This is a genomic window from Mesorhizobium sp. M0437 (assembly GCF_040321335.1).
GTDB lineage: Bacteria > Pseudomonadota > Alphaproteobacteria > Rhizobiales > Rhizobiaceae > Mesorhizobium.
In genome coordinates this window covers 1-55,864 of record NZ_JAMYRK010000033.1, presented here as the reverse complement: position 1 = coordinate 55,864, position 55,864 = coordinate 1, and the positions used below count along the sequence as shown (strand labels likewise).

Here is a 55,864-nt window from a genome sequence, read left to right as displayed (position 1 = left end):
TGCCTCAACATTCTCGGCTGGGTGCTGCTGCACTTGCGAGACTTCGACGTCGCCGCGCAACTCTACGCACGGGCCCTCTACCTCAATCCGAACGATCCCGAGCAGGTTTCTTATCTCGGCACCCTCTACACATTTGGCGGCGAGCCGGATCGCGCCATGCAATGGTTCGAGCGGGCGCAGGTGCTCGATCCACTCTACGAACCATCCTGGTATTGGCCGTTTCGCGGCATCGTCCACTTCATTGCGGGCCGGCCAGAGCAGGCATTGGTCGCTTTGAGCCGTTCGTCGACAATGCCGGCATGGGTTACCGCCTACATGGCCGCTTCGAGCTCGGCGCTTGGCCGAGACAGCGACGCAAAGTTGTATGCGGCTCGCGTGTTGGCGGGTACGCCCAGCTTTTCTTGCCGTCGATTTGTGGCCAAGGAGCCCTATCGGCTGGAGGAGGATCGGGCCACGCTGTTCAAGGGGCTGCTCGCCGCAGGGCTACCGGACTGAAATTGAAGTTTGCTATCGGCAGCGGTGACAACCTGCACTGCACCACCTACCCTGTGGACAGAGCCATAATGTCACCAAGCCCAAAATTAGGGTCACACGATGGAGCGGTTCGGATAATCGCGGGGCTCACCGAAACCGCAATAGGATCAGCAACTTGGGCTCGCTCGGTGCATAGTAGATGTAGCGGAACGATGTCCCAAGGTCCTGCAATTTGTACAGAGCATAGCTACTCGCCGCAAGACGGCCGCAACGATCCCTCAATCGCAGGATATCCGGCGAGATCTGCCGATCATGGAAGGAATAGTTCAACCGTGCCCGATTAACGGCAATCAACCTGCATCCCGAAACAAACCAATTGACGCCGGCAGTTCAGCAGCGCTCGGAAATACCTTAGCAACAGTCCGGTCGGGAAGGCGAAGATGCTCAATTAACACGGCCTTGATTATTGCTCGCAGATCGGTCGTAGCGGCAAGATCGGTTCCGCCGCGAAGTTGGCTGGGTGCCAGCCCAGGCCACTGATTGCCGACTCGGCCGCCGGCAACGGCACCGCCCATCAGGAACGTGACGCTGGCCGTCCCGTGATCGGTTCCGCCGTCTGCGTTGAATGGCACTGCACGGCCGAACTCAGTCACGACCAAGACAACTGTTCTGTTCCAGGCCGTTCCAGACGCTTCGGCGAACGAAACGAGCCCGTCTGCCAGGGCCTTCAATGCTCGCGCCAGACGCACGCCCTGGCTGATGTGCGTGTCGAACCCAGGCAATTCGAGCGTTGCGATCCGAGGACCGCCCTCCGTTGCCAGCGCCTGTGCCGCACGGGTCGCCGCGCAAGTGAACCTGGCCGCTTGGCATAAGCTTCGCTGCGCGAGCGGATCTTCCACACATTTCGATCCGCCCACCTGTGCTTGCTCAGGGGAAAGCAGGGCCAAGTCCAGCAGCGGATTGCCCCACGCCAAATCCGATATGAGATCGATGGATCGGTCGGCCGGACCGATCCGCCATGGTTCAGTCCCTAAGGCGAGCGAGGCCAGTCTGGGCCATCCGGTGAGGCCGTCAAAGTCGCTCCCGAACAAAGCAAATTCCGAGACTGCATGAGATCTTTCCACTCCCGCAATGGCCGTCCCTGGGACGATCAGCAACTCCCCGGCATTAAAGTAGGACAGAAGCGGCGCCAGTGCTGGATGAAGCGCAAAAAATCCGTCCAGCTTGAGTGTTTCGGTCGCCCCCTCCTCATTCACAAGCGCCTGAGCTTCGCGCAGGGTTAGCAATTCAGGATCCCCAAACGGAGGGATCGCCGCAACGCAATCGAGTCCCCCCCGGAGAAATACCAACAGGAGTTTCGGCTCGCATGCCGCCGGTTCAGCCCTTGCCGCGATTGGACGCAGCATGGAGGATAGTAGAATCCCTTGCAGGGCTGCCCTTCGGGTCAGTTGCATTTTGGGTGCTTTGGTGTGGTAGCGTCCGACTTGCCCGCAGTCACGTACGCAACTGTGTCCGCGTCAGGATAGGTACTATCCGTAAGGTCGCCTGGCGACACTGACCCGCGAACCAGCAAACCAGCCAGAATTGGTGCAGCGAATGAAGTTCCCCAACACACATTCTGTTGCGGATTATTTGAATCATCCGACAGCCACAAGGACCGCGCCTCGACGCCAGGTTCTGCAAACGAAGCGCCGAATGCACTGCCTTGCCACAGCTTGTCGGACCACTTCATAGTCATTGGATCATATTTACTGTCAGCCGCAGAAACACTATATATCGCCCCAGGACTGACCGGCGAAGTATACGGTGCAGAATTTGCCGGCGTGAACCCTTCGGCCCACGACCATCCGCCATTGCCATTTGCTCGCTCCGCATTTCCTGCCGCCACAACAATTTGTAGTTTCCGATCCGCCATCAAATGAAATAGCATATCTAACAAAGTTATATCATTGCTGTATCCGCCAGCTCTTGCACTCTCAAGAGAGTTAGCTCCCCAGCTTATGTTTACAACGTCACCAGCTTTGGCGTGATCCAAGACGTATCTTATTGCTTTAACAGGTTGGTCCCAGACGTTTACACTTACATCATCACCAAATATTTTAATGATATTCAGAGATACCTTAGGGCTAACCCCTGCCAGCCCTGTGTAGTGCGACGATCCATCTTTAAAAGTCCTTCCTCCAATGATACCTGCGACCATGGTTCCGTGTCCCAGCTCATCATCCACGGCCCCCATCACGCAACTGCCTTGCGTACAGTCGACCTTTGTCGCCACATTCAGAAGATTTGAACTGACCGCAACCGGGTCAACTCCGCTGTCTAGCACCCACACCTCGGGGCCGTATGTGCTTTCCACCGGTGACCCGACCACACGGCAGACGTTTGCGGGAACGTCCTGGATAGTGGTGGTGGTATCCTTTTTGATTATCCTCGGATTATTTTTGCATCTAGCTGCGTCAAAGAGGGTAACAGAAAATGGATCTGCAAGTTCAAATCCTTTAGATTCAAGCTCTTTAACTCTTGTTTCCGTAATTTTTAACGTTAAAAAGCTTTTGCCTATTTCGGGAAAATCTACCGAAATCACTTCCTTTTTGTCAGTTTTCTGAATTTCTGCTTTAAAATCCGCCGAGTTGTTCGAGTTCATAGGCATGTCGCCGTAAGGCGCAACAAATGTCGCGGCGATCTCATTTGCAGGCATCTCGTCTGCCAATGACGATCTCTGAGTGGCAGCCAATGACAAGACGCTCACGATAAGAACAGCGCGGAACTGTAGAACGACCACAGCAAGCCTCCTACGTCTACGGAAACAGCATGCCCCCAAAGGCAGTGCGCTGTCTATAAGAACATGAATTGGGCGTCGTTCCACATCGAGAGCTATCTTGCGGTAGCTGCGAAACGCGCATACGCTCACAGATGGTCCTGTGTTGAGAAGCATGCGATGCCCAGAGCGAATCTCAGGAAGGGTCGACAAGCGCGGGAAATCGGCGCGGCCATTGTCGAGACGTGGCTCAAACTCCTGCCTACGCCGGCCACCATCTTGTCGGTCGATAGTACGGTTGGAAACCCTCTGAAGATTACAATAAATCGCCAAATGTTCACAGCTGCCGGCCAAAGTATCAACCTTCGCGACAGCGGTGGTAGTACTAAGACTAACCTCAAGGTCGGAACCCCAAGCGCGGTGGCGGACTATAAGCAGCAACTGCCGATATTCCTTGCCGACGGAGCCACTCCTTTTCCAACGGCGGGCGATTTCACGAACGGGTTGGCCTTTTCTAATGTCGGCAGCCCCAGTTCTCATTTGAAAGCCGAACTTACGGCCGTTTTGAACCAAATCGTCGATGGGGTGACGGTGGAACCTGAATTCGACGAGGCGGGAAAAATCTACGTCGTGGTACCGCAGATACCGGAAGACATCCTTATCAGGGCCGACCTGCTCGACTACTTGGAAAAATACCATAGATTTGGACAGGGGCGACATTATCATGACGAGCTTGGCGCGGCGGTGCTGTTTGGCTGCAGGTAGCCGGACTTAGCCCGGCAAGGCGCATCCCTTGGAGCGCCTTATTGCGGTCCGGCTCCAGCTGGTAGGGCTCCTTGGTCGCGAAGCGTAGTACAGAAAATCTAGGGGCGCTTTGCAACGTGTTGAGGGGCTGCGCCATCCTAGCCGCGGGCGGTAGCGCTTTTTGGCTTGGCCATCGGAATTCGAACAATTATGCACTGCCCGTATGCTTCGCCATCTCAGAAGAATTTATCGCCGCTTCATCAACAGCCCCGGGGCTGTTGGCTCTGCAACGTTCATAGTGCTGATGATCTGCTTGCTTCCATTTCGGGGAAACAACCTGCAGCGACGGCGCGCATTCCAGCTCAATCGGCAGGCGCGGTGCTTGCTCGCACCACGGCGGCGTAGGCATGCGCGGCGAAACAATACCGCTTGTGCTTAGCTTGGCCGGCGGACTGTTCGTCGGCATCCGGCGGGCGGCCCATGAACGAACTTTTGAGGCGCTCGACAACTTGGACCAAGTTATCGACGCAGTCGACAGTGCCTTGAAACATGGCTTCTCCCAGCGATCGGCCACCGGGGGTCTTTGGCCAATGACAAGATCACGACCGCCAACAGTCGCCGATCGGCCGAGTATGTCCGCGATCAGTTGGAGCGGGCAGACAAGCGGCGCCGAGAACAACAGCGGTCGTAGCTTGGCACCGGACGGTAGACGCATTGGCAGACATTGTTGACATTTTCGGTCTTCCGCTTCCGGCCAACATCAGACGTACCATAGCCTTGGTGCTCAGCGTCGGCTCATGGCGCGACCACGACCTCCAGCGCGGTCAACCGCAATGTCTGCTTCCTGGCCGAGATAAAGTTCGCCTCTATGGCCGACATGAGGCGCGAAGCACACCTAGACTAGCGTCGGTCGGTGCCCAACACGATCCGCGACGCAGCGCGTTCCCCATACCCGCCGATTGCGTACCTCGGCCCTGCACCTATTCTGCACCTAGACGACTATGGCAGCCATTCGCTCTCGCAAAGGCCTTACGCCAAATGGTTGATTTTACTGTGCAAACGGTTCGCCGCGACACTCCGTCGCATGGTAGACAAACCCCTTTTTTGAGAGTCGCGCGTACCACAGGCAAGGCCGCGCTACCGCGTTACGCTCGAGACGCTGCAGAGCATGTTCCTTCGAGCATGAAGGTCAGACCGCTGAACATGCGCTTGATAGTGACCGGCCGGTCGAGACCGGCGCGGCATCGATCTGGCGCCCGTGCAATTCGAGTTGATCCTGTGGGCTGCCCAGCATGAAGAGACCGCCGCCCCGCCGGAGGCGGTCATCGCGATGGAGCGTGACCGAGTCGGCTATATCGCGACCATCCGCCAAGCTTGGGCGGAATCGGCCGCGTGAGGGGATGGGTCCCGAACACGTCGACGAGCGTGAAGTGGTGGCTTATGCCCCGCCATCCCGGCCATGTGCGCGAAATCCTGCCCTTTCGCAGAGGCGGTCGTAATAGAGCGCGATATGGTCGAGCTGTGGTTTCTCGCCTGGCAGCGACCGCCAGCGATGAACGGAGAGCCCGATCGGGATATCGGCGAGCGTGAAATCGGGACCGCAGATAAAGCCGCCCGATTTGGCGAGTTCGCCATCGACGATTGCGACCATGCGCGAGAATGCAGCAATCGACCGTTCGATCTCGGCGGGATCCTGATGCTCTGGATTCTTTTGCACCAGCCCTGGAAGGCGACTCGCCAACTATTGTTGAAATCCGACACCTGCCAATCCATCCACATCTCAACACGAGCGCGCGCGGCCGGGTCGCCGGGCAGCAAGTCGTACCGATCTCGGCTCGCTGCGAGATAGCGGATAATCGCGTTGGACTCCCAGACGATTGTCCCCGCGTCGTCGATCACCGGCACCATCGCGACAGGATTGAGCGCCCGAAACAACGGTTCGCTTATCGGCCGGTGAGATCCACCCCAATCCTCAGGTTCGAATGCGAGGTCGAGCTCGACGCATGCCCAGAGCACCTTGCGGACATTGATCGAGCCCGCATAGCCATAGATTCTCAGCATCGGATGTCCGCCCGACCTTCGAGATAGAAGGCACAGGAACCCTCGAGCTCCACGCGGTCGCCGACGACGCGGCATAGCAGCTCGCCACCGCGAGCCGAGGCCTGGAAGGCGCGCAAGCTCGTCTTGCCGAGCCGGGCCGCCCAGTAGGGCGCAAGTGCGCAGTGCGCGCCGCCAGTGACCGGGTCCTCGGGAATACCCTTGGCGGGTGCGAAATAGCGCCTGACACAGTCATAGCCGTCGTCGCCCGGCGCGGTAAGGATCAGGCCGCCCCGGTCGAGCCGTGCAATCGCGGCGAGATCGGGCGCCAGTTGCCGAACGTGATCCGCAGTCTCCAGCAGCGCCAGATAGTTGAACTGATCTACGAGCACCTCGACCGGAAACCGCCCAAGTGCGGCGGCCATCGTGTCAGGGATCGTCGTCTGTGTCATCGGCCGGGCTGGAAAGTTCATCACATAACCCGTTTCCGCGCGGGAGACGGTGAGCGGGCCGCTTGCCGAATGGAAAGTCACCGAGCGGCGCTCGGGCGCGAGTCGCTCCATGACAACCGCAGCGCTCGCGAGCGTGGCATGCCCGCACAGCGGCACCTCCACCGTCGGCGTGAACCAGCGCAAGTGAAAGTCCGGGCCGTCCGGTACGAGAAAGGCCGTCTCGGCGAGGTTATTCTCACCGGCGATCGCCTGCAGATGCTCATCAGCGGCGAAGGCGTCGAGGACCATGACGGCGGCCGGATTACCGGCGAAGCGGCGGCTGGCAAAGGCATCGACTTGGTATAGCGGGACGAACATATCTGCTCCACACATTGAGATCATAACAATCGTCCGATTGACTAGATTGACTAGAGAGTCAATTCTATTAATGTCTCTATGACAATAAGAGGCATAATCATGATGACCCGCTGGAGCCCGGTACTCGATCGCTCGGACGCAGCGCCGCTCTATCGTCAGCTCGTCGATGCGATGGCGGCGGATATCGCGAACGGTCGCCTCCCTGCCGACACGAGGCTTCCGCCGCATCGCGAGCTCGCCCATGCGCTCTCGATCAGTGTCGGCGCCGTCAGCCGCGCCTATGGCGAAGCGACCGAGCGCGGGCTTATTGCTGGTCATGTTGGACGCGGCACCTTCGTCATCGACCGGTCGCCGGCAACCACCGACACGGGACCTATCGACCTCACCATCAATCTTGCGCCGATCAATGCGGACGACGCCGTGCTCGAGGCTCTGAGCGCGCTGCGCCGGCGGCCAGCGTTGGTCGACCGGTTGGGCTATCAGTCGACTTGCGGGCTTAATCGCGACAGGCAGGCGGCCGCCGCCTGGCTCTCCCGGACAGCCAATCTTCAGCGCATAGGATGGCAAACGGTGATCTGCTGCTCGGGCGCGCAGAATGCGATGGCCATCGCGCTAACGGCGCTCTGCGCACCAGGCGATCCGGTCTTGTGCGAAGCCGCGACCTTCCCCGGGGCGAAGGCGCTGGCTAGCCAATTGGGCCATCCGCTCCGCGGCGTGGAGATGGATGCCGAAGGCGCAACCCCGCAGGCGCTGGACAGGGCCGCCGCAGAAACCGGCGCGCGCCTGTTCTACACGTTGCCGACGCTGCAGAACCCGACTGCACGGATGATGGGACTGGAACGGCGCGCCGAAATCGTCCGGGTGGCGCGCGCACGCGGGCTCTGGCTCATCGAGGATGATGTCTATGCGCCCTATGCGCGCCATCTCGACGTGCCGCCGCTCGCGGCGCTCGCGCCCGAGCGCACGATCTATGTCAGTTCCTTGTCGAAGATCGTCGCACCGGGGCTTCGTGCCGGATTCCTTGTCGCGCCAACAGGCGAGGTGTTCGACCGCTGCGCGCGGGCTATGCGGGCGTTGATGCATTCGCCGGCGGGGATCAACAGTGCGGTAACGACGCAGTTGATCGAGAGCGGCCGCGCTGACGAGATTGCAAGCGCAGCCATGGCCGAAACGCGTCTGCGGACGTCGCGCGCGCTCGCGGTGCTTGGCGATGTGATCGACAAACCGCGATCGGACGCCAGCCTGCATGTGTGGCTGCCGATGCCGGAGATCAATGCTGAGCGTGCAGCCGCTCGCGCGTCTTACGCTGGCATCCGGCTCACTTCACCAGCGGCATTCGCCGTTGCGAACGGCGCCGTGGAGAGCGGCCTGCGTCTATGTGTCGGCAGTGTGGCTAGTGGCCTGGTGCTCGAGCGCGCGCTGATCGTGCTCAGGGGCATTTTGATGGATGAGCACGCGGATCACGAGCACGGCGTAATCTGAGCTCGCCGCGTCGCCAATGAGCGGCGCCGAGCAACCTATGGAGGACCTTAAGGGAGAACTTGCGGAGCTGGATATGTTGCTCGGCCTCTTCGAGCCCCAGCAGCAATTGATCCTCGGGAAGCGTCTCAGCTCTTCGACCGAAGCGGTGACGTTGCAATTCCTTGATGATCCGGAACAGGTGGGCATTCTCGGGGGTCAGCCTGCCTGGGCTGGAACGCGGGTCCGGCGCGCCTCGTGGACCCGCCAGTCCAGCCCTTCCAATAGCGTCGACAGTTGCGCGGCCGTCAGCCGCATCGTGCCGTCATGCACTTTTGGCCAGCGGAACTCCCCATCCTCCAGACGCTTGGCATAGAGGCAGACCCCGGTGACATCCCAGAAGATCAGCTTGATCCGGTCAGTCCGCTTTGCCCAGAAGACGTAGACGGCCCCGCTGAACGGATGGGCCCCCATCGTCTCTCCACCAGCGCAGCCAGCCCCTCCGCGCCCTTGCGGAAGTCGACCGGCTTCGTCGCTGCCATGCCAAGATTTACTCCCAAGAAGATCAGGATTGCACTCGATCAGTTGGTTTGTGCACAAACATTCCACTCGCCTCTTTTCGATCACACACGATCAAAGGATTACTCGATCGGCGGCGAGTCTCAACACCGGCTTGGGGCCAAGTTTAAGACAGGGCGACGGCATTTGGCCCGTTTCGAATGTCGAGCGGACCCGCAAAGTCGCCGGATCCAGTCGACCCTCCGACCCTCGACGTCCAGGCCGAACAGTCTTGCAAATCTATCGGCCGCAGTGCATTCCGGCCATCTGTCGACCGGAGTGGAACTGCTGACACAACTGCCTCGCATGGCCGTCGGAGTGCTAACCGCCTTCGCCCTCGACCAGATCTCGAAAATCGCCGTCGTGTACTGGCTTAATCTGGCGACGGTTCACGTCCTTCCCGTCGTTCCGCCCTATCTTGTGTTTGTGATGGCGTGGAATGAGGGCATCAATTTTGGGATATTGAGCCATTACGGCAACCGGTGGGCATTGATCGCCTTCAGCCTTGCCTTCTCACTGGCATCGGCAGCGTGGGCACGAAGGACACGCGGCTGGATCATGCCCCTGGCGATCGGTTTCGCAGCCGGCGGAGCGCTTGGAAACGCCTTTGATCGAGCCGCCTACGGGGCAGTGGCGGACTTCCTCAACATGAGCTGTTGCGGGATCGGGAACCCGTACTCGTTCAACGTCGCCGACATTTTCGTCTTTGTCGGCGCTGGCCTGCTACTCGTCTTCAGTCAGCGGACCGGCTGATTGCTTCACGGATCCACATCGGGCTCGGGTCCACATCTTCAGCTTTGCTCAACCCGCCGCGGGTGCGGCACAACACGAACCGCCGAGCTCTAGGACGTACGGACTCTTGGGTTCCCAAGGCTGAGCAAATCAAATTCAAGACTGGGTTTTGGAGGCAGCCATGGGTGTTCTCGAAGTCTGATTCTTCGTGACGATCAGTGGGAGCGCATGTCGTGATCAAACTGCTGGCAGCATTTTCAAAAGCGAATCGCGACGATTAAGAAGCTAGCTTGGCTAAATACCGAATCGATCAACGATAAAGTCGATGAAGCTTCGCAGCTTCGGCGACATGTGGTGGTCCCGAAGATAGACGATCTGCATTGGCCGGCTCGGGAGTTCATAGTTCGGCAACAACCGGATCAGGCGGCCGGCGGTGACATCCTCGGCTAGCAGAACTTCCGGCTGCATGACGACGCCGAGGCCGTTCAGGGCTGCGACCCGTATCGCCTGACCATTGTTCACCTGGATCATGCCGGAAACGCGAACACGTGAGGTTCCCTCCTCGCCGATCATGCGCCAGGCCGATTCGGCGGAATAACGGAACGCGACACAACGATGGTCCGCAAGGTCCGCGGGGCGGTGCGGCTCACCGTGTTTCGCGATGTAATCCGGCGAGGCGCAGATCATCATCCGATATGGCATCAGAGGCCGGGCAATCAAATCGGAGTCCGGGAGGGAGCCGATGCGAATCGCTGCCTCGATACCTTCCTCGATCAGATCGACAGTGCGATCGCACAAGGCGATGTCGAGTTCAACTTCAGGATAGCGCGCGGCGTAGTCCCCTAGCACGGGCATCAGGCCCTCCGTGCCAAACGAGACCGGAGCAGTCACACGCAACCGTCCGCGCGGGACGATATGGTTGGCGAGTGCGTGGGCGTCCACTTCGGCGACCAGCCGGAGGATTTCCAGACAGCGTTCATAATAGACCCGACCAAAATCGGTGAGGCTCTGGCGGCGGGTCGTCCGGTTGACGAGTCTCGTGCCCAATCGTTTTTCGAGTGCGTGCAGATGGTTGCCAACCATGGTCGGCGACATGCCGGATGCGGAGGCCGCCGCAGTCAGGTTCCCCTTTTCGACGATCTGCACGAAGACGGACATGCTGCCGTATAGATCCATTAAACAGTCCTGCTTCGTAGTGTTCTCATAATTGGCGATATTATAATGGCTTCATGAGTAATCTATTTGTCCATTCAACGGAATGCCTGCAGCAAGGCCTTCCTGGAGCTGATGACGCGCAGCGCTCTTGAACGGAGACATCGACACATGAGAACGACAGGAGGAACCGAGACGGCAGGCATGAAGCGGCTCGTATCGAAGATCGCGATCGTAACGGGCGACGGAACTGGCATGGGCAAAGCGGTGGCGCTGCGGTTTGGCCGGGAGGGCGCCAATGTCGTCGTTTCGGGGCGCCGGATAGCAGAACTCAATGCCGTCGTTGACGAGGTCGTCTCGCAGGGCGGAAAGGCGCCGGCGACACCGGCCGATGACTCCTTTCCCGAGCAGGCCGAGGCGCTTGTCGATCAGGCGCTCGAACCCTTCGGCAGCCTAGATGTCATCTGGAACAATGCCGGCGTGCTGGGCGCCTTCATGCCGGCGCACAAATTGCCGTTCGATGAATTCGACAGGCTGATGTCGATCAACCTTCGCGGCGTGTTCGCCTGCCTAAAATACGAGATCGCGGCGAGGCTGGATCGCGGCGTTCATGGGGCCATAGTCAAGACGTCGTCGTGGAGCGCCCACGGCGCGATGCCCCGGCATTGCAGCCTGTGCCACGAGCAAAGGCGCGCTCGACGCGATGGCACGAACGGTGGCCGTAGAGGTCGGAGACCGGAAGTATCCGCATCAACGATGTCAGCCCGGCATCATCGCGACGCAATGGGCCGGGCGGCGCTCGGCGACGACAACGCGATGCGGCCGTTCGCGCTGCACACACCTGTACGACGTGTCGGTGAATCCGAGGATGTCGCCGATGTCGTCCTCTGGCTGTTGTCCAACGATGCGCGCTTCGTGACAGGACAAAGCATTCTGGTGGAGGGCGGCTACACGCTTGGAGGCCAGCGTCCTTGGCCGAACAAGGCGATCACTCAGCACGCCTAATTGTTTGTCCCTCTCATCAGGCGCCACATTGGCGGGTTGCCTGTCAATCAAGAAACAAGACGAAGCCTGTTCTGCGAACACACCTGACGTCGGCATGGAGCCGCACGGCACGCACCCAAGAGAGAGACTCATGAAAGCCATTCAACTCACTGAACCTTCGCTTGATGCATTTCGCCCGGTTGTTCTGCCTGATCCCGTGCCAGGTCCGGGTGAGGTACTGGTTCGGCTGCGCGCCGCCACGCTGAACTACCTGGATATCGCCATCGCCATCGGCAACTTTCCGGTTCCCCGTTTTCCACTGATCCCGGTGGCCGATGGCGCTGGCGAGGTGGCGGTGGTCGGCACAAATGTCTCCGCCTTCAAGCCCGGGGATCGCGTCATTCCGCATTTCATGCCGCGCTGGCAGGGTGGTCCGATCTCGCCCGCCAATGTCGCCGGCATGCGCGGCATTTCTCTCCCCGGCTCGCTGGCCGAATATGTGGTAATGCCCGAGACCGGCATTGTGGCCTTACCGTCTCATCTGGATTTCGCTCAAGGCGCGGCCCTGCCGATTGCCGGCACGACGGCCTGGAACGCGGTCCGCTCGGCGGAGCTTCGACCAGGTTCGACTGTGGTCATCCTTGGCACGGGCGGCGTCAGCATCTTTGCGCTGCAATTCGCCAAGGCGTCGGGCGCGACAGCGATAGTTACCTCATCGTCCGACGAAAAGCTGGAGCGGGCGAAGCAGCTTGGCGCTGACCTTCTCGTCAACTACCGTTCGACACCGGAATGGGATGACCAAGTGCTGCGACTCACCGATGGACGCGGCGCGGATCTCGTTGTGGATACGGTAGGCGAAGCGACATTCGCCCGGTCCCTGAAAGCGGCAGCCTTCGGCGGCACAGTATTCACCGTCGGTTTTCTTACGGGTACTGCGGCATCCATTGATCTGTTCTCGATCATCGGCAAGGCGCTCAAGGTCGTGGGCAACAATACCGGCTCCGTTGCCGATCTTACCGAGGCCGCACGCGCCATCACCGCGCAGCGCATCGTGCCGGTTCTCGGCCAGACGTTCGACGTCGCCGAAACCAGCGTTGCCTTTTCCAGACTTGCGGCGGGAGGCCAGCATTTCGGCAAGATCGCAATAGTGCAATAGCCGGATTGTCAGGTCATCGGTGTCCGCATGCCGGTGTCCGGCCTCAACATGGGACAACAGACATAGGAGATCTGGGTATGCCACGAAATCCGCGATCATTCACAAGGTCGAAAGCGATCGAGGACACCTACGGATTTGCATGTGAAGGGGCGCGCGTTGCCCTGGTTCGGGAGCTGAGTATGCTCCTCAGCGACAGGTATCCGCCCCATGCGCTTACTAGCCCGAGGAACACTGAAAGCAGCGCTACAATAGCTTTTGGCGGCCGGGACGCGATTGCTGCCAGCCCTCGAAACATATCCAAGTCCCGTATGTCGCGATCAAAATGCACCCGACAAGGTTTACTGCAATTCCTATGCGGGCGAGCCGGAATACGACAGGTTGGTCTCTCGGCCACGGGCATTTACAACTGTACGTGGCGAAATGCCGAGGGTGCTTGTCGCCAAACTCGGCCAGGATGAGCACGACTGCGGCGCCAAGGTAATCGCATTGGGACATCTGCTTCGACGACGTCATCGGGCCGTTCTTCCAGACGTCGGACGAGGCGGCAACTCTTTCATCTCGCCGACAGAATGCGCTCGAGTGCTCCAGCGAACTTCAGAATATTGTTTTCGCCTTGGTGGCGTCCGACAATCTGAAGGCTCGGAGACAGAGACGCGGCATCGACGTTGATAGGCATCGCAAGCGCAGGATGTCCGGTGTGATCGAAAAGGCATGTCTGTCTGACCAGTGCCATCGTAAAGTCGTAAGACTTGCCCGAGACTATCAGTTCTTTCGCATCGCGTCGGGGACGTGACACCGAGAGCGTCGGCGTCAGTATGACATCGACCTCCTCCAACAGGCGATTGACCTGGCTGGTAAATCGAACCCTCTTCTCAGATGCATTGACATAATCACCCACCGGCGCGCCTGAAGAGCCGCAGCAAACCAGCTTTGGGCAATCGTCGGGTAGCTCCCAATATGATCCTTGAAATTGGCGTAGTGGTACGCGGCTCCCTCCACAAAGAAGATGCGTCCGTGCATCTCGGAAATCTCGTCGAGATTGGGAAGTTGAACCTCCTGGCATTCTACCCCCATTTGTTTTCAGGAGTTCAAGGATTTGAGCAAAAGCATCCTCTTGCGTCAGCTTCGTGCAGCCAAACGGGATCGAACCCGATCTTTCGTACTGGCGCGTCGTCTCTGCCCTCGTCATCGCGAAGCGCGCCCCATGCTGCGGCCCAAGACACGCGGCAAAGCATTTCGCAATTCGGCAGCGGCTAACTACTCGTCCTCCGAACCTTCGAGTAGGCTTGATTCCAAAGACAATCGGCGCCCTGCCCGGCATAGCTGTTGGCGACGAAGATCGCACGGGTGTCCTGCTTCAGCACCTTCAGCCAGTTGTCGATGGATGGCTGACCTGAATCCTGCCTCGATGCCAAGCCAGGTGCGCAGGATGGCGCTGCCCAACTCCGCTATAATATTTTTCAAACGCGTATTGCTCGTGTCCGAAGCGTTTGCCGACCGTCCGGCCGCACAGCTTCTCATGAGCGGTGGCGCGAATAAGCTCGCGCATGAGGTCTGCAAGTAGGGCTCGTCGGCGACAAGCGTCAATGAACTCAGCGTGAAAGTCCCATTTCACACTGTCGGGCTTTTCCATGGATTCTGACGTCAACTTTTGGGGCGATTGCGGACCGGCCGTCTTGGGCGGGGATACAGGAGAGCGGACATTCAGGTCGTCGCGAACATCGTCGTGGCCTGACCCAGTGCTGTAAGATGACCTGCGATACGAAAGTCTCGACAGGTGGAATGTTGCCACTCAGTCGTCGGTCCCGCGATTTTTCATTTGGCCAAGGATGGCTGCTGTCCTGTTGGACGCGTAATGCTAAACGCGACTGTAGGTAAGAAGGCCCTCGGGTGGGGGCGACCGTATGAGGAACTCCGTCATGCACAGACTGCGGAACAAAGCTACGCTGATCACCGGCGGCACCAGTGGCATCGGGCTCGCAACAGCACGCCGCTTTCTCGAGGAGGGTGCTCGCGTTGCGATCACCGGCACCAACGAGGGCCGTCTGGAAGAAGCCCGCAAGACTCTCGGCGACAATGTGCTCATCATCGCTGCCGATGCGGGCAGCGTTGCCGCCCAGGATGATATCGCCCGACAGCTGGGAGCGGCATTCGGCAAGCTCGATGCTGTCTTCGTCAACGCTGGCATCGTTGACTTGCGTCCGCTTGCCGACTGGAGCGAGGCGGCCTTTGACCGGAGCGTTGCCATCGATCTGAAAGGACCTTACTTCCTGGTCAAGGCCTTGGTCCCGCTCCTTTCGAATCCGGCTTCCATCATTCTCAGCGGCTCCGTCAACGCACATATGGGAATGGCTGGAACGCACGTCTATTCGTTGGCAAAAGCCGGAATGATTTCATTGGCGCGAACGCTCTCTGGTGAGCTGATAGGGCGCGGCATCCGCGCCAATGTGATCAGCCCGGGCCCGATAGACACGCCGCTCAACGACAAGCTTGGTCTGGGTCCGGCGGAAACGAAGGCTCGGGCGAACGCTGTCGTCGGGATGGTCCCGGCAGGCCGCTTTGGGACGGCCGAGGAAATTGCCAATGCGGTGGTGTTTCTGGCGTCCGACGAATGCCGTTTCATGGTCGGTTCTGAAATGCTAATCGATGGCGGCATGAACATCATGTGAGAACTCGGCCCAGCGATGGGTCTCGAACTGCGGCTCACGCCAACTCGGTAGTGGCGAGAGGGCGCCAAGGCAGATCACTTTGTGGGGCAAGGCTTCTCGAACGCCCAGTCTTTCCGGCCTGCCGATCCATCCTGCTGGGCAAGTTCGAGATTGCGCGCGAAGCTGCCATTCGCGCCAACACTGGCACAGTCCGCAAGTGGCGCCACCACGACCTCCAGCGCCGTCGCCTGCGATGTCAGCTTTCAGGAACGGCAAAGCGGATCTGTACGGCGCAAAGCAGCCATACCGCCGTCGCGTGTGAGACTCTGCTTCGGGTCACAAGCAGAACAGCAGCCCCCTACGGCTCGTCCCTCACATCGCGCAAATTAGACACAACGCGGCGGTTCTGCGACCTGCAGGCGGTGTCGGGGCACTCGCGGACGAGCCTGTCCTTGCCGTAGCCCTTGGCCCACATGCGGTTGCGGTCTATGCCGCCGGCGGCGAGGTAGTCCATCACCGCATCGGCGCGCTGCTGCGACAGCGCCGTTTCCTTTGCGCCGGGATCGTCGGCGAAACCCTGCAGCTTGAGCAGCCAGCGCGGATGCTTTGCCAACCAAGCGATCTGGGTGTCGAGGGTGGACTTGGCGACGGAATCGAGCGCGGCCGAACCTTGCGTGAAATAGGTGCGGCGGCCGACATTGAGGATAAAATCCTCCTCGCTGCCCGGCTGCACGTTCTGGAAGCCGGCAACCTCGGTGTTGGTGACGTCGGGTGTGGGAGGGGCCAGCGTGTTGCTGGTCGAGCAGGATGCGGCCAGCAGCAGCAGGCCGGCGGCGAGCAGCCGGCGCGTGTTTTCAATGATGCGGTTCATGAGGCGCCAATCATTCGACAGTGGTGGAAGCGGGCGCCTGGTCGGCGATGTGCGGCAGGACCTGCACCGCGGTGCCGATCGGGCAGCGCTGGTAGAGGTCGATGATGTCTTCCGGGAACATGCGGATGCAGCCGCTGGAAGCGTCGGTGCCGATGCTCCATGGCTCCAGCGTGCCATGCAGGCGGTAGCCGGTGTCGGCGCCGTCGCGGTGCAGATAGAGCGCGCGCGGCCCGAGCGGATTGTTGGACGCGCCGCCTGCGATCATGTCCGGTAGCTCCGGCCTGCGCTTGCGCATTTCGGGAGGGGGGACCCAGTCCGGCCACAGCGCGCGGCGGTCGATCGTCGCGCGGCCGTACCATTTGAACCCGTCCTTGCCGACGCCGACGCCGTAGCGGATGGCGGTCTTGTTTTCCATGATGACGTAGAGGAAATGGTGGCGGGTATCGACCACGACGGTGCCGACCGGCTCGCTACTGAAATACTTGACGATCTGGCGATGCCATCTCTTGTCGATCTTGGCGAAGTTGGTCTTGCGATAGACAAAATTGTTGTCGCTGGCGGTACCGGCGAAAAAGGATTTTGCCGCCGCTGCTTGAGCAATATTGCCGGTTGCACCCATCGCGACCAGCGCCAGGCCGCCGAGCAGGACACCCCTGCGTGATAAAACCATCGGCAATATTCCCCCTCATGCCAAAAGCCTGGCGGACCATAGTTGAGAATTACTTCGCCTCAAAGTGGAAAATGCTGCGTTGCTTCAGTCCGCCGTGTCCGGACATTCGTCATTGCCGGGTTCGGGCGGGTAGACCGGTGATCGGCAGATTGCTCGACGAGCGTGGATACAGGTGGGTTGCGGTCGACCTCGACGCCAAAAACGTAGAGCGGTCCCGGAAAGAACGTCTACCGGTCTTTTCGGCAACGCTTCGCAGGAGGAGATGGTGGCCGCCGCGAAAATTGACAGCGCAAAGGCCCTGGTGATCACTCTGGACGACCCCCGAGGCAGCCAGATCGGGCCTTGCGGCGCTGAGACGCAAACTGCCCGACCTCCCGTCAGATGCGATGGCGGAGCGCCTCAACGATCACCGCCATCGCAGGCGAGAGCTGTCGCCTGCTCGGGTAGTAGAGGTGATAGCCCGCAAACGGCGGACTCCAGTCGTCAAGCACGAGCCTAAGGCATCCCTTGGCGATGTGCTGGCTGACGAGGTTTTCCGGGACATAGGCGATCCCGAAACCGCTTATCGCAGCCTCGATCATGGGAATGGACGAATTGAAGGTGAGTTGGCCTTCCACCCGCACACGAAGGTCGCGGCCATCCCTGGCGAATTCCCAGGCATATAGTCCGCCGAACGTCGCCTGCCGCATATTAATGCAGTCATGATCGACCAGATCCTGGGGTGCGGTCGGAACCGGATGGCGGGAAAAGTACTCCGGCGAAGCCACGGCCACGAGCCGCCAATCCGGCCCGATGCGCACTGCGATCATATCCCTGTCGATGCTCTCACCAAGCCGCACGCCTGCGTCGAAGCGCTCCTCCACAATGTTCTTCAAGCCGTTGTCGCTGTAGAGCTCGACGCACACGTCAGGATAGTCGCCGAGCAAGGGCTGCAGCTTCGGCCAGACGGTCGTCTGGAGCGCATGGTCGGACAGCGTGATACGGACCGTTCCGGAGGGTTTGTCGCGAAAGGCCACCAGGCTTGCGAGGTCGGCTTCGATTTCCTCGAAGCGGGGAACAAGAGATTGGAAAAGTCGCTCGCCGGCCTCGGTCGGAGCGACGCTCCGCGTCGTACGTGTCAGCAGGCGGACGCCAAGACGAGCTTCAAGCTCCTTGATTGTCGAACTCAGGGTCGACTGCGAGGTTCCGAGCCTGGCCGCCGCCTTGGTGAAGCTGCGCTCCCGCGCGACCGCTACGAACCATAGCAGATCCTTCATGCCATCGCGCTGCATAGGGCACCTCCGGTCGGACATTTATATCATGAGCAGATAAGTCCATGCGAATTACTTAGTCTAATAGAATGGGTTCCTCTGCAATATCTTCCGGCATGGCGACGGGGATGGGCGGCTGATCCGCCCCAGTCGCCTTGCAAGGATGCCAATCATGGAGACGACCTACGACACAAGGCTTGTCGAAGACCGCGCCGCATGGGGCGCGGTGTTGTCGATGGCGCTGTGTGTTTTCGTGCTCATCGCGTCGGAATTCATGCCGGTCAGCCTGCTGTCGCCGCTAGCGGCCGATCTCGGCATCACCGAGGGCCGCACGGGACAGGCGATCTCGATTTCGGGCGCTTTCGCCGTCGTGACCAGCCTGCTGGTCGCCGGCCTCACGCGCCGGATCGACCGCCGACTGGTCGTGACCGGCTTTACCCTTCTCCTGATCGTGTCCGGGCTCGCTGTCACCTTCGCGCCGAACTACGCGTTCCTCATGGTCGGCCGGGCGCTGCTCGGCATCGCGATCGGCGGGTTCTGGTCGATGTCGACCGCGATCGTCATGCGCCTCGTGCCGCAAGACATGGTTCCGAAGGGTCTCGCCATGCTAAACGCTGGCAATGCCATTGCAGCAACCATCGCCGCGCCGCTGGGCAGTTTTCTTGGCGCCTATGTCGGCTGGCGCGGCGCTTTCTTCCTCGTCGTGCCGCTTGGGGTCCTGGCGCTGGTCTGGCAGTGGACAAGCCTGCCGGCGCTGCCCCCGCGCCGGAGGAAGCGTCCAGGCAATCCGCTGGCGCTCCTCGGCCGTCTTCCTGTCGCCACCGGCATGGCGTCAATCATGATGCTGTTCATGGGTCAGTTCGCCCTCTTCACCTATCTGCGGCCCTTCCTCGAGAGCGTCACTCGGCTCGACATCGCCGAGCTTTCGGCGATCCTGCTGGCGATGGGGCTGGCAGGGGTGCTCGGCACATGGTGCGTCGGCCGGCTTTTGCGCACGCGCCTGTTCGGCATCCTCGTCATCATCCCGCTGGTCATGGCTGCGCTGGCCGCTGCGCTCATCGCCCTCGGTGCCTTGCCGGTTCCCACAGCGCTGCTGCTCGTTGCCTGGGGCTTCTTCGGCACGGCCGCGCCCGTTGGCTGGGGCACGTGGCTCAGCAGGACGTTGCCGGACGACGCAGAGGCCGGCGGCGGGCTGCAGGTGGCGGTTATCCAGCTCGCCATTACAGGCGGCGCCGCGATCGGCGGCACGCTCTTCGATACGATCGGCTGGTGGGGTGCATTCACTTTCGGCGCGGTGCTGCTCTGCGGATCGGCGCTCGCCGCCTTTGCCGCATCGCATATGGCCCGGAGGTCTTTGCCATGACCATCGAGCGTGCGCCGCTCAGCCGCAGGACATTGCTCGGCGCCGCGCTCGCGGTGGCGGCCCTGCCTCGCGCAGCCGCCGGCCAAGAAGGCGAAGCCTCAGTCAGCCAGGAGCCCACTGACATGAAGATCAGGATGATTTTCAACGGCCGCACCATGACCGCCACGCTCTACGACAATCCGTCGGCGCGCGACTTCTTCTCCATGCTGCCGCTCGACCTCAAGATCGAGGACTACGCGCATAACGAGAAGATCGCCTATCTGCCGCGCAAGCTGACTGAGGAGGGAAGCGGTCCGTTCGCCAACGAGCAGCCCTATGACCTTTGCTATTTCATGCCCTGGGGCAACCTGGCCATGTTCTACGCGGAGTATCGCCATACCGGGCTGATCAGGCTCGGCCGCTTCGACGAGGGCGAGCAGGCCCTGCACATTCGCGGCGCGTTCCCGCTTCGCGTCGAACGTAGTTGAGGACCCAACGGAGATCACCATGGACATTCTTCGCGCTGGCACGAGGCCTTCCGGCAAGGGGCCACCTGACTAGTTCACCGGCAGGGTTCGGATCGATCCGCTCTTCAATCCCTTCGATGCCGGGCGGGTCCAAGGCGCACAGGTGACCTTCGAGCCCGGCGCCCGCACCGCCTGGCACACGCATCCGCTCGGCCAGACGCTGATCGTCGTCTCTGGCCTTGGCCGCGTGCAGCGCGAGGGTGGCCCGGTCGAAGAAATCCGTCCGGGGGACGTCGTCTGGTTCGCGCCCGGCGAAAAGCACTGGCACGGCGCGTCGCCTCAGACCGCCATGACCCACATTGCCCTCCAGGAGGTCAAAGACGGCGAGGTCGTGGACTGGCTGGAACATGTCAGCGACGCCGACTACGGCGCCTGATCTTCTCCACTCGAAAGGAACCAAAATGCTCGCAACTGTTCTTCACAAACCGGGCGACATCCGCTGCGAGGAAATCGCCGATCCGAAAATCATGCGGCCAACGGACGCCATCATCAAGCTTTCGGCAAGCTGCATCTGCGGCTCGGACCTGTGGCCCTATCGCGGGCTGCAGCCGGTCGACGGCCCAATGCATATGGGCCACGAATATTGTGGCATCGTCATCGAGGTCGGCGCAGAGGTGCGCACGGTCCGTCCCGGCCAGTTCGTCGTCGGCTCGTTCTGTCTCTCCGACAATACCTGCCCGCACTGCCGCTTCGGCTTCCAGTCGTCCTGCGTGCAACGCGAATTCATGTCGGGCGCGCAGGCACCTTATGCCCGCGTGCCGTTGGCGGATGGCACACTGGTCGCCACCGCCGAGGTGCCGCCGGACGAACTCATCCCCGACCTGCTGGCTGTGTCCGATGTGCTCGGCACCGGCTGGTATGCGGCCGACGCAGCCGAGGTCCGAGAAGGATCGACGGTGGTGGTGGTCGGCGACGGTGCGGTCGGCCTGATGGGCGTGCTTGCGGCCAAGGAGATGGGCGCCGAGCGCATCGTCGCCATGAGCCGGCACGTCAGCCGCCAAAAACTCGCCCGCGAGTTTGGCGCCACCGACATTGTGGCCGAGCGTGGCGAGGAAGGCGTCGCGCGCGTCCAGGAGCTCACTAAGGACGTCGGCGCGGACTCCGTGCTGGAATGCGTCGGCACGGCGGAATCCTTCGACCAGGCGCTGGCCTGCTCTCGCCCCGGCGGCACTATCGGCTATGTCGGCGTGCCGCATGGCGTGAGCTTCGATGGCCCGAATCTCTTCTTCGGCCAGAAGCGCATGCTGGGCGGCCCCGCGCCGGTGCGCCGCTTCCTGCCCGACCTTATGGACCGTGTGCTCAAGGGCAGGATCAAGCCCGGCAAGGTCTTCGACCTCAAGCTGCCGTTGGTCGAGGTCGCTGAAGGCTACCGCGCCATGGACGAGCGGCGCGCCATCAAGGTCATGCTTTCGGTGTGAGCGAAGATTGGGCGGACGGCCTGTCCGCACCCGCAAATCAGAAAAGGAACAACGACATATGACGATGAGATTGAAGATCGCCGCCCTTGCGCTTTCAGTTATCACGCCGGCTTTCTCGCAAGAGTCCCCGATCATCGGCGCATGGCGCATGAGGTCGCTCGAGGCCGGTGCCGATGGAAACCTCAAGCCCGTGCCATATTCCGGCCAGGTCATCTTCACCGAGGCCGGCACCCTCTCGGTGCAGGCCCAGAACCCTGACGCCAAGGCGCCGGATACGCCTTACACAGCGAATGGCTACGAAGCCTATTACGGCCCGGTCGCCATCGACGACCAGGACAAGACCTTCGTCATCACGATCGAGTCCTCCCTGGTCCGCAACCTTGTCGGTAAGAGCATGAAACGCAAATTCGAAGTCTTGGGCAACAAACTGGTCCTCACCCCGGACAATCCGGCCGAAGGCTGGCGCGTAACCTACGAACGTTACTGATCGGAACAGCCCGACTGTCAACCTGTCATCGATGGCCACAATGGCGCGGACTTCAGACCGAAATGGCGCGACAGCGGAACTGGCGCCAATCATGGCGGCTGTCTTCGCCGGCTTCCTCCTGATCGGCTTGGCGCTACCCGTCCTGCCGCTGCATCTTCACCAGCAGCTCGGCTTCGGCCCCTTCGCAGTCGGGCTGGTGACGGGCAGCCAGTTCGTCGCCTCGATGCTGTCGCGCATTGGGGCTGGAAACTATGCCGATGGGCGCGGCGGCAAGCGGGCCGTCGTCGTCGGCCTCATTGCCGCTGCCCTGGCGGGGTTCATTTACGTCGGCTCGCTGGCATTGCTCGACCGGCCCGTAGCGTCCGCATCGGCGCTCTTCGCCGGCCGGGCGGTACTGGGCGCGTCTGAGAGCTTCATCATCACCGGCGGCGTCGCCTGGGGCCTTTCCCTTGCGGGCGGACAGAACTCCGGAAAGGTCATAGCCTGGGTGGGCACGGCGATGTTCGCGGCGCTCGCGCTAGGCGCGCCGATCGGATCTGCGCTTTATGCGGCGAGCGGCTTCGCCGCGATCGCACTCGCGACGGTCGGCCTGCCGCTTGCGACGCTGCTTGCCATCCTGCCTATGCGTGGCACCAGCCTCGCCGCGAGCGCCGCGCGACAGTCATGGACGAGCGTGGCGCAAGCGGTCTGGCTTCCCGGCGTCGGAGCTGCTTTCAGCAGCCTTGGCTATGGCGCGATCCTGTCCTTTGGCGCGCTGCTCTTTGCCGAACGCGGCTGGCAGCCGGTCTGGCTTCCCTTCACCGCTTATGCCGCGTCGCTGATCGCGGCAAGGCTGTGCTTCGGCCACCTGCCTGACAGGTTGGGGGGCGCGCGCGTCGCTGTGATCTTCGTGGCGGTCGAGGCGGCAGGGCTGATGCTGACCTGGCTTGCGCCCGGGCCTGTTCTCGCCGCCATCGGAGCGGGCCTGACTGGCCTTGGCTACTCGCTGGTGTATCCCGGTTTCGGTGCCGAGGCCGTAGGCCGTCTTCCGCAACGCAGCCGCGGCCTGGCCATGGGACTCTACACCGTCTTCCTCGACGTGGCGCTCGGCTTCGGCAGCCCGGCGCTCGGCTTGGTCGCCGCGTCGGCCGGCCTGCAATTCGTCTTCCTCGTCGTCGCGACGGCGACGCTTCCGGCGTTGGGCATCGCTCTGCTGCTGGGTCGCCGTAACGCTCCACTATAGCTAGTCTGTGCTCGAGATGTCGCGCAACCACGATCGCTTCCGCTTTGGGCGACGTCTGCTTCCGGGCAATGACAAGACCGACGTCTACGGCCGACATTGGCGCAGAGCAAACGGTCGGGTTTCCAACGCGGAGCGACAAGAGCTGACCGTTGGTCGGCGCAAGTGTCGTCCTGACGTGACCCAATGCGGTCTTCCGTTGCGAGCGTCGGTTGCTGGAGCTGCGTTAAGTCGGTCGGAGGCCAATGGTATTTTCAATGGAACGCTAATATACATGGAAGCCCCAACGAGCAGCGCCTGCCAGATACTTGAGGAATGCCATGCGAAGGCTCATCTTCACGGCGATGTGTATCGCCGCCGCAACAGCCGCTAACGCCCATGATTGGTACGAAGACAAGATTGACCCCCAGACCAAATTCAAGTGCTGCGGCGGTTCAGATTGCCGCGCCATACCCCGGTCTTCGGTGCGGTCCAGGGTGGACGGCGGGTACACTTATTTGCCGCATAATTTCACCATCCCACGGGACCGGGTACAGGAATCCCCGGACGGGCAATACCATATCTGCGAAAATAAATATGTTGTAACCAACCAGCTGTATTGGCGTTGCTTCTTCGCACCTCGTGTCGATGTGTCTATACTTCTAAAGCATTAACCGCGCGTCACTTCCGCAACTTACATAAGCAAGGTGCTAGTCCATTAATTCTGTTGGACTTTCTTCAAAATTGCCGAAGCTTAAGCGGTGCGCGACTGCCCCGGGGATTTCATTGGATACATCGCGGCTATCGAGAGCCTACGCCCCTGGGCGTAACTCCATGGGGCGCTGCCGCGGGTGACTTCTGGGCGCGCTCCGCAATTCGGTGACAGATCGTGTCGGCGCGGCCGTGGTTGTGTAGATTGGCTGCGTGGCCCGCCTTGCCCGCATTGTCGTTCCATGTCCACTCGCCACGTGACGCAAACGCGGTAACGACTGGCGATTTCGACCACGATGGACAGCCAAGCGGTAGGGGATAAAAACTGGCGGATCATCAGCACGGTTCATGCGGGAGCGGCATTCGCCGGATGAGGCAGCTGCGGCTGCAGTCTCGAATCTGACGCATCAGCACTTGCAAATCGTCAGCCGAGGTCTTTTGCTCGCGCGATAGTTGCCCTTGACCGTTGAATGGTTGGCGAACAGATGAACAAAATCGATCGACGGCGGCCAGAATCAGAAACGGACGCCACAGTAAATGCCGCAAGACTCGGAACTCGGCTGCGCCTCGCCCGCCAGACACGCGGCATGACGCTGAAGACGCTGGCCGCGGCTGCGAATTGCTCGGAAAGCCTGCTGTCCAAGATCGAGAACGGCAAGGCTTCGCCGTCCCTGCCCATGCTTCACCGTCTGGTCGAGGTTCTCGACACCAACATCGGCTGGATGTTCGAGCAAGTCGACGACGACGAGGCGATCGTATTCCGGGCGGGCGCAAGGCCTTTGATCGCGCTCGACGCGCTACGGCGTGGCGAAGGAATTTCGCTCGAACGCATCATCCCGTATTCGCCTGGCCACCTCTTGCAATGCAACATCCATCACATCGAGGCAGAGGGCTCGAGCGAAGGTCCGATCCAGCATGCCGGCGAGGAAGTCGGCTACGTGCTCGCCGGGCGGGTCGAACTGATCGTCGACGGCAAGCGCCATGCTCTCGCCACGGGTGATGCCTTCGTGTTCAGGTCGGAGCTGCCGCATCATTACCGCAACATCGGCGAGGAACGCGCTAGCATTTTCTGGGTCAACACGCCGCCGACTTTCTGAGCAACGCTGTGCGTTCATTTGGATTGACAAATATTCAAGTCTCTTGAATGCTTGCCTCGTGCCTGTAGCACCAACGGGACTAGCCGAGGTCTGGTCCGCAAGCAAGGGGAACCGAAATGCGTCTGTTCAAACTTCTCGCCGGCTGTGCCGCCGCCATTGCCATGGGCTCGGCAGCCATGGGATCGGCGCTTGCCGATACGTTCGCTCTCGTCAACATCAACCAGCAGGCCCTGTTCTTCAACCAGATCAACGAGGGCGCGCAAAAGGCTGCCGACGCCGCTGGCGCCAAGCTGGTCATTTTCAACGCCAACAATGTGCCGAGCGCGCAGAACGACGCGATCGAGAACTACATCACGCAGAAAGTCGACGGCATCATTCTGGTCGCCATCGACGTCAACGGCGTCAAGCCTGCGATTACTGCAGCCAAGGCGGCCGGCATTCCCGTCATAGCCATCGACGCGCAGATCCCCGACGGCGACAATATTTCGTTCATCGGCGTCGACAACACCAAAGCCGGCGAGGACATCGGCAAATTCTACGCCGACTATGTGAAGACCGATATGGCCGGCAAGGCCAAGATCGGCATCGTCGGCGCACTCAATTCATTCATCCAGAACCAGCGGCTCGACGGCTTCAAGAAGGCGGTGACCGAAAGCGGCCAGGGCGTCACCTTCCTCGACACAGTCGACGGCCAGAACGTTCAGGAGACCGCGTTGAGCGCTTCGGAAAACCTGATGACGGCCAATCCGGACATGAACTCGCTCTATGCGACCGGAGAGCCGGCCTTGCTCGGCGCCGTTTCGGCGGTGACCAGCCAGGGCCGCACCGGCGACGTCAAGGTGTTCGGCTGGGACCTGACCAAGCAGGCCGTTCAGGGCATCGATGACGGCTGGGTGGTGGCGGTCGTGCAGCAGGATCCGGCCGGCGAAGGCAAGGCCGCGGTCGAAGCGCTGGGCAAGATCAAGAAGGGCGAGAAAATCGACCCGATCATCAATATCCCGGTGACGATCGTGACCAAGAAGAATGTCGACCAATATCGCGCGATGTTCAAGTAAACTGCGTCGGCGACCGAGCCGCGGCGCCGCCCGAGGCTGCGCCGCGGATCCCTTGCAATCGCGTGGAATTCCAGATGAGCAGTGGCCAGACCTATCGGGTGCGGATGAGCGGCATCTCAAAGCGCTACAACGCCATCCAGACGCTCGATGACGTGTCGCTGACGCTGAAGCCGGGCGAGGTGCTGGGGCTGGTCGGCGACAATGGCGCCGGCAAGTCGACATTGAGCAAGGTGCTGTCGGGGGCAGTGGTTCCCGACGCCGGCACCATCGAGATCGACGGCAAGCCGGTGATCTTCAGCTCGCCGGCGGACGCACGTGCGGCGCGCGTCGAGATGGTCTACCAGGACCTGTCGCTGTGCGACACGGTCGATGTTGCCGGCAATCTGTTTCTCGGCCGCGAGCCGCGCCGCCGCATCGCAGGCATTTCCTTTCTCGACAAGAAGCGCATGCATGACGAGACGCGCCAGATGCTCGATCGGCTCGGCATCGTCATTGCCGACACGCGGCTCAAGGTCGAAAACCTCTCCGGCGGGCAGCGCCAGTCGATCGCGATCGGCCGCGCCGCCTCGTTCGAGCCGGCCGTGCTGATCATGGACGAGCCGACGGCAGCGCTTGCCGTGGCCGAAGTCGAGGCGGTGCTCGAACTGATCCGCGCGGTCAGTGCGCGCGGTGTCAGCGTCATCCTGATCACGCACCGGCTGCAGGATCTGTTCCTCGTCTGCGATCGCATCCAGGTCATGTATGAAGGGCGCAATGTCGCCGAGCGGCTGATCGGCGAGACCAATATCGAAGACGTGGTCAATCTGATCGTCGGCCGCAAGTTCAGTGCGCGTTCCGCCACCAACGGCTATCGCGGTGGAGCGCCGGCATGAGCGACGCGATCCACACCGCCCAGCCCTCACGAGTACGCAGGGGCACCTGGCGCGATGCGCTGCTCGCCAATGGCAGCGTCGTCTCGATCGCGCTGTTCTTTCTGGTCGTCTGCATCATCTTCTCGGTTGCGACCGACGCGTTTCTGACATCGCCCAATCTGTTGAACATCCTGCGGCAGTCGGCGCCGCTGCTGATCGTCGCCGCGGCAATGACTTTCGTCATCACCACTGGCGGCATCGATCTTTCGGTCGGCTCCGTGCTGGCGCTGGTGGCGACGCTGTCGGCGACGGTTTTGCAGTTTGGCCTGCCGTGGCCAGTCGTTATCCTCGCCATGTTGGCGCTCGGCGCCCTGCTTGGGGCGGTACAGGGCTATTTCATTGCCTATGAGGGCATCCCGTCCTTCATCGTCACGCTTGCCGGGCTTTCGGTGATCCGTGGCGTGGCGCTGCTGATCACCGGCGGCTATTCCATCCCCATCGAGCCAGGAAGCGCTTTCACCGTGCTGGGCCGCGCCTGGTTTCTTGGCGTGCCGGTGCCGGCGCTGATCGCGCTGACGATCCTGGTCATCGCCTATCTCGCCTTCAACGAGACGCCATTCGGCCGCTATGTCACCGGTATCGGTGCCAATGCCGAGGCGGTGCGGCGCGCCGGCGTCAACACGCGGCAGACGACGCTCTTCGTCTATGTGATTTCCGCCACCGCGGCAGCCCTTGCCGGGATCATTATTGCTGCCCGGCTTGGATCGGGATCTTCGAATGCCGGCCAGGGTTTCGAGCTGGAAGTCATTGCCGCCGTCGTGCTCGGCGGCACCAGCCTGTTCGGCGGCCGCGGAACGATCATCGGCACGGTGCTCGGCGCGCTGACCGTGGCCGTCATCGGCAACGGCCTGATCCTGGCGCATCTGTCGCCTTTCCTGACGCCGATAGTCACTGGAACGATCATCCTGATCGCTATCTGGCTGAACTTCCGCCTGTTTCGCGGCGCCGTGCGGAGCCGTTGAGCCGATGAGCGATCTGTTCGATGACGCGGTGCCCAGGCGACGGCTGCCAATCGGCGTCGAAACCGGCCATGTGATGACCGTGCTCGGCCCGGTTCCGGTCGAGGAGATGGGCATTACGCTGATGCACGAGCACATCTTGCTCGATGGTGCGCGCAGCTGGAAATGCCCCTGCCATCCCGATGACATGGCGATCGCCGAGCAGCCGGTGAACATCGAGATCATCGGCGAGTTGCGCATGAACCCATACGTCAACCGCGACAACGTTTCGCTCGACGACGCCGACCTGGCGCTGTCTGAGCTGCAGCGCTATCGCGCGCTGGGCGGGCACACCGTCGTCGATGCCACCAATATCGGCATCGGCCGCGCCCCCGAAAAGCTCGCTCGCATCAGCCGCATGTCCGGCCTGAAGATCGTCATGGGCACCGGCTTCTATCTCGAGCACACCCATCCCGAATGGCTGAAGGCGATGGATGCGGACGCCGTGACCGAGTTCATCGTCAACGATGTCGGCGGCGGCGAGACGCAGCCGCCGATCATGGCCGGGCTGATCGGCGAAGTCGGCGTCAGCAAGGATTTCACCGCCGAGGAACGCAAGTCGCTGCGAGCTTCGGCGCGCGCCTCGCGCATAACCGGCGTGCCGCTGTCGATCCATCTGCCTGGCTGGGAGCGGCTGGCACACGAGGTGCTCGATATCGTCGAGGCCGAGGGCGCCGATCTTCGCCACACCGTGCTCTGCCACATGAACCCGAGCCACGACGATCCCGATTACCAGAAAAGCCTCGCCCGGCGCGGCGCGTTCCTCGAATACGACATGATCGGCATGGACTATTATTATGCCGACCAGGACGCGCAATCGCCCTCGGACGAAGAGAACGCACGCGCCATCGCCGCCCTTGTCGAGGCGGGCTTCGGCGACCGCCTGCTGTTGTCGCAGGATGTGTTCCTCAAGATCATGCTGACGCGCTTCGGTGGCTTCGGCTATGGCTATATCCTGAAGCATTTCATACCGCGCCTGAAACGCCATGGCGTCGAGCAGCCGGCCATCGACCGCATGCTGATCGCCAATCCGAAAAGCGTATTCGCGCGGCTCTAAGCGGCCTGGAATTACACTGGAGTTCAAATGTCCAAGAAAAAGATCCTGCTTGCCGGCGAATCCTGGGTGTCGACCGCGACCCATATCAAGGGTTTCGACCAGTTTCCGACCGTTACCTACCACACCGGCGCAGACGAGTTGCTGGGCGCGCTGAAGGCGACCGACTTCGACGTCACGTTCATGCCGGCGCATGAGGCGCAGCGCGGCTTTCCACAGACCATGGAGGCGCTGTCGGCCTATGACGCGGTCGTGCTCTCCGACATCGGCGCCAACACGCTGCTGCTGCATCCCGACACCTGGGTCCACTCCAAGCCGACGCCGAACCGCCTGCGCCTGCTCCGCGATTACGTCAGCGGCGGCGGCGGTCTATTGATGTTCGGCGGTTACTACAGCTTCCAGGGCATCAACGGCGGCGCGCGCTACCGCAAGACCCCGGTCGAGGACGTGCTGCCGGTGAATTGCCTGGCCTACGACGACCGCGTCGAGGTTCCCGAAGGTTTTGCGCCCGTGCCGAAACCAGGGTCGAGCCATCCCATCCTCAGGGGCCTCGGCTCGGACTGGCCGATCCTGCTCGGTTTTAACGAGGTGACGCTGAAGGACGGGGCCGAGGTCCTGGCCAGTGTGTCGTCGGATTATGGCTCGCTGCCGCTGCTTGTCACCGGCCGTTACGGCAAGGGCCGCACCGTGGCCTGGACATCCGATGTCGGGCCGCATTGGCTGCCGCCGCAATTCATCGCCTGGCCAGGCTACAAGACCCTGTTCGAACAGATGCTGGGCTGGGCGACCGGTGAGAGCTGAGCCATGCATGTCCACGTCGTCGGCAATGCCTGCGTCGACACCATGTTTCGTGTCGGCCGCTTCCCTGCCCCGGGCGAGACCTTGAATGCCGTGAGCTACGCCGACGGTCTCGGCGGCAAGGGCGCCAACCAGGCGGTCGCAGCAGCACGGACTGGTGCAGAGGTGACGTTCTGGACGGCGCTCGGCAAGGACCCCGCAGGCGCATGGATCAGGAGCCGCCTCGACAGCGAGCTGTCAGACCTTGAGGTGAGCGAATTCGAGCTGCCGAGCGACCGCTCGACCATCGTCGTCGATAAAGGCGGAGAGAATTTCATCGTCAGCGGCGTCGCCTGCAGCGAGGCCTTCGATCCGGTGACGCAGACGGCACTTGTGCGCTGGATCGCCCCCGGCGACATCCTCGTCTGCCAGGGAAATTTGCGGACTGCCGTGACCAATTCCTGCCTCAGAGCAGCAAAGGGAAACGGTGCGCGCACCGTTCTCAACGCCAGCCCGATCGACACGGCCTCGCTGCCCGATCTCGGCCTGGCGGAGGTTCTGGTGGTCAACCAATCCGAAGCGCAAATCTTGACCGGCCGGGATGACATCGCGGCGGCGGCCGATGCGCTGGTGGCCAAAAGCGCAGGCACCGTCGTCATCACTCTCGGCGCCGCAGGCTGTCTCCTGCTTGGCCCGGGCCATGAAGAGCCGCTTCGTTTGCCGGCGCCGCAGGTCGAAGCGCTCGACACCAGCGGCGCGGGCGATGTGTTCTGCGGCTGTCTGGCCGGTGGGCTTGCCCGGGGCATGCCGGTCATCTCGGCGCTGAAGCTGGCGCTCGCCGCCGCTGCAATCGCCGTGACACGGCCGGGCACGCTGGCATCCTGTCCTTCCGCCTCCGAGATGGCGGCGCTCATCGATCAAATGGAGCTCTCATGACCCAGCTCGGCCAATCTGGCGGCGACGCGCTCGTAGACCTTTTCGGCCGCACAAAGGTGGTGATCGGCGTCGTTCATCTGGCGCCGCTGCCCGGCGCGCCGCGCTATGACGGCGAGGCTATCGAGGCGATCTACCAGCGCGGGCTCGACGACGCCAAGGCCTATCTCGACGGCGGCTGCGACGGCGTCATCGTCGAGAACCATGGCGACATCCCGTTCGCCAAGCCTGATGATATCGGCCCGGAGACGGCGGCCTATATGGCGGTCGTTTCCGACCGCATCCGCCGTGAACTCGGCAGGCCGATCGGCATCAATGTGCTGGCCAATGCCGCGATCCCGGCCCTGGCGATCGCCAGCGCAGCCGGCGCCGGCTTCGTGCGAGTCAATCAATGGGCGAATGCCTACGTCGCCAATGAGGGCTTTGTCGAAGGCGAATCGGGCCGCGCGGCACGCTACCGCGCCAGGCTGCGTGCCAACGGCATCCGCATTTTCGCCGATGCGCATGTCAAGCACGGCGCACACGCCATCGTCGCCGACCGCCCGGTGGAGGAACTGGTCAAGGACCTGGTCTTCTTCGACGCCGACGCCATCATCGCCACTGGCCAGCGCACCGGCCACGCCGCGGATTTGGGCTACATAAGCATGATCAAGCAGGCCGCCGGCCTGCCGACGCTGGTCGGCAGTGGTGTCACGCCGGACAATGCCAAGGATATCCTCGCCATCGTCGACGGGGTCATCATCGCCAGCGCGCTGAAGCACGACGGCGTCTGGTGGAACCAGGTCGACTCTGCTCGAGTAAAGGCTTTCATGGGTGGTCTGAAGCGATAACTGGACTACCCTACCGAGGGGCTTGGGGTCCGCTTGATCAGAGACGACGGACGGGCCCAGGATACTGCGCGACCAGATCGTCGACGGTCAGCAAAGTAATGCCTTCCACAATCGATTGAGCGTAAGCGATGTTCCGACGGCACCTTTCGGGGATCGGCGTGAAGGACGATGTTCGGAGCCCGTTGAGGGCTTCGACATATGACGATTTCAGAGCTTACGCTTAAGTCGAACGACTTGGAGCCGGTGCGCCGGTTCGAGGTGTTCACGGGCTCCGGCCGGCGACGCGAATGGCCTCCAGAGGAGAAGGCGCGGATCGTTGCGGAGAGCTACGAGGCTGGCGAGACGGTTTGTGCTGTAGCTCGCCGATATGCGCTTTCCCCGCAGCAATTGTTTGCTTGGCGCCGGGCTGCGCGTCAGCCCTCGGCGGAGGCGCCGGCATCAGAATCCCTGTTCGTTCCTGCGGCGGTTGCGGCGTCCTTGCCGGAACCGGTGGCGCAGCGCCCAGCACGACCACGGAAGCAGAAGGCGGTCCGCGACGCTGGCGTGATCGAGCTTGAGATCGACGGAGTCGCCATGCGCGTTGGCCGCGGCGCCGACACCAAAACGGTGGCTGCTATAATCCGCGCGCTTAAGGCAACGACGTGATCGGGCCGACGGGTGCGGTCAAGGTAATGGTGGCGACAAAGCCAGTCGACTTCCGCAAGGGTGCGGAGGGGCTGGCGGCGCTGGTGCGCGAGACGATGGGCGCCGATCCGTTCAGCGGCGCCGTCTACGTCTTCCGGGCGAAGCGCATCGACCGGATCAAGCTGATCTTCTGGGATGGCACCGGCGTCTGCCTCTATGCCAAGCGCCTGGAGGAGGGCGAGTTCCGCTGGCCGAAAGTGCAGGACGGCGTGATGCGGCTGACGGCCGCGCAACTATCGGCGCTATTGGAAGGACTGGACCGGCGGCGGGTCCACGAGGCGCGCCGGACCCGCGTTCCGGTTCAGGCGGGCTGACCGCGACGAAGTGAATCAGGCTGGATTCCGCTGTCGCGGGCTGTCGGCGAATATGGTCTGATCCGGTCATGACGATGACGGCTGACCAGCTTCCCGACGATCCGGACGCGCTGAAGGCGATGGTCCTGGCGCGCGACGTCGAGAACGCCCGTCTGATCCAGATCATCAAGGAATTGCAGCGTCATCGCTTCGGCCGAAAAGCTGAGACGCTCCCCGAGGATCAGTTGCTGCTGGGGCTCGAAGAGGCCGAGCAGATCGAGGCTGCCGGTGACGAAGAGCAGGCACAGACTGCTCTTGGCGAACGTCAGGCGCGTGTCGCCAAGCGCCGGGCGAACCGCGGTGCGTTGCCACCCCACCTGCCGCGCACGGAGATGGTCGTCGACATCGAGGACCATACCTGCCCGTGCTGCCGCAACGGCCTGCATCGGATCGGTGAGGATGTGAGCGAGCGGCTCGATATCGTTCCGGCGCAGCTGCGTGTGATCGTCGTGCGCCGGCCCAAATATGCCTGCCGCGCCTGTGAGGATGTGGTCGTTCAGGCTCCCGCGCCGGCCCGGCTGATCGAGGGTGGTCTTCCGACCGAGGCAACGGTCGCCCAGGTGCTGGTCTCCAAATACGCCGATCACGTGCCGCTCTATCGTCAGGCGCAGATCTATGCCCGGCAAGGCATCAATCTCGATCGTTCCACGCTCGCCGACTGGGTCGGCCGCGCCGCCTGGCATCTGCGTCCGGTGCATGAGCGGCTGCTTGGCAAGCTGAAGTCCTCTCCAAAACTCTTCGCCGACGAGACAACCGCGCCGGTGCTCGATCCGGGCCGCGGCAAGACGAAGACGGGCCAACTCTGGGCCTATGCCCGCGATGACCGACCATGGGAGGGAAGCGATCCGCCGGGCGTCGCCTATGTCTATGCGCCGGACCGAAAGGCCGAGCGTCCGATCGCTCATCTCGCAGGCTTCACCGGAATCCTTCAGGTCGACGGCTATGGCGGCTATCGGGTGCTGGCCGACAAGAGCGGCGTGACGCTCGCCTTCTGCTGGGCGCACGTTCGCCGACGGTTCTATGAATTGGCCGCCGCTGGCCCCGCGCCGATTGCCAGCGAGGCGCTGAGAAGGATCGTGCAACTCTACAGAATAGAGGACGATATCCGCGGCCGATCGGCCGACGAACGCCTTGCCGCACGTCAGGAGAAGAGTACTCCAATCGTAGCTGCATTCGACCCATGGCTGCGTGAGAAGCTCGGCCTGATCAGTCAGAAGACCAAGCTCGCAGAGGCGATCCGCTACACGCTCTCACGCTGGGAAGGCCTCTCGCGCTTCCTCGAAGACGGCCGCATCGAGATCGACAGCAACGTGGTCGAGCGCTCCATCCGTCCCATCGCGCTCAACCGCAAGAATGCGCTCTTCGCAGGCTCCGACGGCGGCGCCGAACACTGGGCCGTTGTCGCCTCGCTGATTGAAACCTGCAAGCTCAACGGCGTTGAGCCGCTGGGCTATCTCGACGATGTCCTCACCAGGATCGTCAACGGCCACCCTAACAGCCAGATCGACGATCTCCTGCCCTGGGCCTACATCAACAAGCTCGAGCTCAAAGCCGTGGCCTGAGAACAGCGCTCTGATGTCCGCTGTCAAGGTTTGGAACGCAGGAGGTCGCCCGATCCGAGGAACGGCTGCTCATTCTGATGATCGCGCATGGGTGGAGGCGGAACTGAAGGACGTCGGTGATCAAGCTCTGATGCGCGGGTTGGCTACCGCATTCCCGATTGTGCGTCCGGGGCTGTTCCTATCTTACTGCGGGCGTCGGCGGTTCGCCGGCCACAAAGCGTCTGACGGGCATTCCCCTGCCGTGGTCCCGCCTCCGCCCATGCGCGAGATGTGCGCCGTCGCGGCGAGCGATCAGGTGATGCGCGCCTCCCTTGCGACTGCCCACATGAAGCCGACCAGTTCACGGGCGATCGCGGTGCAGACGACCGTTGTCCGTTTGCCCCGAGCGCTCAGCATGCGGTAGCGGGCTGTCAGGCGGGACTGCGCCTTCCAGGCGATCTCACGCACCTTCGGTGGCGCCTGCTCCAATCGGTATAGCTTCGCCTTCCCGACCTTGGGCGGATGTCGATAGGTCCAGGCGCTCTCGACCAACATGTGGCGAACCCGACCGTTGCCTGCCTTTGTGATGCCGCCGCGCCGGACTGTCTCCCCGGTTGAGCGCTCGCCGGGAACCAGACCGAGATATCCCATGAGCTGGCGTGGGCTTTCGAACCGGCTGACGTCGCCGACTTCGGTGACGAACGTCACGGCGACAATCAGGTCTACCCCACGCAATGTCTGAAGCGCCCACACGATCGGTGCCAGCGACCAGGCCGGGACGAACTCTTCGATCACACGCTCCAGCCGCTCGACCCGCTCCTTCGAGACGCGCACCGCCTCGACCATCTCCTGGAGTGCGATCTGATGCGCGGGATGATCGAACCGCTGTTCCTGAAGCCAGCGTAGATAGCGCATCGTCCATCTCTTCTTTCGCGGATAGCTACGGCGTAAGCGAGGTCTGCCGGCCGCCTTGCACGCCGGGTCTTCGCCGGGATGATTGCCGCTCTTTGAACGGGGTGGCCGGTGTCGAGCAAGATCGAGGATTCAGCGAGCAGCGCATCGAGCTCTCATATAAGTAATCGTATGAGTAGTCGGATGGAGGTCGTTGCCCGGGTGTCCGGTCGGCGGCGCTGGACGGTGGAACAAAAGCTGGTCGTGCTGCGGGATGCATTCGGCCCCGACGGTTGCGTGCGGACGGCCTGTGAGCGCCACGACGTCGGCAGCGGCTCGATCTATACCTGGCGGCGGCAAGCGATGTCCGGTGAGCTTGCCGGGGTTCGCAAGCTGGCCGAGCCAGCCTTCGCCGAGGTCCACATCAGCGAGCCGCCCGCGTTGCCTGCTCCCATTGCACCGTTGGTCCCCGGCTTGATCGGGATCGAGCTGCCTTCGGGGATCAGGGTGACCGTGGACGCCACGGTCGATGCCGATGCCCTGTCGCGGGTGATCGGCGCGCTGGCACGATGATCCCGCTGCCGCCATCGACGCGGATATTCCTGGCTTGCGGCGCGACGGACATGCGCAAGGGTTTCGACGGCATTACTGTGATGACGCAGCAGGTTCTGGAGCAGAGCCCGCATTCCGGTGCGCTGTTCGCTTTCATCCGGCAGCCGTCGATCGGCCATCGCCGGTTCGGGCGCTTCCCGCCCATCTGCCGCGCGAGGAACAGCGGATCGAGCCTGAGCAGGGCAACTGCACTTGTCCCGACTGTGGCGGCGCGCTGCGGCCAGGCGCAAGCGCCCGTGAAGGCGATTGCCCGGGGCAAGGCGACCTTCGGCACGCTGGCCCATGTCGTCGTCTCCAAGTTCGACCATCATCTGCCGCTGTACCGTCAGGCCGAGATCATGGCTGCGCAGGGCATCGAGATCGACCGATCGACGCTGGCAGGCTGGGTCGGCCAGGCATCTGTCTTGCTCGATCCGATCATCAGCCGCATCCGCGAGGTCGGGCTGACAGCCTCGAAGATCCATACCGACGATACGCCGGTCCCCATGCTCGATCCGGGACGTGGCAAGACGGCAACCGGCAGGCTTTGGGCCTATGCGGTCGATGATCGGGGCTCTGGTGCCACGACGCCGCCACTGGTCTGGTACGAGTTCACCACCGACCGGACCGGCGCACATCCCCAAACGGCAGCTGGCCAGCTTCACCGGCTATCTCCAGGCCGATGGCTATGCCGGATATGACAAGCTCTACGACACCAACCGTGTCACCGAGGTCGCGTGCTGGGCACATTTTCGCCGGAAGCTATTCGATATCCACGCCACCAAGCCGACACCGCTGACCACAGACCTGCTGGAGCGCATTGGCCAACTTTATGAGATCGAGGCCGAGGTTCGCGGCCAGCAACCCGATGTCCGGCGACGAAGTCGGCAGGACCGCACTTTGCCATTGATCCAGGAATTCAGCAGGCATCTCGACGATGCCCTGCGGCGCCTCTCGCCCAAATCCGAGATGGCCAAGGCGATTGCATATGGCCACAAACGCTGGATCTCGCTGACACGTTTCCTTGCTGATGGCCGCCTGCAGATCGACAACAACATTGCCGAACGCGCCATGCGCTGTGTGGCTCTGGGCCGCAAGAATTGGCTGTTTGCCGGATCGAAGGCTGGTGGCGATCGTGCAGCCGCCATCTACACAGTTATCGAGACGGCAAAGCTCAACGGACTCGAGCCGCAGGCCTACATCGCCGATGTCATCGCCAAGATCGCTGGCGACTGGCCAGCAGCGCGGTGGGATGAGCTCTTGCCCTGGAACTGGCGGCCGACAGTGCACAATGTAGCTGAAGCTGCATAATCCAAGCGGGGCGATTTGCGCGGTTGGATCGTTGCCCAACAATCCAAACTGTTGCACATATTGCGCTATGAGCATTTCAATCAACTACGCCTCTCAGCGCAACGAAGTTTGGCAGTGGTATTGGCGTACTTGGCGTCACAGCCTCTGGAAGACACACTGCAGCATTTTCATCGCAGTAATTGTAGCGGCCTCTCTCGGAATTTTTGGCGGCGTGCCGACTGGATGGACGGGCCTCGCTCTGGTTGGCGCCATCGGTATCTTGCCGTTAGCGGGCTTCGTGTTGTTTCCAATGCTCAAATTCAAACCGGAAGTGCGGACCCTTGCGGTCGATGGCGAAGGTATAGCCACCACCATAGGCAAACGCAGCGCTACTATACCTTGGGCAGAAATAGCCGATGTTCGAGAAGACGGCGATGCCCTCATAATCCAGCGGCGCAACCTCAACGCATTTATTGTCCCGGCCCGCGCGTTTCAGTCAGCAGAAGCCAAGCTGCAATTCCGAGATTTCGTGAAGGCAAAGGTCCTCTCTACCGATAGCTAAGCGAGACCCAGCCAGTGCAAAAATTTCGACGGTCTTCAGGCCACGCTTACGATTGAGCAATCAGGATCCGATCGAAGGGGTCCTTGTGGATGGTGGGAGCCCATCCACCGCGATGGCATGCTCGCCGATGATTGGCAGCTCATGATAGACATTGTCCATCAGGCCCGACACAAAAGACGCGCACCGACCCTGACGTCAGGGCGGCCCAGACCGCGTTTAAAGGCAATCTCCCAGAGACTTGCGGCGCTGAACGTCAAGTGGTTGTCGGCATTCTCGATCTCAGCGAGGGCGGCACGCGGAGGCTTTTCGGGCTCGCCCGCCGCCCAGAGCAGAAGATGGGTATCGAGAAGAAGTGGCCGCCAAACAGCTTCTCGATTTCGTCATCGGCCATGCGATCAAAATCGTGCGGAACTGAAAACCGCCCGGCCATAAACCCCACCCGACGCATTTCGCCGGCCGCAGGTGCGTCTATGGCAACGACCTTAACCATCGGCTTGCCGGATTTGGCGATAATGAAGGATTCGCCTTTGGCCCCCTGTCGACAAGACGAGACAGATGTCTTGGCCTCGTGGATATTGACGGTGCGCATTGCGGGCCTCTGACTTAGTCCATGGAACTTAGTCTACTCGGCCCCTTTTTTTTTACGCGTGTTGCAGTCTGTCAAGGGGAAGTATCCCGGTTGCGGCCGATCCTTTCGTATCGGCCGCATGGCAAGACTTCAACAAAGACGCGTAATCGATTGTCTGAACTGCATGTTTGTTGGGACTGCGTCACACCTGATGTTGGCCGAACCTGTTGGTCCGGCATGCGACGTCGGAGTTCACAGGAGCGATTTTTGCCGAGCAGATGCTCTGCGTTGCGCTAGGAGCCGAAAGCGAAACGTCCGCTTTTAGGGCGCTGCGCCACGGCGGCGACGAGCCCGACACTGTACCGAAGGCGATCGACGCGACGGGCGCCAAGGGCCTTACCTGACTCTATGTTCCCTTCACGATTCTCGGTTTAGTCGGTCGGCGGGATTGAGCCGCGCTCTCGAGGGCCAGGGCCAACCGCTTCTCGTCTTCGATGGCGCGATCCACTGCCTCAATTTCCTCTTGGAGCACCTTCAGCTCGGCTCCGTAGCTGGAGCCGTCGCTGTCCCCGATCTGAAAGCCACTTGCCCGCATTGCGTCGCGAGTATGGTGCACGTTACGGACTCCTTCGCGCCGCGTCGCGACCAAGATTTCCCTAAACTCTCCAAGACGTTCAACGTGATTGCGAGCCATTGCGTTCTCCTATTTCGTCGTCATCGTCGCCGACGGCGATTCAGAACGGCTAAAACCTACGGAGATACTCTCGACAAAGCATGAGTGCGGAAGCTCAAATTTGAATGTCTTGCAATAGCGTGAAGCGCAGCAGGTGGAAATTGGCTTCGACCCGATCGATCTCAGACCAAATGCAGACACTTTCGGCCGAGCGCGTCTGCGGCTCCCCCAACGGGGCCATCCGCTCATGTAATCAGTAAAATTCGAGTGCGAGAATGGCCCGGGCCATGGACGTCCCGCCATTTCTGGTCGAGTTTGACCTGCGGCCGAGGCAGGGCAGGCTTCGGCGCGTTGGTTGTGTAAAGCATCTCAAGCAACCGCTCTCCGTCGATCAACTCCAGATGCAGCCTTGACTTCGTCTCTCGGGCCTTCCTCGGTAGCGCTCGCTCTACTTTCGAGAACGAGAGGCGGTGGTGACAAATATCCCCTGCCCGGCACTCGCGAAGACCTTGCTCCTACGAAGTTTCGCACCGCTTTGACGGATTCCGCATCGGTCGTGATGTTGCACTGCCCTCTGGATGACGCGGTTGTCACGCAAAGGCAGGAAACGGCGTAACGAAAGCGAACGCGAAATTTCAAACTGAGACACACAACCGGGATAGAACCGGGTAGACAGCATGCCGAAACGGAACGCAAGAACGGGTGCATAAGATGACGCCTCAGCACCTTTTTGTTAGCTAATGCTAGTAACAGGCGTGTAATTGCTTCAACATGTGGCCGAAGCGGCAATCGGAAAAGGGAATGCCGCGGCGCCAAGCCCTGCCGCGGTCGTCCTTGCGGCCCTTTCGTCGTCAGGATTCTTGGTTCCCTCGAGCGCACATGATGCCCCGTCCGGATGGAGCTATCCGCCGGCCTGCTGTCACGGCGACGCCGAACATGGCGAGTGTCAGCGAATCCCAAACGGCGCGGTTCATGTTCGTCTCGGTGGCTGGGTTGTGATCCTGAGGGCCGGGGATCATCGGAAGATCACGCGGCAACAGCGATATTTCATCCCATATGGTGATGAGATTCCGTCGCAGGACGGCGACTATCATATATGCCTCCATCCGACCCAAGAGCATGAGAACTGTTTTCTTGTCCCGCCGGACTCGATATGATCCGGGAGCCAGCGCGAGCTGCGGCTGAGATGCGGATAGCGCCGCGCCCAGTGCCGCCCGACGGCTTCGATGATGCGTGTAAGCGAAAATCCAAATTTCCCGAATCTTGCGGATCTTCGCTGGGGTGCCGCCTCAGTTCGTACCAAACATGCGCGCCACCCCGCGAAACGTCGCCTCAGTCGAGGCTGGCCGGCGACGAGAACGGCCGATTGGCGTCCACCATGAAGATGGCCAGCTCATCAAGAGCGGTTGTGCCGGCGCTGAACACCTCCATCGGCATGTCGACCCCCTGTCCGACCATGGTCGTGCCGGCTTCGGCATAGCTCACTCCGGGGGGCGTTCTTTGGCCGAGCTTGCCGCCCAGCACATAGAAGGCCTCCGGTCCCGGATGTGTATGGATCGGCATCTTGGCACCGGGCGCTCCACCGGCACGGTTGACGCGCAGCAAATATTCGCTCGGACAGATCGGCGGAACAGGCCCGATCTCGACACCTTGGTCCCGGCAGGAGTGGTGCCATCCTTCGGCCGAGCGTGAACAGCCAGGCCTTGCAAAATCATGGTTCTGATGCGTTGTCGCAGTAATGGAAGGTGGCGAGATAGCCGGGGAGTACGCGCATGAACTCCTGTTGATGGGTCCAAGCTCTGCACTCCGCCATGGAGGTCATGGGTTTCACGTCGGGGAGCCTGATTAGCTCCCCCTGGTTGGTCAGAAGGATTGTGACAGCGATGGCGGTGAACATGGCCCGGTTATCCATCGATTTAAGGCTGGCGACACAATAACCGCCGGGGTTGGGACGGACGTCGTCTGAGGCAACCTCGTTGACATGGTCAGGACCACAGAATCTCGCGATGCGGGGATCCGGTTTTGCAGCCGTTTGCGTTGCCAAAAGAAGAGCGAGAGCGATGATGAGCTTGGTGCGATTCATGTCGTCCTCCGTTTCATCCGGTGCTGCTGGGATCGCTTGGAGGCGAAGGCCGAATGGGCTAAACTAGGAAGCGCGCCAGGAAGGTGAAATGTCCCGAACGGCCCCTGAAATTGACCTGAAATCTGCTGAAACGATCACGTTTCGCGGTTTTGCCTTCCTGACGAAAAGCAAAGAACTCCGAACCGTCGAAGGCAAAGCGGTCAATCTTCGCAGCCAGTCCGCCGAGGTGCTCTCGGTGCTCGCGGCGCGACCGGGCGAAATCGTGTCCAAGGATGCGCTGATGCAGGCGGTTTGGCCCGAGACCTTCGTGACCGACGACAGCCTCACTCAATGCATTGCCGATATTCGCCGCGCATTGAGGGACGACGCGCACGTGATCGTGGAAACCCTCCCAAAGAGAGGCTACCGGCTGAATGCCAATCCGTCGGACGCGGCGGACGCAAACGCCGCAGCCGACACGGAACGTGCCAAGACACGATTCTCGCAGCGCGGCTTCATTCTTGCTGCAATCGTTCTCGCTCCGGCAGCGATCGGCGCATACTACGGCGCGGAAATATGGCGAGCCGCTCCAGTTCCTTCGAGCGACATGCCGAGGATTGCGATCCTTCCCTTCGACGACTTCAGTACCGGCGCGGATAAGGGATATCTCAGCGATGCCGTCGCCGAGGGGATCATCACCGAGCTTTCGCGGAGCAAGACTTATGCCGTCATCGCCCGAAACTCGAGCTTCAGGTACCGCGACCAGCCGGTCGACACCAGGAAGATCGGAGATGAACTCGGCGTCGACTACCTGCTCGAAGGCAGCCAGCAGAAGGTCGGAGACCGGCTGAAAGTGACCGCCCAGTTGCTGAATGCGCATGACGGATCGCATGTCTGGGCCAACACCTACAACCGGGAGATTGGCAATTTTTTCGTCGTCCAGGAGGAAATCATCCGCACGCTTGCGGATCGGGTCGGGCAGAGAATCCAGCGCCCGCTGCCAAGGAGTGACGCCGCGCAGGTCAGCGCGCTCCGCTACTACCTGATGGGAAGGGCCGAGTTGATGGGAAGGGCCGAGATCAATTTCTCTGCCGCGGGGAACGATCTGCTAAGGCAGTTCAGCCTCAAGGCGATCGAAGCGGATCCGAACGCCCAGTTCGGCTATATCGGGATGGCCTGGTCCTATCGCAATGACGCGGTATTCTGGCACAAGCAGGAAAATAACCCCGACGAGGCGTTGAAGCGGGCTGCCGAATACGCCGACAAGGCTATTCTACTCGCTCCCGACGATTCCGAGGCGCATAACATCCGCGCCAGCATCCACACCGAAGCCGGCGAGATGGAGCAGGCCCTTGCCCGGTACGATCAGGCGATCGCCCTGAACCCCAGCGACTCGAATATCCTCGTCATGAGTGCAGGCGTGCTGCTGAACGTTGGCCGCACGGACGAAGCGATTGATCGGATCGAGCAGGCCAAGGGCATCGATCCCTTCCACCCCGACTGGTTCCACTGGCAGATGGGCTGGGCGCTCTACGAAAAGAACGATTGCGGGGCTGCGCTGACGGCGATGCGGAAAATGTCTAGAATCCCGAGCGGCGCACAGCGCATGCTTGCCGGGATCCACGCTTGTCTGGGAAACAAGCGGGAAGCAAAGCAAGCACTTGCGGTTTTCCTCAAAGACTCGCCCGGCGACTCCATCAGCAAACAACGCAGGCAATGGGAGAAAAACTACCTCGCCCCCGGGGCCCTCGATCGCTGGATCGGACACATGCGGTTCGCGGGGTTGCCGGAGTGAACGGCTGTCCGGTTGTGGCCCGGCAGAAGTCCGATTGGCCGCATAAAAACCGTTGAAGCCTTTGTGTTGTGGACGGTGGTTGCCCTCAAAGCAAGATCATCCTTCATAGGAATATTGGGTGCGGGAAAGTCGGCAATGGGGCCGACTTGCGCCATAGTGCGCTCGCACCCCAACTTCTGCGACGGGCCCGATGGCTGCCGTTCATCGGCGATGCCTCGAACTTCCGCAGATGGCGCATTTGGTCCTTATCGGCTGCCGCAGAGCCAATCGCTCTCGAGTGCAGGCACTCCAGTGGAGTCCAGACGTTGGATTGGACCCTCGACCTCTACAAAAGCACACTGAGCTTCCAGTCGGGCTACGAAGCGATCGCTTCGGCGAGAAGTCGTCGTTCTCAATCGGGCGACGGGGGATACATCGGCGAAGACGGCATAAGGGAGGATGCGCCAGACCGAGCCGACGGAATGGTCGTAGCCAAGGCCTTGGAGCGCATAGCGCCTGGCTGGGAGGCCGCCGCCAGTCAGACTTACGCAGCGCGTCGCTGAGCGAGGTGGAGACCCGAACGGGCTCGACGAGGGTCCACGGCGGTCACAATGTTGTGGTGGTGATCGCAGTAGACGCGATCCGGCGAAGTTGGCCCAGCACAAAAACGATAACCACCGGGTACTGACGGGTCTTCGCTCACCGGGAAGCGGCATTGATAGAGGCCTAGCTGAATGAGGGGGACATCTCTCGAAGTTAGTCTGATATTTTCAGGCATGATGGTTTCCTAGTTCGTAGCAATTGCCGGGTGACGGCCGCAGTGCGACCCGTCAGGGGCGAGCTTCTCTCGTTTGGGAGGCTATGGATCACCATATGGTGTTGGCAGCACCGTCAATGAAGCCCGACGCCCTGCTTCTGAAGCCAATAGTTTGCGACTTAAGGCCACACCCGCAAACGCATTAGCAATCTACCATCTTGTCCCCGAGGCACCCGCCCGCCGCGGTTTTCCGGCTAATTCGTGCCGTGTTCGCTGGAGGTATCACTCCTCTCTGAATCCTGCAGTGAGGCGTGGCGAAATCCGAACTCGCCCCGTAGATGCTTGACGTGGGCTTTCAGCCCGGCCTGACCCATGGTCGCCGGCCGCTTTTTGCCCTTCGGCGGTGGCCCGGCGTGCTCTTGGACACGCTTCCACAGCCGTTCGCGCATCTCCTGGTTCAAGGTGATGAAAGCCGAACCGGCATATTTTCCGGGACCGGGCTTCGCCAGCAAGGCGAATGCCGCCTTGCCCGGCTCGCGCTCGACGCCCAATAGTTCGTATTCCTGGACTGTGAAGCTCTTCGTCTTCAGCCAATTCGTCGTCGGGCCGCTTCGATACGGGCTGTCGGCGCGCTTCGAGACGATGCCCTCAAGGCCCGCTTGGTCGGCAACATAGGCGGCGGTAAGTGCAAAGAGGCTCGCAATCCAAACACCACGCATCACACGCTCGGGCGGTCTGCGCATTGTAAACACCGAGAACGCGTTGGCTTAAGCGCAAATCCTAGGGAACATGCTAGAATGTGCGGCTTCGCTCAACTTGAGCAAATGTCCCCAACGACATCTAGGACGCGCTGATTTCCGCTTCTTGAAAGCTTGTTATCATGATAATTTTCAGTCTCCTCGCTTAAGAATATATAGACATTTCAGTCAAACCGGCGGGGGATGGGGAGGATAGGATGAAACTGTTATCGCTTGTTGTCGCAGCTACGTTTTCACTTGCTATGTCCGCTTGGGCCGAGGATCTACCAAGTAGCGCGAAGAAAGCATCGATGGAAGAATTTAAGACTTTTGCTAATGGGAAAAAGGTAAATGTAATTATATACGACGCTGGAGCTGCCATAACTGCCACTCTTGTCTGGAACTGGAAGAAAAAACAGATCATTGGCGAAGCTTTGGTGAACAACAAAACTAAGATAAAGGTCAAAGTTCCATTGACTTTCGACGGCGACAAGGCCTGTTCACAAGACCAAGGTAAACCAGTTTGTCATCTTATCTACATTGACAACGACAAATTTTACGAGGTGCGCGACGACGGCAAAGTCCACGCGACTTCAACGTTGGTTCAATGAGACGGACCACGTCCGTGGTTTGGTCGTCGTTTGCACGGACCCGCAAATGCCGGCCCTATTCAGTACGCTTGTCAAGTCTTACGACACCTGCACACTCGCCTCCGACTCGAGAAAACTCACCGCTGCCTTTCGCACCTTGAAGCCTGCCGATGATATGGTTTTGCCTTGGCGCACCATCGTCATCGACGAAACTTAAATAGATGTCGAATGCCCCGTCGGCGGTGATTGTTCCGGCCAAAGGCACCATCGCTGAAATTTCCGTTCCATCGATAAAGATTGTCGTTGACTGTTCAGTGTAATCGCAGGCGGAATTACCTGCGCGCCGCGTCAGTGCCCACGCGCCATCAAAAGCCTTTACCTTGACCGGAGCGCAGACACGTTCTGGGATATTCTTGATTACGCGCAACACCTCTTTCGTCGGCTCCAGGCTGGCAAGCTTCAATCCCCGCTGCTCGGCAAAGGCTTGAAGAGCTTTCCGACTTCCCGGTCCCCATTTGCCGTCTGCCTGTCCGACAAGGCAGCCGACTCGCGTTAGCTCTGTTTGCGTTGCCTTTGTCAACGCGCGCGGATCAGCCAAAGCTTGCGTCACATCTAAATCAGGATGAGCTTCTGCAACCGCCACGCCCGCGATGGAAATCGAGGGGGCTTTGCCACGATCTTTTGCTGCCTGTTCGATCTCGTCGATCTTCAAGCTGGCTAACGCCGCAAAGGCGCCGCTTGGATACTGTCTGAGATAGGCCTCAAAGAAGCGCTTGTCCGTTTTTTCCTTGATAGTCTCCCAATAGGCGACTTCTACGTCCCCTCCTTTCGCACCCGCCGTGACAGCGGTGTTTCCGGACAACGGTTGCAAAATGACGTCGCCCGTCAGCGAGGAGTTGTCCCATGGCACTTGCTTGCCGTCGGTTGCTTCAAGCACATCCCTACGGACGTTGATGAGGTCGCGGGAGATGTCCTGGCCAGGCGTACCAAGATTCTTCAGCAGCGCAGATGTGAACGGCGAGTTCCTTCCCTCGCCGTCCAGCGCAACGTTCCCGGGCTGCGTTGCAAAGGCTATGAGCGATCCAACGCCCGTGCCTAGCTTTGCCAAGCCCCGACCGACCGACCCTGATCGCGTACCCATCGAGCGCCCAAGGTTCTGTGAGAAAGGACTGTCCCGGCAAGCATCCAAAAATACCAGGTTGACCTTCGTGGTTCGCTCCATGGCCGACAAGACGAGGTCCATGGGCACGGCTTCGAAGTCGAGGTCGTTATATGTGGATAGCCGCGCATCAACGGGAGCCATGTAGTTGGTGCCGTTCACCTGGACGCCATGGCCGGCATAGAAGAGAAGCGCCATGTCGGCACCATCCAGCTTGCCGATGAAATCTCGAACCGTGCCGCGCATCCCGCTCAGATCGAGGTCCTCGCCTGCAACCACCTCAAAGCCCAACGCCTGCAGTTTTGCGGTCATATCCACCGCATCATTTTTTGGATTGGAAAGTGGAACCGCGTATCTATAGGCAGAATTACCGATGACCAGCGCTACGCGCCGTTCTGCCCACGCTTGGGCGCTCAGCGAAACTAGAAGAAGCGCAATGGCGAAGCGAAGCGCCATCATGGCTGATATCCTTAGTCTCAGCTCATGCAGCGGATTCACCAGTCGATGGACAGGATAAAACCGGAGCAGTCTTGCGAGACTGAGCCCGGTGCTTCGCAGTGTCAAGTCCAGCGGATCTAGCGAAGGGCCCACCGCTAGCCCACAGTTCGTCAGCGGTCTATGCTGTGTAGATTCACGCCGATAGACACCGAAACGAATTGCACGCAGCTTGGCCGTCTTCACGCCGATCGGAATGGTTCAAAAAGGGCGCCTTCTCGCCTCGCTCGGATTCTTTTTCATTCTGGGCGCCTGCATTGCCACATTCTCTCCCTCAGGCGAGAAACTGCTGCGCGACGTCTTGATGACGACCATCTCGCCCTTCGTCGCGCCCCCGACAGACATCGTGATCGTAACGATCACAGAGCAGACATTGGAAAGGTTTCCCTATAGATCGCCGCTGGATCGGGGTGCCTTGGCCGACCTCGTGCAGAGAATCGATAAGGCTCATCCGAGAACAATAGGCATCGACTTGCTTTTCGATCAGCCAACCGAGGCGGAAAAGGATCGGCGCCTAGCTGAGGTTATCGAGGCGGCCGAAAGTCCGGTAATTGTCGCATCTGCATCACACGGGGACGACCTTACCGACAAGCAACTGTCGTATCTTAGTCGCTTCGCGCCAAGCGCCATCCGCGGACTGGCCGCCCTGTCTCATGATAGGGTCGACGGGGTTGTGCGGGAAGAATTTCCCGGGCGCGTGGTGAATGGCAACTGGCAACCTAGCTTTGCATCAGCGCTTGCGCAGACCGCCGGCATATCGACATCGCAAGCTGCGGAGAAGATGGTCTACTATCGGTCTACAGGCATTCATCCGGCACGATGGACAATATATCCGGCACACGCCGCCGCTTTCGCGCCCCCGGCCTGGTTCGCCGGGAAGTTCGTTTTGATCGGCGTTGACCTCCCGCTGCAGGATCGTCATGCAACCCCCTTTGCCGTGCTGAACGGCTCTGTTGCCGGAGCGCTGCCGGGTGTCGTTATTCATGCCAATGCGCTGGCGAGATTGATCAAGGGCGACAAAATCATTACGCCAGAGGCGGTGGCGGCGTTTGCGCCCTTCGTTCTCGCGACGGCGCTCTGCATCTGGGTCGCTTGGCTCCGCATATCAGTGTTGGTGAAACCTGTGGTCATCATCGGCGCAGTCGTTTCGGTTTTGATCTTAGAAGCAACCGCGTTTGCCAAGGCCGGAATTCTGTTACCTATGGTCGCGCCGTCGATGCTGCTGCTAGGGCTCTCCGGATTCGTCGCCATTCTGGCATGGCACCGGGACTCGAAAGAAAGGCGTTTCGTCCAGAACGCGTTCTCTCAGTATCTCAGCCCGGCAGTCGTGGCAGAGCTAGTCAGCAAGCCGGCGTCGCTGCGCCTCGGCGGATCCGAACGCTTGATAACGTGCGTGTTCACCGACCTTGAGGGATTCACCAGTTTGGGCGAACGGACGGAACCAGAGGTATTTGCTACGGTTCTGAATGAATACCTCGAGGCGGTTTGTGGTCTCTTCATTGAACATGGCGCCACGATAGACAAACTAATAGGCGATGCAGTCATTGGTTTTTTTGGCGCACCGGGTGTGCAGGAGGACCAAGCCGAAAGGGCCCTAAAACTAACGCTTGCTACCGTCGCGATGTCTCGAAGATTTCGGACAGATCTAAAGTCTAGAGGCCATGACGTTGGCGTCACTCGTATCGGCGTCCATCGAGGACCTGCAGTTGTCGGAAATTTTGGGGGCAATCGATTCTTCAACTACACGGCCATGGGCGATACGGTGAACACCGCTGCCAGGCTCGAAGGCGCGAACAAGTTTCTAGGTACCGTGAACTGCATCAGCGAGGAGGTGGCGAACTCTTCCGATGACTACCTGCTTCGGCCGTCCGGTGTGTTGTGTCTGAAAGGCAAGACTGAGTGGATCTCAGCCTTCGAGTTGCTGGAAGACGGGCGTATGAATCGCGAGATGGTGGAGGCTTACTCGCAAGCTTACTTGCTGATGTCCGCGCGCGACAAGACTGCCGCTGCTGCCTTTGCATCGCTGGCCATTCAATATCCCAACGATGCGCTCGTTGCTTATCACCTTGGGAGACTGAAGCAGGGTGAGGCTGGCGATAGGATCTATCTTGAAGGCAAGTAAAACAAGCGTATGGTTGAACGTGCGTCATGTATCGGCAACCCAAAATCATTTTCCTACTGGCTGCGGCCATCGCAGCAGTTGGTTCCTGCTCGAGCGCTCTTGCGGCCAGCGAGTATGTCGTTGTCGCTGTCGATCCTCCCGCGGACAGCCCTCAGCTCGGCAAACTGTTCAGACTGGGCGACCTCGTGCATATCGAGGGTGGATCGACTGTCACTTTGATGGGTGACGATGGCTCGGTCACTGCGTTGCCGGGACCTGCCGATATTGTGGTGACTGACGACGCATCGGATTCTGGATCAACGTCTAACGGGGCGGCAGGCGCTTCTTCGAGTTTGACTGCGATTTCGGATCTATTGGGGAATGCCGCTGGTCAGCTCCAAACCATAGGTGGATCTCGTGGCGTTCCCGACACGACGGCCGCCACCTTGGAACCTTGGATGGTACCGGTCGAAAATGGTCTGACAGGCTGCGTTTATGACCTCAAACTGGAGCTTTGGCGCCCACCGGGGCACAGGGCGGATGTTTCGGTTGCCTATAACGAAGAGTCGCTGGCGACAAGCTTGGTCTGGGACAAGGATACCCCAATTTTGGCAATTCCCGGAAACGTGCCACCGGATCTTCGATCCGTTGGGTTGGTGATCGACGATAAGTCGTTTCGAATGCCTATCGTGCATTTGCCCACCGGCTTCAGCCCGTCGGATCATGTGGGACTGTATGCCTGGATGATAGGAAGCGGTTGTCTTCTTCAGGCATCCGCACTGATCCGGAACTTGGCTAACCGATAGACCACCAGGGGTGGTCACTTCACGGCGCACTGGAAGCGGTAGAGGCGCGCCTTCGCGTCAACCACCGTCATATCGAGGCAACTTCTCGATGGCGCGCTAAGGAAAGCGATCGCCTTGTGCCCAGCGTGTACCCCGACTGAAAGTTTGCGGCGCACGAATTTAACGCTTTCGTTGACGTAGACTTGGACGGTTGCCGAATAGCGGCTGAAGTAGATACGCAGGTGGCAAAACGTCGTGCTCTGTTGCGAGGCTATGCTGGATCAGGTGATCCGTCCAGAAGAGTTCTTCCTGCAGAACCGGCGATCTCGAGATGCCACCGACCCTCCGCATGCCCCCTCGGAACGCTGGAAGAGGGATGGTGCGTCGCACAAAAATATTGCAATGCACTATAAATGCCGTAACGTCAGTTTCGTAAATGAACGAGACGGCTTTTGTGAAAGGCCGTCCACCGGAAAGGATGGAAACTATGGCCAAGACCGCTGACACCGTTGAAAATACCTCATTCCCCACCTTCGACGCGTCGAAGGCTGCCGACCAGGTCCGCGCTGTCGCCGAAAAGGGCGTCGAGCAGTCGAAAGAAGCCTATGCGAAATTTGCGTCAGGCACCGAGACGACCCAGAAGGCTCTGCAGTCGAGCTTCGAAACCGCCAAGACCGTCGGCAACGAGTTGTCGCTGAAGACAATTGCTGCTCTGCGCGCCAATGCCGAAGCCGGCTTCTCGCACCTCGAAGCCCTGGTTGCCGTGAAGTCGCCGTCCGAGTTCATCGAACTGCAGACTGCCTTCTTGCGCACGCAGCTCGAAAAGACCGTCGAGCAGGCCAAGGAATTTCAGGCCGTGACGACCAAGGCTGCCGAAGATGTATCGAGGCCGATCAAGGATGTCGTTGAAAAGGCGATGAAAGATCTCAAAGTCGCCTAATTGAGTCTAAGCGATCGGAAATAACCGCGAAACAACACCTTCTCCAGCCGGTCTTTTTCCTTTTGGCTGGATGCTCTTTGGTGCCTGCGTTGCCATGGCGGTGCGGGCATGGCTCTCTCGGCTGCGATCATCCGCACAATCTGACGGCGGCGAGCGACGAGGCCGGCCAGGGCCTCGGCTTCGGTGCCGCGCAACGGGCACTTGCCGCTTGCTCGACCCAACGAAGGCAGCGTTACAGCAGCATCGGTGGTGTCGGTCCTGGCCCGCTTGCCGAGCGCATTGGCGTAGGCTGTCACCTGCCCCGGATTGACCACGACAACCGCCAGGCTAGACTAACACCCTGTCCAAAGCGGCAACGGCTAAGCGCGATATCCTGCCCCATTCTTGGCACGTCGAGCCTTGACATTCGCCTGCGGCAAATTCAGCTGGGCCTTCGTTGCACGGATGGCGGTGCGACGCGGCCTTTCGTCTGTGAGCGGCAGCGCGGACGCCGTCAAACGGCAGAAACTTCAAATCCATCATGTTGGCTCATTGCCAAAGCGCCGCTTCAAGACAACAATGACCTCGACGCCGGCGCGCCAGACGCGCACAAAAAAGAGCGTTGGAGGAAATGGAGGAGGAAGCCGCTGGCCAAGTCACGGACGCGCTATGCATGCGGCGTTTCGGTGCTCACGACCGACGAATCTGACGCGGATGCGTTCGCCCGGGCGGTGGCAGCGGAAGCAGCGGCCATTGACGCCGGGTTTGCCCTCCTGTTTTTCTCGCAGAGCCTCATAGAGGCCGTCGCCCTGTCGGAAGCGCTGAAGACCCACGCGCCGGCGCTCCACTATGCCGGCTGCTCGACAGCCGGTGAGATAACGCCCAAGGGGCTGGAGGAAGGCCAGATCCTGGCTATGCTGCTTCCCTCCGTATCGTTTTCGGCAGCCAGCACCATGGTCGAAAATCTGTCCTCATCGGGCATGGACGGGATTACCGGCGAAGTCGAGGCGCTGAGGCGTTCGTTACACGAGCGCCTCGGGCACGAGCGAGCCGACACCACTTTCGCGCTCTGCTTGATCGACGGCCTGTCTTATGCCGAAGAAGCGGTGACCTCCGCCATCCATTGGGGGCTCGACGACATCCCACTGATCGGTGGGTCGGCTGGCGATGATTTGAAATTCGAGACAACACGGCTGATCTCGAACGGCAAAGTGACTTCCGACAGCGCCATCATCGTGCTGGTCACCACGGAAATTCCTTTCCACGTGTTCAAGACCGACAATTTCGTTCCTACCGACGAGAAGCTGGTGGTGACGGCATCCGATCCCGACCATCGCATCGTGCGCGAATTCAACGCCACCATTGCCGCCGAGGAATATGCCGCCTCGGTCGGCGTTGTCGCGCAGATGCTGACGCCACTGAGTTTTGCCTCGCACCCGGTGGTGGTGAAAGTCGGCGGCGAATTTTACTGCCGTTCAATCCAGAAGATGCACGCGGACGGCTCGCTGTCGTTCTTCTGCGCCATCGACGATGGTGTCGTGCTTGCCGTCGCCCAGCCTAAGGACATGGTCGAGGCGACCCGCGCCGCGCTCAGCGACGTCAGCGAAAGGCTTGGCGGCATTGACCTGATCCTCGGTTTCGACTGCGTGCTGCGCCGGCTCGACGCGCGCAATCGGCAGGTCTATCGCGAGATTTCGGAACTCTACAAGGTCAACAACGTCCTCGGCTTCGGCACCTATGGCGAACAGTACCGTTCGATGCATCTGAACCAGACCTTCACCGGCATCGCCTTCGGTGAACGCAATGCGGCCGAAGCGGCGGAGTAGGAAATCCGGGATGCCGCTCAGGAACATCGACGACCTGGAAAGGCTGAAGAAGATCAACGCCGCGCTGATCAGCCGCGTCGAGCGTTCCATGGACCAGCAAGGCAATGCCTTTTCGCTGTTCCAGACCGCCATTTCGCTTGAGAGCCGGGTGCGCAGCCGCACCGAAGAGCTGCATTCGACCTTGCGCCGGCTGGAGCAGTCGAACATCGACTTGAACGCAGCCAAGGAAAACGCCGAGCTGGCGAACCTGTCCAAGACCAGGTTCCTGGCGGCCGCCAGCCATGACGTGCTGCAGCCGCTGAACGCCGCGCATCTGTCGGTCTCGGCGCTTGCTGAAGTACAGACCAGCGAGGAAGGCAGAAAGCTGGTCCGCCAGGTCGAGCGATCGCTGGAGACGATGGAGGACCTGCTCCGCACCTTGCTCGACATTTCCAAGCTCGATGCCGGCGTCGTGCAGCCCGACATCACCGATGTCAGCCTGGAGACGCTGTTTTCGTCTCTGCGCTCGGATTTTCAGCCGGTCGCGGAGATGAAGGGGCTGACGCTGAAGTTCCGGCCGGTCGATGCGCTCGTTCGTTCGGACCGGACCTTGCTGCGCCGCATCCTGCAGAACATCCTGTCCAATGCACTGCGCTATACCCGCTCGGGCGGCGTGTTGGTCGGCACCAGGCATCGCGGCGACACGATCCGCATCGACGTCGCCGATACCGGCTGCGGCATCCCCGACGACCAGCGCGAGGCGGTATTCGAGGAATTCCATCGCGGCGTGATCCCGACGGATGCCGGGCTTGCCGCCGGCGGGCTGGGGTTGGGGCTGGCCATCGTGCGCCGCATCGCCGCGGCACTCGGCCATCCCGTCACGTTTTCGTCGAAGGTCGGACATGGCACGATATTCCATATCGACGTTCCGGTCGGGATCGGCGACACGGCCGATCCAATCGCCAGCACCGTCGACATGGAGCGGCCGCGCGGCTACGGTCTGTTCGGCACAAGGGTGCTGCTGGTCGAGAACGACATCGACGTGCTGCAGGCGATGACCTCCCTGCTCGAGCGCTGGCAATGCCTGGTGCGCCCCGCCACCTCGACCGGTGACGCGCTCGACTTGCTTGGCGATACCGACTGGTTGCCAGATATTGTCATAGCCGACCAGCATCTCGACGGCGGCGACCTCGGCACCACCACAATCGCCGAGGTCCGTGATTGTCTCGGTCGCGCCGTGCCGGCGCTGATCGTCACCGCCGACGGCTCGGAAAGTGTCGCCAAGGCCGCCCGCGCCGCCGGCATCGAGCTGATGCGCAAGCCGCTGAAGCCGGCCCAACTGAGGGCGTTGCTGGCGCATCTGCTGGCTTAGAGAATGGCTAACGCGATCCTCGATTACTTGGGAAAACCGGCGTCATCTCTTTTGACGTCACCGCCTTTTGAATCCTGGAAATTCAAACGAACTGTAGATCATGATCTTCCGGAAATCCGCATAGATTACGTTTCTGCGCGTCACAAATTTTCCTTCATCTGCGATCGCGATGAAAAAATAGACACCATATTCATAGAAGCTGACAATTTGGATCGAGACCTCCTTGAAATCCCCTTTTCATCCAGTCGCAACGACGTGCTGAATATCTTTGGCGTGCCCTCAAAAAGCGGCGCGGCACGGAGAGATCCTTTTTTGGGTGAATACGGCCCTTGGGACCGCTTCGACGAGGCGCATCATTCAATACATATCTCATATCACGCTCATGCAAACCGGATAACAAGGGTGACGCTTATGCGCGCCGACGCGGTGCCGTGACTATGCCGGGCATGCCCATGCGCGACTGAGGGGGCCCGTGAAACCCACAATGACAGTGCAGTTCTACGGCACCTTCGACTTGCCCGTCGGATGGGAAGACATAACTGACAACCTCCCCGAGGGATCGCCGCCTACCTTAGTTTAAAGAATCAGATGCCGGCGGCACCCTTCAATTCTCTATTGCGAAATATCGAAGCGGGAAAAGCCAAATGCAGATTTCGATGTTCTTAGAACGTTTATGGTCGAGTTTTGTCGAAACAATTTTCATAGATGTCGAGCGGATTTTTGAGAGAAAATTTGGCGACGTAATGTGTGTTGGCGTTTCGTCGCGGACTACAGATCAAACCTTATTGGCCTGGTATTTGTCGAATGGAAACGATTTTGCATTCGTGACCTACCTCGCGCAAGGCGAGGAATACGATCTCATCGATGAGGTAGGCGAAACGAGAGAAATCATTTCGTCTATATCATTCGGATAGGGAGCAGCAGATCAAACGCCTTTGAGACATTCACCTGATCGCAGCGCCTTGCTGCTTCGTTTGCAGGGGCATCGGCACCGACCCCTCAAAACCCCGCCGGATCGCGAAACAGCTCGGCATTGTCCAGCTTTGAGACCTCGATCACCGCCTGGGTGCGGCTGTAGACGTTGAGCTTGCGCAGGATTTCGGAGACATGCGCCTTGACGGTGGTCTCGCCGACCTGCAGCTCGTAGGCGATCTGCTTGTTGAGCAGGCCCTGGCGCAGCATCTGCAGCACTTTGAGCTGCTGCGGCGTCAGCGTAGCCAAGCGCTGCACCATCTCGGCGCGGTCGGTGCTGTCGGCGTCGCGCGGCCGGCCTTCATAAGTGTCGGGAACATAGATCGCGCCTTCCATCACCGAGCGGATGGCGGCGGCAAGGTCGCTCTTGCGCGCCGATTTCGGGATGAAGCCGGCCGCACCGTAGGACAGCGCCTCGGAAATGATCTTCGGTTCCTCATAGCCGGAGACGATGACCACCGGCAGGCGCGGATAACGCGTCCTGAGCTGCAGCAGCCCGTCAAACCCATGCACGTCGGGCATGCTGAGATCGAGCAGCGCCAGGTCGAACGGCTTGGCATCCGTCAGAAGCTCGAGCGCCTCGGCAATCGAGCGTGCCTCGACCGTGTCGACTTCCGGATAGGCCATCTGCACGGCACTATGCAGCGCCTCGCGAAACAGCGGATGGTCGTCAATGATCAGGAACCTGGCGCGATCGGTCATCAGCTTCATTTCGGTTTGGTCTGGCCTAGAATAGTCCTGCAACCATGGCCAGCTTATTGGCAAATAGTACATTGCCATCTTGGCCGGCTAAAGCAGAATGTGGCCATGATTTCCGCGGCGCCACGCGGCAGATGTGGCCGTTCTGAAATGCAATACCTTGCCCGGTGGCCCAAATCGACCGCATGTGCCGGCGACGGATCCATTGAAACAGAGACAGGTCGTGACCGACTTCCGGCTTCGCGTGACAGCCAGTGACCGCTGGCTTTCGCACTGTTGCCGGCCGCCACACGACGCTTCCCCGACGCCCGCCTTGTTCGCGGCCGCACCGATGGTATCGGCTGGTCTGGGGTCGCGCTGGTGTACGGGCTGGTTTCCTGGACAAAACGCAGCAAGCTGATGGTACTGCCGTTCAAGCCCCGCTAGGCGCTCGATCGTACTGGTATCGTACTGGTAAGGAGCCTTGCCGCCATCGCGCTTTGGGCGCGACTTTGCCCGCGATATCCAAGCTAGTCCACGATCTGGGCCGCGCCAAGCCAGAACCAACTGATACAGTCGCTGATCTTGAAGCTGTACAATCCGGTTGGACCAATTTCAGCATATTCCCGTTGAGCCCAACGCCCCCCGAGGCTGACAGCACGTCGGCAATGACTTACGAAGCGTGTCCGTCTACGCGCTCGCCTGCGTTCGTTCCGACGCCTGGGACCGGGCGATTTCGTCCGGCCCCAAAGATAGTGTCTGATCACTCGTTAGGCCGGCAACGCGCCGGACCGCTTGGCCGTCCAGGTGGCGATATAGTCCATCAGTCCTGGATTGAGGCAATCATAAGGTTCGAGCCCGATCGA

At 60.7% G+C, this 55,864-nt stretch carries 54 protein-coding genes and 6 pseudogenes (1 of these 60 cut by a window edge); 38 read left to right on the top strand and 22 right to left on the bottom strand.

Annotated elements, in window-relative coordinates; all coding sequences use genetic code 11:
* Positions 1–495, top strand: partial view of an adenylate/guanylate cyclase domain-containing protein gene (locus NKI72_RS20625; protein ID WP_352686752.1) — the final stretch only. It extends 1,239 nt beyond the left edge of the window; only the last 495 of its 1,734 coding nucleotides appear in the window; its start codon lies beyond the left edge, outside the window; it ends in the stop codon at positions 493–495.
* A gap of 329 nt (positions 496–824) precedes the next feature.
* On the opposite strand, the gene NKI72_RS20620 is transcribed toward NKI72_RS20625, so the two are convergent.
* Together NKI72_RS20620 and NKI72_RS20615 are read right to left on the bottom strand one after the other, a co-directional pair.
* Entirely contained in the window at positions 825–1,880 is a 1,056-nt protein-coding gene (locus NKI72_RS20620) for a DUF1501 domain-containing protein (RefSeq protein ID WP_352850678.1), read from the bottom strand.
* 38 nt (positions 1,881–1,918) lie between these two features.
* Entirely contained in the window at positions 1,919–3,184 is a 1,266-nt protein-coding gene (locus tag NKI72_RS20615) for a S8 family peptidase (RefSeq protein WP_352850677.1), read from the bottom strand.
* 228 nt (positions 3,185–3,412) lie between these two features.
* Here NKI72_RS20615 and NKI72_RS20610 point away from each other — a divergent pair, with 228 nt between their 5' ends.
* On the top strand, positions 3,413–3,997 hold the full coding sequence (locus tag NKI72_RS20610; protein WP_352616261.1) for a hypothetical protein: 585 nt from the start codon (positions 3,413–3,415) through the stop codon (positions 3,995–3,997).
* A gap of 344 nt (positions 3,998–4,341) precedes the next feature.
* On the top strand, positions 4,342–4,707 hold the full coding sequence (locus NKI72_RS35470; RefSeq protein WP_502908977.1) for a hypothetical protein: 366 nt from the start codon (positions 4,342–4,344) through the stop codon (positions 4,705–4,707).
* Between the two features lie 707 nt (positions 4,708–5,414).
* On the opposite strand, the gene NKI72_RS20600 is transcribed toward NKI72_RS35470, so the two are convergent.
* From NKI72_RS20600 to NKI72_RS20590, 3 genes and pseudogenes are all read right to left on the bottom strand, one after another.
* A complete protein-coding gene (locus NKI72_RS20600) occupies positions 5,415–5,693 on the bottom strand; it encodes a glutathione S-transferase C-terminal domain-containing protein (RefSeq protein WP_352850674.1) in 279 nt (92 codons plus the stop codon).
* A 131-nt stretch (positions 5,694–5,824) separates the two neighbouring features.
* Positions 5,825–6,037: pseudogene (locus NKI72_RS20595) on the bottom strand (glutathione S-transferase N-terminal domain-containing protein); the annotation flags it as partial.
* Positions 6,031–6,822: a PhzF family phenazine biosynthesis protein gene (locus NKI72_RS20590; protein WP_352850673.1), complete on the bottom strand. Its 792-nt coding sequence runs from the start codon at positions 6,820–6,822 to the stop codon at positions 6,031–6,033. The pseudogene NKI72_RS20595 and the gene NKI72_RS20590, both read right to left, overlap by 7 nt.
* A gap of 99 nt (positions 6,823–6,921) precedes the next feature.
* Between NKI72_RS20590 and NKI72_RS20585 the strand changes: the two genes are divergently transcribed.
* Complete coding sequence (locus tag NKI72_RS20585) at positions 6,922–8,304, top strand: aminotransferase-like domain-containing protein (RefSeq protein WP_352850671.1); 1,383 nt, start codon at positions 6,922–6,924, stop codon at positions 8,302–8,304.
* 76 nt (positions 8,305–8,380) lie between these two features.
* On the opposite strand, the pseudogene NKI72_RS20580 reads toward NKI72_RS20585, so the two are convergent.
* Positions 8,381–8,503, bottom strand: a pseudogene (locus tag NKI72_RS20580) (transposase domain-containing protein); the annotation flags it as partial.
* Entirely contained in the window at positions 8,500–8,754 is a 255-nt protein-coding gene (tnpB, locus tag NKI72_RS20575; RefSeq protein WP_502908976.1) for an IS66 family insertion sequence element accessory protein TnpB, read from the bottom strand. The pseudogene NKI72_RS20580 and the gene tnpB (NKI72_RS20575), both read right to left, overlap by 4 nt.
* On the opposite strand from tnpB (NKI72_RS20575), the gene NKI72_RS20570 reads away from it, so the two are divergent.
* Entirely contained in the window at positions 8,743–9,591 is an 849-nt protein-coding gene (locus NKI72_RS20570) for a signal peptidase II (protein ID WP_502908975.1), read from the top strand. The genes tnpB (NKI72_RS20575) and NKI72_RS20570 overlap by 12 nt on opposite strands.
* Before the next feature lie 273 nt (positions 9,592–9,864).
* Here NKI72_RS20570 and NKI72_RS20565 read toward each other — a convergent pair whose 3' ends face one another.
* A complete protein-coding gene (locus NKI72_RS20565) occupies positions 9,865–10,746 on the bottom strand; it encodes a LysR family transcriptional regulator (RefSeq protein WP_352850670.1) in 882 nt (293 codons plus the stop codon).
* Between the two features lie 147 nt (positions 10,747–10,893).
* Here NKI72_RS20565 and NKI72_RS20560 point away from each other — a divergent pair, with 147 nt between their 5' ends.
* Both NKI72_RS20560 and NKI72_RS20555 read left to right on the top strand, forming a co-directional pair.
* Positions 10,894–11,727 carry an SDR family NAD(P)-dependent oxidoreductase gene (locus tag NKI72_RS20560; protein WP_352850669.1) on the top strand — a complete coding sequence of 278 codons (834 nt, stop codon included), beginning with the start codon at positions 10,894–10,896 and terminating at the stop codon, positions 11,725–11,727.
* A 130-nt stretch (positions 11,728–11,857) separates the two neighbouring features.
* Complete coding sequence (locus NKI72_RS20555; protein WP_352616240.1) at positions 11,858–12,862, top strand: zinc-dependent alcohol dehydrogenase family protein; 1,005 nt, start codon at positions 11,858–11,860, stop codon at positions 12,860–12,862.
* A 553-nt stretch (positions 12,863–13,415) separates the two neighbouring features.
* On the opposite strand, the gene NKI72_RS20550 is transcribed toward NKI72_RS20555, so the two are convergent.
* Entirely contained in the window at positions 13,416–13,760 is a 345-nt protein-coding gene (locus NKI72_RS20550) for an amidase family protein (protein ID WP_352616238.1), read from the bottom strand.
* A gap of 1,021 nt (positions 13,761–14,781) precedes the next feature.
* On the opposite strand from NKI72_RS20550, the gene NKI72_RS20545 reads away from it, so the two are divergent.
* Positions 14,782–15,531: an SDR family oxidoreductase gene (locus NKI72_RS20545; protein WP_352775879.1), complete on the top strand. Its 750-nt coding sequence runs from the start codon at positions 14,782–14,784 to the stop codon at positions 15,529–15,531.
* Between the two features lie 337 nt (positions 15,532–15,868).
* Here NKI72_RS20545 and NKI72_RS20540 read toward each other — a convergent pair whose 3' ends face one another.
* The 3 genes from NKI72_RS20540 to NKI72_RS20530 form a co-directional block, all read right to left on the bottom strand.
* Complete coding sequence (locus NKI72_RS20540) at positions 15,869–16,381, bottom strand: OmpA family protein (RefSeq protein ID WP_352850668.1); 513 nt, start codon at positions 16,379–16,381, stop codon at positions 15,869–15,871.
* Positions 16,382–16,391: 10 nt separating this feature from the next.
* Positions 16,392–17,051 carry a L,D-transpeptidase gene (locus tag NKI72_RS20535; protein WP_352850667.1) on the bottom strand — a complete coding sequence of 220 codons (660 nt, stop codon included), beginning with the start codon at positions 17,049–17,051 and terminating at the stop codon, positions 16,392–16,394.
* 377 nt (positions 17,052–17,428) lie between these two features.
* Entirely contained in the window at positions 17,429–18,322 is an 894-nt protein-coding gene (locus NKI72_RS20530) for a LysR family transcriptional regulator (protein ID WP_352474292.1), read from the bottom strand.
* A 151-nt stretch (positions 18,323–18,473) separates the two neighbouring features.
* Here NKI72_RS20530 and NKI72_RS20525 point away from each other — a divergent pair, with 151 nt between their 5' ends.
* From NKI72_RS20525 to tnpC (NKI72_RS20445), 17 genes and pseudogenes are all read left to right on the top strand, one after another.
* Entirely contained in the window at positions 18,474–19,664 is a 1,191-nt protein-coding gene (locus tag NKI72_RS20525; RefSeq protein ID WP_352850665.1) for an MFS transporter, read from the top strand.
* Positions 19,661–20,131: a cyclophilin-like fold protein gene (locus tag NKI72_RS20520; protein ID WP_352616228.1), complete on the top strand. Its 471-nt coding sequence runs from the start codon at positions 19,661–19,663 to the stop codon at positions 20,129–20,131. Before NKI72_RS20525 ends, NKI72_RS20520 begins: the two co-directional genes overlap by 4 nt.
* A gap of 19 nt (positions 20,132–20,150) precedes the next feature.
* Positions 20,151–20,546 (top strand): annotated as a pseudogene (locus NKI72_RS20515) ((R)-mandelonitrile lyase).
* 25 nt (positions 20,547–20,571) lie between these two features.
* Entirely contained in the window at positions 20,572–21,588 is a 1,017-nt protein-coding gene (locus NKI72_RS20510; RefSeq protein ID WP_352616224.1) for a zinc-dependent alcohol dehydrogenase family protein, read from the top strand.
* A 64-nt stretch (positions 21,589–21,652) separates the two neighbouring features.
* Positions 21,653–22,075: a lipocalin-like domain-containing protein gene (locus tag NKI72_RS20505; RefSeq protein WP_352850684.1), complete on the top strand. Its 423-nt coding sequence runs from the start codon at positions 21,653–21,655 to the stop codon at positions 22,073–22,075.
* Positions 22,076–22,106: 31 nt separating this feature from the next.
* On the top strand, positions 22,107–23,297 hold the full coding sequence (locus NKI72_RS20500) for an arabinose transporter (protein WP_352616220.1): 1,191 nt from the start codon (positions 22,107–22,109) through the stop codon (positions 23,295–23,297).
* Between the two features lie 1,172 nt (positions 23,298–24,469).
* A complete protein-coding gene (locus NKI72_RS20495; protein ID WP_352616218.1) occupies positions 24,470–25,081 on the top strand; it encodes a cupin domain-containing protein in 612 nt (203 codons plus the stop codon).
* A gap of 116 nt (positions 25,082–25,197) precedes the next feature.
* Positions 25,198–26,136 carry an ABC transporter substrate-binding protein gene (locus NKI72_RS20490; RefSeq protein ID WP_352542622.1) on the top strand — a complete coding sequence of 313 codons (939 nt, stop codon included), beginning with the start codon at positions 25,198–25,200 and terminating at the stop codon, positions 26,134–26,136.
* A 74-nt stretch (positions 26,137–26,210) separates the two neighbouring features.
* Complete coding sequence (locus NKI72_RS20485) at positions 26,211–27,008, top strand: ATP-binding cassette domain-containing protein (RefSeq protein ID WP_023721835.1); 798 nt, start codon at positions 26,211–26,213, stop codon at positions 27,006–27,008.
* The gene (locus NKI72_RS20480) at positions 27,005–28,009 is read left to right on the top strand and encodes an ABC transporter permease (RefSeq protein ID WP_352835051.1); all 1,005 of its coding nucleotides are present in this window, start codon (positions 27,005–27,007) and stop codon (positions 28,007–28,009) included. The genes NKI72_RS20485 and NKI72_RS20480 overlap by 4 nt, the downstream gene beginning before the upstream one ends.
* 4 nt (positions 28,010–28,013) lie before the next feature.
* Positions 28,014–29,102: a phosphotriesterase family protein gene (locus NKI72_RS20475; RefSeq protein ID WP_352850664.1), complete on the top strand. Its 1,089-nt coding sequence runs from the start codon at positions 28,014–28,016 to the stop codon at positions 29,100–29,102.
* A 27-nt stretch (positions 29,103–29,129) separates the two neighbouring features.
* Positions 29,130–29,900 (top strand): glutamine amidotransferase, encoded by a 771-nt coding sequence (locus tag NKI72_RS20470; protein WP_352685652.1) that lies wholly within the window; start codon positions 29,130–29,132, stop codon positions 29,898–29,900.
* Between the two features lie 3 nt (positions 29,901–29,903).
* A complete protein-coding gene (locus tag NKI72_RS20465) occupies positions 29,904–30,812 on the top strand; it encodes a ribokinase (protein WP_352850663.1) in 909 nt (302 codons plus the stop codon).
* Entirely contained in the window at positions 30,809–31,639 is an 831-nt protein-coding gene (locus tag NKI72_RS20460) for a BtpA/SgcQ family protein (RefSeq protein ID WP_352474307.1), read from the top strand. Before NKI72_RS20465 ends, NKI72_RS20460 begins: the two co-directional genes overlap by 4 nt.
* Before the next feature lie 243 nt (positions 31,640–31,882).
* On the top strand, positions 31,883–32,284 hold the full coding sequence (tnpA, locus tag NKI72_RS20455; protein WP_352614538.1) for an IS66-like element accessory protein TnpA: 402 nt from the start codon (positions 31,883–31,885) through the stop codon (positions 32,282–32,284).
* Positions 32,281–32,637 (top strand): IS66 family insertion sequence element accessory protein TnpB, encoded by a 357-nt coding sequence (gene tnpB, locus NKI72_RS20450; RefSeq protein WP_352835046.1) that lies wholly within the window; start codon positions 32,281–32,283, stop codon positions 32,635–32,637. Before tnpA (NKI72_RS20455) ends, tnpB (NKI72_RS20450) begins: the two co-directional genes overlap by 4 nt.
* 68 nt (positions 32,638–32,705) lie before the next feature.
* Complete coding sequence (gene tnpC, locus NKI72_RS20445) at positions 32,706–34,238, top strand: IS66 family transposase (protein ID WP_352850661.1); 1,533 nt, start codon at positions 32,706–32,708, stop codon at positions 34,236–34,238.
* Positions 34,239–34,529: 291 nt separating this feature from the next.
* Here the strand turns inward: tnpC (NKI72_RS20445) and NKI72_RS20440 are convergent.
* A pseudogene (locus tag NKI72_RS20440) lies at positions 34,530–35,162 on the bottom strand (IS110 family RNA-guided transposase); the annotation flags it as partial.
* A 150-nt stretch (positions 35,163–35,312) separates the two neighbouring features.
* Between NKI72_RS20440 and tnpA (NKI72_RS20435) the strand changes: the two are divergent.
* The 4 genes from tnpA (NKI72_RS20435) to NKI72_RS20420 all read left to right on the top strand — a co-directional run bounded on the left by tnpA (NKI72_RS20435) (position 35,313) and on the right by NKI72_RS20420 (position 37,551).
* Positions 35,313–35,681, top strand: a complete 369-nt coding sequence (gene tnpA / locus NKI72_RS20435) for an IS66-like element accessory protein TnpA (RefSeq protein WP_352614506.1) — start codon at positions 35,313–35,315, stop codon at positions 35,679–35,681.
* The gene (locus NKI72_RS20430) at positions 35,678–36,400 is read left to right on the top strand and encodes an IS66 family transposase (RefSeq protein WP_352837410.1); all 723 of its coding nucleotides are present in this window, start codon (positions 35,678–35,680) and stop codon (positions 36,398–36,400) included. The genes tnpA (NKI72_RS20435) and NKI72_RS20430 overlap by 4 nt, the downstream gene beginning before the upstream one ends.
* Positions 36,336–37,010 (top strand): IS66 family transposase, encoded by a 675-nt coding sequence (gene tnpC, locus NKI72_RS20425; protein ID WP_352850682.1) that lies wholly within the window; start codon positions 36,336–36,338, stop codon positions 37,008–37,010. Before NKI72_RS20430 ends, tnpC (NKI72_RS20425) begins: the two co-directional genes overlap by 65 nt.
* Positions 37,011–37,077: 67 nt before the next feature.
* A complete protein-coding gene (locus NKI72_RS20420; protein ID WP_352614504.1) occupies positions 37,078–37,551 on the top strand; it encodes a YcxB family protein in 474 nt (157 codons plus the stop codon).
* A gap of 358 nt (positions 37,552–37,909) precedes the next feature.
* Here NKI72_RS20420 and NKI72_RS20415 read toward each other — a convergent pair.
* The 4 genes and pseudogenes from NKI72_RS20415 to NKI72_RS20400 all read right to left on the bottom strand — a co-directional run.
* A pseudogene (locus NKI72_RS20415) lies at positions 37,910–38,140 on the bottom strand (type II toxin-antitoxin system Phd/YefM family antitoxin); the annotation flags it as partial.
* Positions 38,141–38,525: 385 nt separating this feature from the next.
* Complete coding sequence (locus NKI72_RS20410; RefSeq protein WP_023679221.1) at positions 38,526–38,813, bottom strand: hypothetical protein; 288 nt, start codon at positions 38,811–38,813, stop codon at positions 38,526–38,528.
* 1,311 nt (positions 38,814–40,124) lie between these two features.
* Positions 40,125–40,355, bottom strand: coding sequence for a hypothetical protein (locus NKI72_RS20405; protein WP_352780213.1), 231 nt, complete (start codon positions 40,353–40,355; stop codon positions 40,125–40,127).
* A gap of 148 nt (positions 40,356–40,503) precedes the next feature.
* Positions 40,504–40,875, bottom strand: coding sequence for a hypothetical protein (locus NKI72_RS20400; RefSeq protein ID WP_352820694.1), 372 nt, complete (start codon positions 40,873–40,875; stop codon positions 40,504–40,506).
* A gap of 88 nt (positions 40,876–40,963) precedes the next feature.
* Between NKI72_RS20400 and NKI72_RS20395 the strand changes: the two genes are divergently transcribed.
* A complete protein-coding gene (locus NKI72_RS20395; RefSeq protein WP_352837416.1) occupies positions 40,964–42,649 on the top strand; it encodes a winged helix-turn-helix domain-containing tetratricopeptide repeat protein in 1,686 nt (561 codons plus the stop codon).
* 990 nt (positions 42,650–43,639) lie between these two features.
* Here the strand turns inward: NKI72_RS20395 and NKI72_RS20385 are convergent.
* Positions 43,640–44,104, bottom strand: coding sequence for a hypothetical protein (locus NKI72_RS20385; RefSeq protein ID WP_352850658.1), 465 nt, complete (start codon positions 44,102–44,104; stop codon positions 43,640–43,642).
* 236 nt (positions 44,105–44,340) lie between these two features.
* Here NKI72_RS20385 and NKI72_RS20380 point away from each other — a divergent pair, with 236 nt between their 5' ends.
* Entirely contained in the window at positions 44,341–44,733 is a 393-nt protein-coding gene (locus tag NKI72_RS20380) for a hypothetical protein (RefSeq protein ID WP_031212493.1), read from the top strand.
* A 55-nt stretch (positions 44,734–44,788) separates the two neighbouring features.
* Here the strand turns inward: NKI72_RS20380 and NKI72_RS20375 are convergent, their stop codons facing one another.
* Complete coding sequence (locus NKI72_RS20375; protein ID WP_352850657.1) at positions 44,789–46,330, bottom strand: caspase family protein; 1,542 nt, start codon at positions 46,328–46,330, stop codon at positions 44,789–44,791.
* Between the two features lie 208 nt (positions 46,331–46,538).
* On the opposite strand from NKI72_RS20375, the gene NKI72_RS20370 reads away from it, so the two are divergent.
* The 3 genes from NKI72_RS20370 to NKI72_RS20360 all read left to right on the top strand — a co-directional run bounded on the left by NKI72_RS20370 (position 46,539) and on the right by NKI72_RS20360 (position 50,192).
* Positions 46,539–48,488 carry a CHASE2 domain-containing protein gene (locus NKI72_RS20370; protein WP_352850656.1) on the top strand — a complete coding sequence of 650 codons (1,950 nt, stop codon included), beginning with the start codon at positions 46,539–46,541 and terminating at the stop codon, positions 48,486–48,488.
* 26 nt (positions 48,489–48,514) lie between these two features.
* A complete protein-coding gene (locus NKI72_RS20365; RefSeq protein ID WP_352850655.1) occupies positions 48,515–49,273 on the top strand; it encodes a hypothetical protein in 759 nt (252 codons plus the stop codon).
* Between the two features lie 457 nt (positions 49,274–49,730).
* Positions 49,731–50,192, top strand: coding sequence for a phasin (locus NKI72_RS20360; protein WP_352616184.1), 462 nt, complete (start codon positions 49,731–49,733; stop codon positions 50,190–50,192).
* On the opposite strand, the gene NKI72_RS20355 is transcribed toward NKI72_RS20360, so the two are convergent.
* Positions 50,189–50,488: a hypothetical protein gene (locus tag NKI72_RS20355; RefSeq protein WP_352850654.1), complete on the bottom strand. Its 300-nt coding sequence runs from the start codon at positions 50,486–50,488 to the stop codon at positions 50,189–50,191. The genes NKI72_RS20360 and NKI72_RS20355 overlap by 4 nt on opposite strands.
* Positions 50,489–50,857: 369 nt before the next feature.
* Here NKI72_RS20355 and NKI72_RS20350 point away from each other — a divergent pair, with 369 nt between their 5' ends.
* From NKI72_RS20350 to NKI72_RS20335, 4 genes are all read left to right on the top strand, one after another.
* Complete coding sequence (locus NKI72_RS20350; RefSeq protein ID WP_352474319.1) at positions 50,858–51,997, top strand: FIST N-terminal domain-containing protein; 1,140 nt, start codon at positions 50,858–50,860, stop codon at positions 51,995–51,997.
* A gap of 10 nt (positions 51,998–52,007) precedes the next feature.
* Complete coding sequence (locus tag NKI72_RS20345; RefSeq protein WP_352850653.1) at positions 52,008–53,348, top strand: ATP-binding response regulator; 1,341 nt, start codon at positions 52,008–52,010, stop codon at positions 53,346–53,348.
* A 3-nt stretch (positions 53,349–53,351) separates the two neighbouring features.
* A complete protein-coding gene (locus NKI72_RS20340; protein WP_352850652.1) occupies positions 53,352–53,783 on the top strand; it encodes a DUF6392 family protein in 432 nt (143 codons plus the stop codon).
* A gap of 209 nt (positions 53,784–53,992) precedes the next feature.
* Complete coding sequence (locus NKI72_RS20335) at positions 53,993–54,262, top strand: hypothetical protein (RefSeq protein ID WP_352850650.1); 270 nt, start codon at positions 53,993–53,995, stop codon at positions 54,260–54,262.
* Positions 54,263–54,347: 85 nt separating this feature from the next.
* On the opposite strand, the gene NKI72_RS20330 is transcribed toward NKI72_RS20335, so the two are convergent.
* Both NKI72_RS20330 and NKI72_RS20325 read right to left on the bottom strand, forming a co-directional pair.
* Positions 54,348–55,031, bottom strand: a complete 684-nt coding sequence (locus NKI72_RS20330) for a response regulator (RefSeq protein WP_352831973.1) — start codon at positions 55,029–55,031, stop codon at positions 54,348–54,350.
* A 737-nt stretch (positions 55,032–55,768) separates the two neighbouring features.
* Positions 55,769–55,864, bottom strand: a pseudogene (locus NKI72_RS20325) (S-(hydroxymethyl)glutathione synthase); the annotation flags it as partial.

What these genes read in the sequence shown, in the direction of transcription:
- NKI72_RS20395 (WP_352837416.1), top strand. Translation starts at nt 40,964, where the DNA reads ATGTCCCGAACGGCCCCTGAAATTGACCTGAAATCTGCTGAAACGATC.
- NKI72_RS20500 (WP_352616220.1), top strand. Translation starts at nt 22,107, where the DNA reads ATGGCCACAATGGCGCGGACTTCAGACCGAAATGGCGCGACAGCGGAA.
- NKI72_RS20335 (WP_352850650.1), top strand. Translation starts at nt 53,993, where the DNA reads ATGCAGATTTCGATGTTCTTAGAACGTTTATGGTCGAGTTTTGTCGAA.
- tnpA (WP_352614506.1), top strand. Translation starts at nt 35,313, where the DNA reads ATGGAGGTCGTTGCCCGGGTGTCCGGTCGGCGGCGCTGGACGGTGGAA.
- NKI72_RS20490 (WP_352542622.1), top strand. Translation starts at nt 25,198, where the DNA reads ATGCGTCTGTTCAAACTTCTCGCCGGCTGTGCCGCCGCCATTGCCATG.
- NKI72_RS20525 (WP_352850665.1), top strand. Translation starts at nt 18,474, where the DNA reads ATGGAGACGACCTACGACACAAGGCTTGTCGAAGACCGCGCCGCATGG.
- NKI72_RS20400 (WP_352820694.1), bottom strand. Translation starts at nt 40,875, where the DNA reads ATGAATCGCACCAAGCTCATCATCGCTCTCGCTCTTCTTTTGGCAACG.
- NKI72_RS20590 (WP_352850673.1), bottom strand. Translation starts at nt 6,822, where the DNA reads ATGTTCGTCCCGCTATACCAAGTCGATGCCTTTGCCAGCCGCCGCTTC.
- NKI72_RS20470 (WP_352685652.1), top strand. Translation starts at nt 29,130, where the DNA reads ATGTCCAAGAAAAAGATCCTGCTTGCCGGCGAATCCTGGGTGTCGACC.
- NKI72_RS20360 (WP_352616184.1), top strand. Translation starts at nt 49,731, where the DNA reads ATGGAAACTATGGCCAAGACCGCTGACACCGTTGAAAATACCTCATTC.
- NKI72_RS20585 (WP_352850671.1), top strand. Translation starts at nt 6,922, where the DNA reads ATGATGACCCGCTGGAGCCCGGTACTCGATCGCTCGGACGCAGCGCCG.
- NKI72_RS20340 (WP_352850652.1), top strand. Translation starts at nt 53,352, where the DNA reads ATGGCTAACGCGATCCTCGATTACTTGGGAAAACCGGCGTCATCTCTT.
- NKI72_RS20465 (WP_352850663.1), top strand. Translation starts at nt 29,904, where the DNA reads ATGCATGTCCACGTCGTCGGCAATGCCTGCGTCGACACCATGTTTCGT.
- NKI72_RS20545 (WP_352775879.1), top strand. Translation starts at nt 14,782, where the DNA reads ATGCACAGACTGCGGAACAAAGCTACGCTGATCACCGGCGGCACCAGT.
- NKI72_RS20620 (WP_352850678.1), bottom strand. Translation starts at nt 1,880, where the DNA reads ATGCTGCGTCCAATCGCGGCAAGGGCTGAACCGGCGGCATGCGAGCCG.
- NKI72_RS20555 (WP_352616240.1), top strand. Translation starts at nt 11,858, where the DNA reads ATGAAAGCCATTCAACTCACTGAACCTTCGCTTGATGCATTTCGCCCG.
- NKI72_RS20405 (WP_352780213.1), bottom strand. Translation starts at nt 40,355, where the DNA reads ATGCCGATCCATACACATCCGGGACCGGAGGCCTTCTATGTGCTGGGC.
- NKI72_RS20330 (WP_352831973.1), bottom strand. Translation starts at nt 55,031, where the DNA reads ATGAAGCTGATGACCGATCGCGCCAGGTTCCTGATCATTGACGACCAT.
- NKI72_RS20535 (WP_352850667.1), bottom strand. Translation starts at nt 17,051, where the DNA reads ATGGTTTTATCACGCAGGGGTGTCCTGCTCGGCGGCCTGGCGCTGGTC.
- NKI72_RS20570 (WP_502908975.1), top strand. Translation starts at nt 8,743, where the DNA reads ATGGGCCCCCATCGTCTCTCCACCAGCGCAGCCAGCCCCTCCGCGCCC.
- NKI72_RS20495 (WP_352616218.1), top strand. Translation starts at nt 24,470, where the DNA reads ATGAACAAAATCGATCGACGGCGGCCAGAATCAGAAACGGACGCCACA.
- NKI72_RS20565 (WP_352850670.1), bottom strand. Translation starts at nt 10,746, where the DNA reads ATGGATCTATACGGCAGCATGTCCGTCTTCGTGCAGATCGTCGAAAAG.
- NKI72_RS20610 (WP_352616261.1), top strand. Translation starts at nt 3,413, where the DNA reads ATGCCCAGAGCGAATCTCAGGAAGGGTCGACAAGCGCGGGAAATCGGC.
- NKI72_RS20510 (WP_352616224.1), top strand. Translation starts at nt 20,572, where the DNA reads ATGCTCGCAACTGTTCTTCACAAACCGGGCGACATCCGCTGCGAGGAA.
- NKI72_RS20505 (WP_352850684.1), top strand. Translation starts at nt 21,653, where the DNA reads ATGAGATTGAAGATCGCCGCCCTTGCGCTTTCAGTTATCACGCCGGCT.
- NKI72_RS20420 (WP_352614504.1), top strand. Translation starts at nt 37,078, where the DNA reads ATGAGCATTTCAATCAACTACGCCTCTCAGCGCAACGAAGTTTGGCAG.
- NKI72_RS20540 (WP_352850668.1), bottom strand. Translation starts at nt 16,381, where the DNA reads ATGAACCGCATCATTGAAAACACGCGCCGGCTGCTCGCCGCCGGCCTG.
- NKI72_RS20365 (WP_352850655.1), top strand. Translation starts at nt 48,515, where the DNA reads ATGTATCGGCAACCCAAAATCATTTTCCTACTGGCTGCGGCCATCGCA.
- tnpB (WP_502908976.1), bottom strand. Translation starts at nt 8,754, where the DNA reads ATGGGGGCCCATCCGTTCAGCGGGGCCGTCTACGTCTTCTGGGCAAAG.
- NKI72_RS20530 (WP_352474292.1), bottom strand. Translation starts at nt 18,322, where the DNA reads ATGCAGCGCGATGGCATGAAGGATCTGCTATGGTTCGTAGCGGTCGCG.
- NKI72_RS20380 (WP_031212493.1), top strand. Translation starts at nt 44,341, where the DNA reads ATGAAACTGTTATCGCTTGTTGTCGCAGCTACGTTTTCACTTGCTATG.
- NKI72_RS20375 (WP_352850657.1), bottom strand. Translation starts at nt 46,330, where the DNA reads ATGATGGCGCTTCGCTTCGCCATTGCGCTTCTTCTAGTTTCGCTGAGC.
- NKI72_RS20520 (WP_352616228.1), top strand. Translation starts at nt 19,661, where the DNA reads ATGACCATCGAGCGTGCGCCGCTCAGCCGCAGGACATTGCTCGGCGCC.
- NKI72_RS20345 (WP_352850653.1), top strand. Translation starts at nt 52,008, where the DNA reads ATGCCGCTCAGGAACATCGACGACCTGGAAAGGCTGAAGAAGATCAAC.
- NKI72_RS20460 (WP_352474307.1), top strand. Translation starts at nt 30,809, where the DNA reads ATGACCCAGCTCGGCCAATCTGGCGGCGACGCGCTCGTAGACCTTTTC.
- NKI72_RS20430 (WP_352837410.1), top strand. Translation starts at nt 35,678, where the DNA reads ATGATCCCGCTGCCGCCATCGACGCGGATATTCCTGGCTTGCGGCGCG.
- NKI72_RS20385 (WP_352850658.1), bottom strand. Translation starts at nt 44,104, where the DNA reads ATGCGTGGTGTTTGGATTGCGAGCCTCTTTGCACTTACCGCCGCCTAT.
- NKI72_RS20475 (WP_352850664.1), top strand. Translation starts at nt 28,014, where the DNA reads ATGAGCGATCTGTTCGATGACGCGGTGCCCAGGCGACGGCTGCCAATC.
- NKI72_RS20485 (WP_023721835.1), top strand. Translation starts at nt 26,211, where the DNA reads ATGAGCAGTGGCCAGACCTATCGGGTGCGGATGAGCGGCATCTCAAAG.
- NKI72_RS20560 (WP_352850669.1), top strand. Translation starts at nt 10,894, where the DNA reads ATGAGAACGACAGGAGGAACCGAGACGGCAGGCATGAAGCGGCTCGTA.
- tnpC (WP_352850661.1), top strand. Translation starts at nt 32,706, where the DNA reads ATGACGATGACGGCTGACCAGCTTCCCGACGATCCGGACGCGCTGAAG.
- NKI72_RS20480 (WP_352835051.1), top strand. Translation starts at nt 27,005, where the DNA reads ATGAGCGACGCGATCCACACCGCCCAGCCCTCACGAGTACGCAGGGGC.
- NKI72_RS20410 (WP_023679221.1), bottom strand. Translation starts at nt 38,813, where the DNA reads ATGGCTCGCAATCACGTTGAACGTCTTGGAGAGTTTAGGGAAATCTTG.